We start from the raw sequence: 57054 nt of genomic DNA, 5'->3' as shown, positions 1-57054 counted from the left end.
TGACCACTTCTTCGCTTGTTTAGCTTGGTTGATAGCTTCAAAACGAGTCCAGATTCGTGCGATCAAACCTAAAGATAAGCGAGGTATATCACATTATAAATCTGGTACTTTTTATGATGGCGTTAACAAGGTACGCTTTAAAGGCTCCTGCAATTTTACGGCCTCTGGCCTGATCGAAAACCTTGAAGAATTGGACGTAAAGTTGTCTTGGAAAGTGGGTAATGATGCGTTTACTGAATACGAAGCCTACTTTGACGAGTTGTTCGATGGCCGTAGCGATTACGCTGAGATAGTGCCGATCGAGCAAATTGAAGCTGCTATTGTTCGAGATTACGGCGGCAAGGAATTAGATGAATTGTTGATTGATGAACAGAGATTAGTAATCAAAAAAGCGCAGCAAACCCGCAGTGTGTTATACCAAACAGCAGTAAAAAGAATCTTGCGTAAGATCGATACATACCTTACTACACCCCGATTTCCGTACGAAAGTGGTCCTCGTGATTATCAGAACGAAGCTTATCATAATTGGATCAATAATGGATTTCAGGGAATCTTCGCGATGGCGACAGGCACAGGTAAGACAATCACCTCGTTAAACTGTGTATTGAACGAATACGTAAGCACTGGTAGATACCAGGCTGTGATTCTGGTACCTACAACGGTGCTAGTTGAGCAATGGGAAAAGGAGGCTCGTAAGTTTAACTTTCGCGAGGTGATCAAAGTATCATCCAAGTCACCGGGCTGGCATGGTGAGTTAGACCGGATCACAACGCAACTCAGCTTCGGTATGGCAACGTCATTTATAGTGATCGTTACCTATAAATCATTTACAAAAGACCGATTTCAACGGGCCTTCAAGCGATTGTCAGCAGAAAGCGTTCTGTTGGCTGACGAGGCTCATAATATTGGTTCACCTTCGTTACTACGCTTGCTAGGCGGGGTGCATTTGCAGAAACGTATCGGTTTGTCAGCTACGCCCAAGCGGGTTTATGATCCAGAGGGCTCTGAGAGAATGGAAGCTTTTTTCCACGATCAGGAGCCATATACATACAGCTTTTCGATGGAACGGGCGATTGATGAAGAGATACTTTGCCCATATTTCTATTATCCAAAATTGGTTGAATTGACTTCTGACGAGTTAGTGGAGTATACCAAGATTACTACTAAGCTTGTCAAACTTTATAGTCGGGTTGGACGTGACGATAAAGCTTCACAAGCAGTAGAACAGTTATTAATGCAGCGAAAGCGGATCATTCATAAAGCCCAAGGTAAACTGACCGTTTTTGAGGATATCTTAACCCAAATCCAGAGAAGCCGAGGACAGATTGGCTACACGCTAGTATATGCGCCTGAGGGTTATTACAGCGATGATGAAATGAATGAAGATAAATACCCTGATTTGACCGAAGAAAATCGAATCATCGACTTCTATGCTTCAGTAGTACGTCGCCTGTTACCTGAAACGACTATTACGCAATATACCAGCGAGTCAGCGGATAAGGATTTGGTTCTAAAGCAGTTTGAGCAAGGGCGCATTAATATGTTGCTCTCTATGAAGTGCTTGGATGAAGGGGTTGATATCCCGCGTACTGAACAAGCTATATTTTGCTCTAGTACCGGCAATCCTCGACAGTTCATTCAACGTCGAGGGCGCATACTTCGCAAGCATCCGGAGAAAGATTTCGCTTACATACATGATATGGTGGTTATTGCCCGTGCTGATCCGAACACGACCAACTTTGAACTAGAGAGAAAGTTGGTCCAGAAAGAACTCGAACGGGTCGTCCACTTTGCGTACATGGCCTTGAACAAGTACGAAGCGATTGAGGTATTTCGGGACGTTTGCAACTATTACGAGCTTAATTTAGACACTATTCACACTGATTTGGTAGCGTAACTATGAACAAATTGGACATTGTAAAAGCCTTCTTGTCTGACCCAGAGATTCAGCGGAGGTATGATCTAAGGCCCAACGATGTTGAGCAAATGACGCTGGCCAATCAGCATCCAAGCCCAATGGTTGGATTGGTACGCCGAATGGTTGAGCTCGTTGAAAGCGATACCACACCCACTACGATAGCTTCACAACTTAACCACTACCTGGAAAACGTTCTCCGCCCTTAACCCATGCTTATTAAGTGTATTGAGATTAGTAATTTTTTGTGCTACTACGGTAGTAATAATCGGTTTGACTTTGTCGAAGGACTAAATATTATTCTCGGAGCGAATGGATATGGTAAATCAAAGCTGTATGACGCGTTTCAATGGGGCTTTAATGATGGAATCACCGATAGTTCGCCACGGCAAACGGCTACGAGCGTACGCTCGACCAGCGTCGTAAAGCGTGAACTAATTTCCGAAAAGGCGCTTTTCGAGTGCGCGGTTGGGGAAGGTGTTGAAGCCAAGGTGGTCATTGAGGTTGTCGATAATCAACAGAAAGAATTTCAACTTATTCGTTCTTACCAGATTAAGCGTCGGGATGAAAGCACTTGGATTGAGCCAGCGCGAAGTGACTTCAGAATTTTATATAAAGACGTACTTGAATTTAAACCTGTTTGGGAAAGTGAATATGATGCTACACTCGAACGACTAATTCCAGTAGATGTAAGGCCGTATGTTTGGTTTCAGGGGGAACGAGGAATTAGTAACTTGATTGATACATCTAATACTGAATCATTACGGAATGTTATAAAGCGGTTGTCAGATATTGATCGGTGGGACAAGTACATTGAAACAACGACGACAGCTGCTAGAACAGCCCAAACTAAGTTTGATCAAGAACTCAGTAAATCAAAGCGTAATGAGAGCAAAATTCTCGAACTACAAACTAAACGGCGTAATGCCGCATCAGAAATTCAGCGGCTTGACACATTGTTAACGACTGTCTCAAATAATTTGCATGCTGCACAATTAAATCATGAGGAGTTATCCGCAGACATTGAATATGCGGAGAAAATGAACTCGATTGTTAGGGAGAAAGAACAGATTGAGAAAGATTATAAGATAGCAAAGGAGCGTGAAGAGCAATTAACGGAGGGATTGAGTAATAAGTTATTTACCAACTACTGGGTGCTCTCAGACACCACTTTCCTAATTGATAAATTCGAAAAAAAATTTAAAGACTATAATACAGCTGTTTTTGAAAGGATAGGGTTGGCTAACCTATCTAAGAAGATCGAAGAGCAATTACAAAACCGGCTTCCTAAGGGTGTACCTGAACCCTTGTACGTTAAACAGATGCTGGAACAGCAACATTGTTTAGTTTGTAATCGACCGGCGGAGGAAGGTACTGATGCCTACAACGAGATTGCCAAATTGCTTATAGTAGAGTCGAGTAATAAGATAGAGGAAGAAAAGCCACGAACTGATTTACAATCGTTTTTTGGGCAGGTGTATGGGTATGGCTTGTCCCTAAGGGATAGTATCAATCGAGTGGATGAAAGTATACAAGAGGCATTTTACGAAATTAACGAGGCTCGTGCCCTTGTATCAGCCCTTGATCTAGAGTTAAAACAAAAGGATCGTCAGCTACAGGAACAGTTACAACTTAGCGGCATTACGAACGCCAGAGACATCGTGAACTCGATGAAAAATGCATTAGCTGACGTAAAGAAGTACACTGAGGAACAGAGTAAGCTTAGCAGCAGAAAACAGGAATTCGATAATCAGATCAAGGGTATTGATAAGGATCTGAGTAACTTGTCAGAAGGCGAGGTGCCAGAATATCTCAGGCAAAAAAAAGACATGCTGCAAGACTTGTCGGCCTTGGCAAAGCAGGTCAAAAGAAGGAAGTATCAAGAGTTGGTCAAGCTACTCGAAGATACAGCTAATGACCATTACCGTAACATCAACGCTCCAACGGGTGCTTTCTATGGCACAATTAAATTTGTTGAAACATCGGGTGATGCTTATCGCCCGGCTGTAGTAGATGCTGATAACCGAGAGGTAAATAACCTAAATACTTCGTTAGTAAGTTCGCTGAAGTTGTCAATTATTATGGCTGTTGTATCGGCAAATAAAATGCGTGATTACCCTTCATTATATCCACTTATATCAGATGCCCCCGTCTCAGATTTCGACGTGGTAAAGATTAGAACGTTCTTTATAGAAACGGCCAGCACATTTAAGCAGAGTATTGTAATCATGAAAGAACTACTTGTGAAAGACGATGAAAGAAGTGGTCGGTATAAGCCTGACAGTAAGCAATTACAAGAATTACGTAATGAGATAGAAGCGTTGAATAGACCTTTAAAAGTTTATCAGCTAGATATGCCAGACGGAGTGACTAACAAATTTCGCAGTGAACTTGAAGTTTCCATTAAACTGTTATTTTGATAAATGAAAACTTTATTAGATCGTTTTTACAAGAAAACACCTCACTATCCGAATGCCTACCGTGATCTAGTCGATAAATTATCTCGCAAGCGAGCGTTCGATACCTCTTTAGGAACAGAGGAGGAGCGATTTGCTCAAGGAAAGGTTTTTGGTAATTACTATGAATGTTTCTTGTATGCTACTTTACTAGGAATACGAAAGGATTATCGCATCCCTTTTGAACGAAGCGAAGGAACAAAGTTTATTGAAATAGAGGCTTGGAAACCCCGACAACTCACTCAGTATATTTTTATGAGCTTACTTGCACTATCTGATATAAATTTGATTGATCTTGAAGAATTGGATGAGCAGCGTATTGACGCTAAGGTGTTCGACTTGATGCAACTTATGGAAGAGTATGCTCACGGGGGATTCGACTTACTACAAGCTAAGTTAAGGGATGAACCGCATTTTTTTGAAAGTCAGTACGCAACATTGAGGTTGCTAAAATTTTAATCATATAAAGCGAATACAGAACTGCCTCTAAAATGAGTCTCGTATCCTATAATTTTATCTACATAGGCATTATCTATTTCAAACAAGGAATCATATTCATTCATCAACCTAAATACATCTTTCTTTTGGTCTAAGCCTTCAAACAGCTTACGTACGTTCAATAAATTCATATCATTAAGATTTTTAATCAAATTACTAATGACGTGCTTCTCTTCTTTATCTTTTAACATAAGATCATTATAACGATTACGAAGTCGATCTATCAGATTTACATGGTCTGATAAATATCTTGAACGTAGGTTGCTTAAAAAATTAAGAAGGGTTATTTTTTTAAAAGAAGAATCATTCGAAAATAAAAATATAAGCAAATCTACGGAGTCTTCTATGTAACCTATTTGATGAAAAGAAAAGAAATTTATAAAATCTTTTTTTGCTTTATAATCATCAGTAAAAAAGACCACTTTAGACTTATAGCTACGACTAAGCACAGAACTACAAATTGTACTACAAAACTCGCCATTCATTTTAGTATATGAAGTATACTTTTTGAATTCTTCCTCGTATAAGGAAATAACATCCTCCTCCTCCTTTAACATGTAATCCTTATAAACGAAAGTAAATGTCAATAGCTCTGTCAGCTTTTTATCATACTCCTTAAAAGAGCCCTTTACTACTTTTCGTAAATTGGTCTTAATTTCAGAATAGACTTTAGGTGTAATCTTAATATCTAAAGATTTAAGCCTTTTAAATAGAAATTCATCTTCATCTATGAGTAATATATTTATAATACTACATGCATCAATGACAAACAACATAAAATTAACTATTGAAATCCAACTATTTCCGATTTGTTAGCCTCGTATAAAGGTAAGTCTATGATTAGTACTTCTTCAAGATCACCTATTTCAAGTAACGTGCTAAATATTTCATTATACTTTCTAACAGATGCATTTTTAAAGTCAATAAGAATTTGATTGACCACACCTTCCTCGAATGGAAACAGACTCGACTGGTCTGGAACTTCGTCGATTCTAAACTGCTTTAAAAGTTCAGTTAAGTAATCTATAATCGCTTGTCTGTCCGGAAGATCGAAGTTTATTCTATCTCGTATCCTTGATTTGACAGACTCAGATATGTACTGCCCTAAGTCTTCGGCAGTAAATAATGAAGATTGTGTCAAATTTAAGAAAATCAGTAAATTATTGGGTGTGTTATCAAATAAGTCTCTTAAGCTTGAATTAATCTTTTCTAAGGAAGAATTGTTTAAAGTTACTATGTCTTCAAACTCATCAATCCAGAGTATTACGCATGAATAAATGCACTTCTCATATGTAAGTGTGGAAAATAGCGCTGCAATAAATCTAATATAATCGTCCTCGGACTTGAACTTTCGCAAAATGCCACTGCCTTCAAGGCCTCTAATCTCTTTAGGTGTGACGTTTCCATATAAGAACCGTTTAATTAAGCTTTGCTCAGTATCTTCTGATTCTATAAATACGGCTTTTATGCATGCTCTTATGAAGGAGTCGCTAAAAGTTTGCTCAACGTAATTAATTATGTCTTCTTTAATAGCTGCTGTTGAGGTTCTAATGTGTGTGAGATCAAGTTTATCTATTACAGAAGTAAATAGATCTTCAACAGGAGCTTTGCCTTTGGGTAATGTTAAGTATATATGGAATGGGGTAATACCACTAGCCTCAGCCGCTAGTCTATCTAGTTCAGATTTCTTGCCAAAAAATTTTGCTGCATGGGTCTTTCCACTTCCATACTCCCCCCAGTTAAGTACTATTCCCGAGTTGCGAAGTTTAATTGAGCGCTTTATACGGCCTTCAAATTTAGCTTTCACATCGCTAAAGCCCGCCCACACTAATTCATCGGACTGAATACCAGGTACGGTACGAAAAGGATTAACTTTTAAATTATAGTTTGGAAAACTCATAGTTTTAATGCGCTAGCTTCTGTAAGTAGCCATCGTTGAATTGGGCTTGGAACTTATAAATGAAGAGGTTTGAAAAGTCTTCTTGAATTATCCGGTTGATGTATTTACTTGAAACAGAACATCCATGATTTAAAAGCAAGGTGTATTGAGTATACCATATAGTCTGAGATAAGGTTACACGATTAAAGGTCATAGTTTGAAAAAGTTTAAAGCATTCGTTTATCCTTTCGAGAACTATCGCTTTAATCTCGATTTCATTTAACGATACATTGATACCCAATCTATAAGTTTTGGCAAAAATATGTGGAAAGAAATAGCTCATTAAATCGCTTGGGTCTAACACCCAGCCAAGGCTCAAATCATACCAATCACATAGCCCCTCAAAGAATCTTTCGCCTGTCTCTGTAATTTGTACTAAAACTTCTCTATTCTTTGATGTTGGTAATTTTATGAAATCGATATCCAGTAACCAGTTTAGTCGAGGCATTAAAACATGTTCTAAATAGCGGTCAGGCTTTTCCCAAGCTTCAATACGTGCTCGTACCTTCCTAATCTCGTCAATAACTCTCCGTTCGTGAAGCGCAACATAATCTTGAAGAAAGTATTGCAGCCTTTGAATCAATGCTTGTTGAAATACTCTTTTTAGTTCAGAAAACGAAGTTTCTTGTCTTACATAAATGAGTTCTAATAAAACAGATATATATAAAAAATCATATTTAAGTAAAGTTTCACCGAAAAATATCTTGTCTAGAAAATTTAATTCGAATGGGTTTTTCGATTGATAGTTTTTAGATAATTCAATATAAACTTTAAATCTTTTTGAAGATGTAACTATTCTGTTTAAAGAATTAGTTAATTCTAAATCATTTGCTATCTCTAAGTATGGTTTTGCTGAAGTTCCAGTTATTTTTTTTGTAGTGCTAAGTTTGATTATGCCTTTTGGATTTGATGACTCTAATAATTTGTCTTGAAAAGGAATAACAAAAGATTCATACTTTTTAAAGAACTGACTTGCAGGGGTTTGTGGGTATTTCGTCAGGTACTGTGATAGAAGCTTCAAGTAGCCTAATCTTCGACTCTTAGTGTTTGTGTTAATTATGTTAACTCTTTTGGTGTCAACAATTTTTCTAAGATTTATATAATGTTTATAAATGTAAGGAGATATTTGAGGGGGATTACTGTAGACACTATTAATGATTTCAATAATTTCTCTCAATTGCTTATTGTTGCATTTTAAAGATATTCTAAACAGGAAATTATAATAATCTCCTACGTCGCAATACCCTCCCCAATCTTCAAAACCTTCATTAATGTCAAAAATATAATTATCAACTAAGCCGTCTTGCGGAAAACGGCTTTTTATTTTGCTTAATAGGATAAAGAGAGTTCTTGAATTTGATTGAGGAAGTATTTTATCCAGCTCATTAACTTCTCGATAGCCATATATTTCAGAACCATACACTTGGATGGATTTTGTTTCTTCCAATGATGGTAGGGATAGTAGCTCATCAGAACTTAACTTGTTAAGTTCTCGTTCTTCTTCAAAATTCAGCTCTATATCTTCATCTTCGTCATCCTCGTCAACATCGTCTCTTACTGGGCGTTTAAACTCAATTAATATACCGAAGGAGTCACTGACTTCAAATAAAACGGAGGTTTTATTTGATAGTATATATGGCTGATTATTAGATGTATCTGCTAAAAATTTGTATATGCTTTCAGTCATCATATCAAATGAAGCAAGACGCGCATCCCTCATTTTCGGCATCGCTTAGGATGTCAAGCAAATAAGGTGATTTAGCCTGTTGTTTAATTCGTTTTGCGCGTTTTAGATATTCCTCTTTAATAGCCTGTATACGCTCAGGGCGTATCATTTCCGCTAATGTCTCTTCGTCACTCCAGGAGTACCCCTGCTTCTCATATTCCATTGCCTTGGCGAAGCGATCAGGGTGCTGCTCGTAAAGCCAAATCCATTCTATCTTTTGCTGATAGAAGCAGAAGAAGCAGCCTGATCGGCTTCTTGAGTATTGACCTGCGGACTTATCATTAATATTAAAATCTAGGGGCTTATAGTAAGCAGGGGTGCCTACACCACTGTCTTCCAATAGTTGGAAGATATCGTCACGTACCAGCACATCATCGTTATCAATCAATGCAAATGATTCTTCCAACGACAATGGATAACTGGTTTGTTTCAAGAAAGCGAATGTCAACTGGTTGAATAATTTGGTATTGGTATCAAGCAGTTGGTTTAATTTCTGCACCTGGGTAATACCTGCTTTTTGAGGTTTTGACAAAATTTCAGAAAACCGATCTACGTTCGACGGTTTAATGGTAGTTTCACTAAGGATAATCTGCTGTAGATTCAGGGCGTTTGGGAGATTATTATCTGCCAACAGCTTTTTTATAACGTCTTCACTCCAGATATTCCGACGAAATGGAAAGATAGATTGAATATTGGGCTTCTCTGAAATATACCCTTCACGGTCTTCGTCCCCACGAATACCTACATACGAGATAACAGGGTCATTTCCAACGAACTCCTCAAATGGCTCTAGTTTTAATTTTTTGGTACACCAACGAGCGCGGGAAGATGGTAAATAGCCACCGTATAAATCAAGATAATGATCGAAGGGGTCTCGAGTACTCCCTTCAGCAGCTCGCAGTAACTTTACCTTCTTGCCTAATTCATTTTCTAGATTCTTGATCAGTTGATAGGTTTCATCTAACTCCTTACCTGTGTCACAAGTATAATATTCGATATCTAAATCAGGGTACTTCCTATTCATATAAATAGCCAAAGCCGCACTGTCTTTGCCACCAGAGATACCTAGTACATGCCTAACTTTTGTCATTTTTTCAGTAGGTCTTTTAGAATGTTTGTAAGAGCTGCAATGTTTATATCGTTGTCTTCTTGGAGTTTCTTACGAATATATGCTTCTACTTTCTCAACTTGTTTTTGCTTATGTGCTGGCATTCGCACTAGATCTTTACTAACGCCGTCTGCTAAGGAAGTAATTTCTACACTGAAAACGGCCTCCTGGTCAGGATTTACGTCGTTTGCGGATAAATTTGTTAAATTATCAAGATCGCGAATAGTCCTCTTGAATTTATCATAAAGTCGAAGCTCATCATCATCTCTAAACGTGTCGAGTGATTTACCAACGATTGCTTGAGCAATAGCATTTAACCAAGCTTTGCGATCGTCAAGGGGAGACCTTAATCGTTGCACAAAGGCCTTCTGGTTAGTCAAAAGCATATGCATTTGCACGTTCTGGAAACGCGATTGCAAGCGACTACGGTACTCATTAAACGCTAATTCATCGCCAACATACTCTTCTAATATAAACTTTTCAAATCGACTTATTAGTTCATCGTAACTAGTTCTTAGTTCTCGAATAGCGTCTTGAAGCCGATTGATATAATGCTCGATCTCATCATCAGACGTTTGCAAAGAATCAATGGAATATCCTAAGGCTAGAGGAAAGTCTTCAAAAAAGGTTTTCTCTGGCTCTTTCGATTGAACGATTGAGTCGCGTATAGCAATAGCTTCTTTGCTTAGTCGCTTTGTTTGTTTTGAGTATTCTGGGAGCTCTCGGTAGAAGACTAAAAATGGCTTAATTGTCTCAATAAATGCCTGTGATCCAAACGATAACTCAGTGCTTTGATTAATAAGGTGTCGGTAACTGTTAAATAAGTCAAGACGTACACCGTCAAGGCTAAACGCCTTGACCGCATAGCGATGGGGATGCTTATTGATCAACTCCAGAACATCATCTGTGATTTTTGGTACGTATGTATCTCCCTCAAACAAAGCAAAATCATCTCGTTTGATGAATAAGAACGTTGGCAACCAGAAATCAATAAGGCCTTGTTTAAGTTTGTAAGGTTGCTCGGATAGTATTTCAACTAATTCGACGACAGACCTTTTTCCTATTTTTGATTTGGTTAAAAATTCTTCGCTCTCTTCCCACACCTTTCTGAAGGATGAATCTTTGGCTATTTCTATTTGATGAATTGATTGATTCGCAATAGATCCAACTGTTGGGCGATTTGGATTTAAACCATTTTCTTTCAGTAGTGTTAGATAGATGGTTTTTTCTGGAGGAAATCTATCTTTCTCAAAACCTAAATCTGGTTCGTTCCAATGAGATACTAAACGCTGTATAAAGTCGCGTTTAGGCTTAAACATTGACGATGAAATCCTATGTCGGTTGATGAGCTCGTTTTTAAACGTAGGAGTATTATAATACACTTGTTTACATACCTGTGATAATAACTTATTAAAATCACGGCGACTGCATATGCCTTCTTTTTGATCTCCTTGAAATACCCAAACTGTAGGTGTATCAACAGTTTTATCCTGCAACATACCATCAATGATGTAATGATTAAGCAGGTCCTTATGGTTCTGATGTATTTTTTTTAATTCGCGAACAGCAACGCGGTCATCTGGGTTACGCTCTATTACGTTTTGAATGCGTTGAAGCTCTTCTAACTGTTCGCGAATAGGTTCTGTATTCTGGTAGTGCACATATATAATAGCTTCTTGGTGTGAGGTTGAATGATGTTTTATTTCGTCAATCGTCAAAGACGAATTAAAAATCAGGTTGATGTAACCGTCTGTTTCACCTACTGGCCTTTTAGTAATAGGATACTCAGAAATATGATATTCAAATGAGCGAGGAGTTCCAGTTTTGTAAGTATACATTTTTGCCAGAACAGGCGGTAAGTGGTAGTAGCGTTGTAATAGCGTAGCTACATTATTTATCGCGTCTACATTGGCTTGGCGGAGAGCTAATTGAATATCAAGGTCAGTACCTTCGTTAGGGACGTAACGTCCTTTATACGTTCGATACTGAATAATATTACGTTGTGATAGATCATCGATTAATTGACCGGCATTTTTAAGGCCAAGACAGAACTGACCATACTTTTCCAAGAAGGCCCTATCCATAACGGCGTTCTGTGGAATAATTAATGATAATAGGCCAATAGCTTTTACTAATTTTTCGTAAGGCTCAACTTGTTCCAAAAAGCTACGCTCGACTGTCTCTAATGCTAACCGTATACCTAGCCATGCTATGTAGTCTCCGTTCTCCCTTGAATTTAGAAAGGAGTAATAATTGAAAGTTAGGTAGTCAAAAACATTAGATACATTATAGAATGGATTAATAGGAGTTGTCTCAAAACTGCCTAAGCCGGTATGGTCAGAAGCTTGTAAAAATGAGAATAGCGATCGTTCATTTTGCCCATACCGTTGTAGCGCTATAGTTAGTACTGTAGCTGCCAGAATATCAAGAGGGTATAATTTACTTGCTATTTCTTGAACAAGTGATTTATCTAATCTGAGAGCTTTTGTTTTTTGAGCAATTTCTAAGGCTACTAGCGCTTTGCGAGTATTTTTGTTATTTCCGTTAAGATGATGAGCCATCAAGACAAGTAACTGCTCAACTGGTTCGTTAAAAGTAATTTCACGGAAACGGCCTTTAACTTTTGCCCATTCATTCTGTTGAGCCTCAGTCAACGATTGAGCGTAAGCAGCTATATTTTGATGAACAGCTGTGATAAGACAGAAATTATAGTCAGTATTATTAATAAATTCTGTCAGCTCCTGTATAAAATATAGCTCACGCTCCGGATGGTTACTAGCAGCGTATTCTAAGAACTTACCAAATTCATCAATTACTAGAACTAGGAGGGGAGTCTTCTCTGATTGCCTATCTAATTTATAATATTGACTAAAGATCTCAGATAGTATTGTTTGGGATAAGTTAGGTGTGTTGTAAGGGTTGAGACCAAAGGACTCCGCAAATACGTCAATAATTGACCGATATTCACCTATAAAATTGATGAATTTGACATGTGGTGATGCTACTAAGCTTACATCAAAAAAAGGTCTCTTGTCTTTAAGAGTCTGTTCAAAAGCCCAGAGCAGAGACGATTTACCTGATCCGTATGAACCGATGATATTGAACGATCGATTACCCTTCTTATAATCATTAGAGATCTGATGGACTACACGTTCGGCATTAGACGTTGTGTAATAGGTCAGATTCCGTTCGGCATCTCGAATAATATTTACTGATGGAGTGTAGTTAGTCGTATCAGAATTAACGTTGGCCTTCATAATAACGCTCAAGGATTGACATATAGGAGGGGCGCTCCTTAAATGATAATTCACGTATACCAGCTTGGTCGCTGAATACAATGTTTTTGTCAGAAGCGGCAAGCGACTCTAACTTGGCATGTATGTCATTGGCATTCAACGCAAATACACTACCTATTTGATTTGATGCCGTTAATAACGTGTTGAAACTAACTGAGCTATCAAAGGTGGGGCTACTCTCTGATGAATCCGACAGAATTCCGTACAACAAAATGAGATCTGGAAGGTCGTTTCGTTCTTTGTTATGAATGGAATAGTAGTCTTCCTTTTCGTCCTTCTCGTTATCGTCACCAGAAATAACACGCTTTTCGGCATTGATCAGGTTCAAATCTGTTAAGAGTCCAATAGAGCCTTCCTCCCGATCTTTGTTTTGGGACGCTGTACGAAGGTACATTTTGAGAAATACACCAAAGTCAGTGGCAACAGTCCCTTCGTTGATTGCTTGCTGTCTAGTTTCAGCTATTCTCTTTGCGAACGTCAAAAAGTTGTTCTTGGTGAACTCTATTCGGTCGCGCCGGAACTGATTGAAAATTAGATTATATATGGAAGCGTAATTTACTGTTACTAGTCGATGATGTAGCAACCAGATAGTACCTTGATCTTCAATGTATGGGTCCCAGCCACCATCGCGAAGAAGTTTACGGGCTAAATCATTGGGGGTTTCATCTAGATTTAACAAGCCGAACGCTTTCATCCAGAAGCGGATTGCACTAACCATATTCTTTCCTACTCCTAAGCGAACCACAGCTTCTTCGTCGTTGAAAGACTGTTTAGGAGTTGCCACTAGGTAATCATATCCCTTTTTTAACCATAGGCCTCGACACTGGAAAGTCTCATGACCAGAAAACGTTAGGCGGGGCGTATTGTGATTTGGGAAGAAAACTATCTGGCTTTTATCAATGCTAGCCATTTATATTAATGTTAAATAAAATTGTACTATTTTCATTCAATGGCTCTGCCTTTTCCAAATCTACAATAATTTGTAGTGGTTAAAAGCGAATTCTTACATAGAGTTTCAAGAAAAAATGAGTGTGGTTTTGAAGTGGCTAATTGTTAGTCATATACACTGAAGGGAAGAGTGTGACTGCATGGGGAGTGTAAATAGGTAGTACGATAGGTATACCATGTTTACATGAGTTACTCTTACTATAAATTCCTTTTAAGTTAAACATCCTAGAGATTGAGTCTTAGTCAATAAAGAGGATTTCAGTCTTCTATGGAAAGATAGTTTATTGGATATCAGAATACTAGCTAATGATTGGTTAGATAATAATAGTGTTACTACTGATTAGATACTCAAACAGAAATAAATCGCCTTGTATGCAAATTCGTATGCAAAAAAAAAGCCATTTACGATTTTACGTCGTAAATGGCTGATAATCAAGTGCACTCGTAGGGTTACTACAGTAGAAATTAAAACCTTGGTAATTAAGCCTTTATCGCTGATTTAGCGACTGGTACGCCCCAAGTGCGACAACGCTGGGTAAAAAAAAACTAAATGACTCCAGCCTGAAGCTGTGCATCGAGTTCATTTTCTCCCCAGAGTGGTCGTACCCGGCCCATATAGGGCATACCATTATGCTTTCCCGGCAATAGCGCATCCACAACCCGTTGCAGGCCCGCGATCTGGTTATCTTTTGATTCCAGCTGATTCACTAGCCGCGCAAAATTGCTTTCTAAGCTACCAAGGTGTTCGACCAGGTACTTATCTGGTTTTTCGGGGGATGGCAAGCTACCTGCCTGCTTCATCATATCGCCCTCACCCTTCATCAACCATTCAGCGTTTACAGCTGGGTAGGTTGTTACGATACCTTCAAGCAGCTCGTATCCTGGTTTAGTCTTTCCCTCGACTATATAATTAATCGTCGATGACGATTTATTGATACTCTTAGCGAATGAATTATTAGTCATGTTCAATGACTTTATAAGGGTGCCAATCCTTTGATTTATCGTTGTCATAGTTTCACTTGTCTGGATAATGGTTCATACCGTCTGCCAAGGTTTAACCGGTGGGATTAGCTACGATTAGATCATACACTTACCCCCGTTTACGTGTAGATAGCCTAAAGTCGCTCATTTTTGGTGAAAATTTTTGCATGACAAACTAGTTCATAGTCAAACACTTATGTCACTACTGCAAAAATATTCACCAGTTGTTAGCGAAATATTTGGATTTGGTTTCTATGTATCGCTAATATTGTAACAGAAAGCGTTACCAAAACCGCTGTAAATAAAGAAACGATTTTTGTAACGCGCAACGGTTTCGAGTGTATGGTATAAAAAAAGCTATGGAAAAGATCCGGCATTATTACGACAAATTGAAAGAAACTCACCCTGAGCAGTGGAGCGCTTTTAACGCCGAATTAGCTCGGATGAATGAGATCGATCATTTCAAACGAAATGTCCTTAATGTGGAGCCTAAAGAGCTATGTAAGAAGCGGTTAAATGTTATGCTTCTAGTAGTCTCTTCGATTCCAGGAATTGACATAGAGTCAATATTTCATGCCGGTGGTATACCCGTACCTTCTATTATCAAAGACACGATAAGCCCACAAACAACAGAATCCGTACTCCCTTAATATTTGCAGCTAGCCTTTACCGCCTTTCGAAAATGTTCACACCCTTACTCGTTTTGCTTGCAATTGGCTTTGCTGTGCGTCAAGTGGTTCAGCATGGATTTGATTACAAAGATTCGTTTACAGCAGATCAGTACGAACTAATGTGCCGGGCGGAGAGCCCGGAAGCCTTTCCATTATGATAACGGCGCTGGGGGTACTCGTCTTACTACTAATCAATCCGCCCATTCGTTGTCGGATTGAACGCCAAAAACCATATCTCACCAGAAGAGAATGGTCGCAAATCGACCGGATCAATGGCCTTTACTACCATGAATGATCTGGAGCAAATAAAGCTGGTGTATGCCCTGTTGTACTGGAGCTTTGTTTTGCTGGCCGTAGCGCTTGCTGGGTTAATGCTGCGGCTACACACTAATGACAGTCGGCGGGTGGATCAAATAGAGTCTGTACATGAATTACTACCACACCCAACGAAAAAACGCCACTAGGGTGACCTGGTTGCATCGACTGTTGTATGCCTTCCTACGTCAAACTTAAAAAGCTGCTGTACCACTTGGTTTGGTGTCAGGAGCGAAGCAAATCTCAACTGTCTGTTTCGAACACGATCTGGGTAAGTAATGAACTAGCTCGTTTACGGAAGCAGGTCGCTGATATGATACTATGTAGTGATCTACGTAGCTAATCCACGCAACCAATTAAATCAACCATATCCATGCAAAATCAACCCATTGACGCCAGAATTATTGCCCGACTCCAGCTAGAAGAACGCCGGTCGGAACTGATTCTGAAACTTGCCGCGAATAAGGCAATGCTGATGGTATTCCGCTTCGGTTCGCTTCGGGCTCGATACCTGGCTGAGCGGTGCAGGCTTGATGCCGAGTTCGATGGCCTTAGTTATCAATTATATCGATCAAATCCGACGATCAACCCGTACGTAGCGCTATCACCACCAACGCTACGTCGATTGGTCCACCTAAAGATACTGCGCCGATTGGCCTAATGATCCTTTACAAAGGGAAGGTTGAACATCAAGATTTGATGCCTCCGGGCGTCGTCTTGAATTGGTGTGGATAGAAGCGGTGCAGGGTGGGGGATATTCGCCCACCCTGCCTAAACTCCCCACCAGTGGCCAGCCCAAAGATATTTGCCGCCGTCCAGCTGGTCAGGATGGCAAAGCCGGGATAGTTCCAGTAATGGATTGGCACTCGGATACAGGAGGGGTAATAGACCCTTGGACAACTCTGGAAAGACGGAGGGTATGCGGAATGGGTACGGCAAAGGGCACCACTAGACCGGTGGTGAGTTCTGGCCCGATGGTGGAGGTTCGAATCCTCCCCCCGCAGCAGAGCTTTAGAGGCTTAAAAAGAGGAAGGGCACTAATACCGGGGACGTTTGGCCCCGGTGTTCTTAACCATCCTGACCGTTAACCATCGTACAGAAATGACATCGCCTACCCGTTCGCTACGCAACCTCACCTTTGATGAGTTGTGCCAGCTATTTGCGCTCAATTTTGGGTATCAACCCGATCAGATCGATACCACTATCGTGGTTGGAAGCGACGATAGTTCAATCAGTGATTGCCGACGTTGGTTATCGCTGGACTGGACCACGGGCGAACTGAAGTTGAGTGCGATTTATGACGTACAGCAAGTATTAGCCGAGGGTGAAGATGCTATAGAGCGGCTAGAACAGCCGCTTACCGACGACAAAACCAACAAGATCAAGGATCAGCTGAAGGGCTTCAATGTAGCCTTTCTCTGATCCTTTTTTTGATGCAGCAGCTCAACGGTCGAGCGCCGGTCTAGGCCGGAGGATGCAGGTTCGAATCCTGCTTACGTCACCACCGCCACCAGGGGCGTTTAAGCTCTCTGTGAAGAGAGACAAGCATAACAAAATTTTGGGTTTGTTGGCTTCTCGTTCCTGCCACTGGTGGGGACAGAGAGCCCAAACGTCCCTGGAGCGGTTTTTTGTCGCTTAATTAAAAAGTAACACACATGAAAACATACAGATACATTCCTACGTAGCCTGCCGAGCTATATCGACCTAACGGCGAAACGTTTGTCCGCGCAACATCCGCAACGCCTGGCACAGCCCCCAAAATTTGGCTGATTAGTATTCTATTGTCCGTTGCTAAAGGCGACGGTTTTTACAGCACGGTTTTACTGTACTGTAAAGGCACGTAGTGCATACCCTTCTTCCAAGAGCAAGTAAAGTATGTTCAATGTGCTACAGAATGTACACTGTTCACATTTGTACAATTGTACAGTGCGCGAAAAAAATCGAAACGAGTCCCGGCACGGTTAGCGCAAAAAGTCCCTCACATCGGCGCATTGAGCGCCTAATAAGCCCCACAAACCCCAAAGAAAATTTTGTTATGGAAGCCCCCCAAAATGGTCTAACTACAATCGCCGGTGTACTAAATCAAGTCGTTCAGCCCCAGCCGGTTTTTGATCAAAATTCGCAGCCTGTTGCCAACGGCCCCGCAGATGGCAATACCAGTACATTTATTCAAAACTTCGGCAAGTTCGAACGAGCTGGATCTACCTACTCCTGGAAAATTACTCGCCCTCGCTTATCCAAATTAGGGGGGCACAGCAAGCCACTTGGTCAGCCTGAGAAGCCAAATAAGCAGGAGTTGCTGAAGGATTGCATTGGTCGGTTGGTCAGAAAGGGATACTTAAAAGACGGCTACAGTATCACCATTTTCCGCAACATCAGCGACGACGATAGCGAAAGTAAAAAGCTAATGACGCTCTATGACCGGCGTTTTGTGCCGGAACCGCTCATTGTCACCGAAGGATGGCTAATGAAATATCTTAAAGACCTGTACAATCCGGTAGTATACGATTACGGTACAAGCGAACTCTTTCCTACTGGCAATAATTCACCAATGCCTGACGGAATGGCCGTTATTCCAGATTCATCGAAGCAGGCACCCATGAAGGAGGCTTTTGATCTGGAGCGTAAGTTTAAGAGCGAAGATGCGCTACACGATTATGTAGCCAAACTCACCCGCGATGGTCATCCTAAGAATCGTATCGAGGACTACTACCGGAAAATGATTCAATACTTCCACCCTGGCCGCTACCGCTAATAGGATGCACTACGCCCCGTATATAGTCGTCCGGCTGAGCTTCGATCAGTACGCTAGTGTCTATAAACTGCTCGATGCTCACGCCAGGCTTAACCGGTTCGACTGCTTTGAACTACAATCAATCGTTCTGCTCGACTACCTACACAAAGATGCTGACCGACAATTCAACGCCCTGTTGAACCGCAAACGGGACTATAAAAAGCTCTATGCGGTCAAATTCAGTCAGCCGGTAGCATTGGCTCTGTTCGATTGGATGCGCACTGTACACCTCGATGCCTGGCAGCAGCAGGCCCGAACGCAAATTTTCCAGATCCTTGTCAATTACGGTCTGGTCAAACTAGACGACTCTTATTGATCAATTCTTTCCATTAAGGACATGAAAAAGCAACTGGTTCAATTGCCCAGTATGTTGAATTTATTCACGCCCTGGGACCTTCGCCAACAAAGTAAAAGCGGGCGGCAGTGGTGGGAAAATCATCATTTCAAACCGGTAGCCGGTGTTCTTACCCAGCAGAACATGGTATTGGGGTTTAACCTAGAAACAACGTTTAAACCCAATGATTCTTACGATCCTACTCGATTGTATGTAATCAGTGGAGGGAGTACTCTGTACGTTCAGGCAATCAACGCGCAAACTCAGGAGGCACTGGTATACTCTCCCCATTTACCGGAGTGTCCTCACATAGTCGATAGATGGTACTTGATCGACATATACGAGCTTAACCCCGTAACGATTTGGGGTTTCAATGAAGCGATATTCCGAGAAAAGCACCCAGAGAAGCCATGCCCATACCCGGTGTTGTGGGGGAGTTGCCGGGATGCGTTTAACCGTAGAATTAACGAAAACGAATTACGCAAGAGAACCGAAAATCAATAGCTGTAATCAAATGCTGAAACTCACACCAGAACAAAGAAAGCAGCTATCCTACTGGGTTGACTTTCGGGCCAAGCGGGACTACACAAGGCAGCAACGGGATCATTCATACCAGCAATGGTATAAGGGCGGGGGTGGAGCAGCTGCGGGGAAGGAGGTACGGGTATAATGGTTATGCTCTGTTGGTATCACCACCAGTATAAGCCGGGTTCCAACGAATGGCGACCTAAAATCATCCCAACTGCCGTCCTAAACGAGATACAAAAGGCCGAAATCACAACCGCCACAGCATGAAATTCAATTGTACATCCCCCTGCAAAAACTGTCCGTATCGTACCGATTCACCGCTACAACACTGGGATCGGGCGGAGTTTAGGAAATTACTGGAGTACGACCAGGACTACATGGGAAAGGTATACGGCTGTCATAAAAATGACGGTTCGGTGTGTCGTGGTTTCCTGATCAATCAACGTGAGCGAGATATTCCCAGCATTAGCACACGGTTAGCCATCATTACCAATGATATAAAGCCTGGCTATATGGAATCACTGACCTGTTCAGTACCGATGTATGCCAGCATCGAGGATATGATCAATGCTAATTATCCGGCGCTGTTACTCCAGATCGAATTAGAAAAAGCCAACCAAGTTTCTCCTATGTCTCAGATCAAATGCACCCGTTGCCGTCACGTTCATACTGTTAGCGATAGGCTATTTAAAAAACGTAGTCAAACGTCCGTACTATGGGATACTATGTGCCCTAAATGTGGGGGTAAACAATATCAACAAATAGTAACGCCGCCCGAAGAAAATTCGGAATTGCCAGCTGGGTAATACCCTGACAGATCTAAGTAGGTCAGAATATTCTAGCAGTTTTTATAAGTAAACATTATCAGCAATGGAAAAGCCAATGTTCTCCCATCCGTTAAGTCTGGAATTTTGGCTACTCCGTAGGCGGATTATTGATTTACGGAATCGTAAAGCTGATGATAGTGAAATCGAAGTACTACTAGAACGCCAACATAAAGTTTGGTTACTCAATGCGCAACGAAGTGCCAAACTAATTAGGGAGTACAATAAATGGTTTTGTAAAAAATACCCAGATAAATGTTGTTAGAGCTATGTGATGGATCACTGTAATAATAACTGGAATTGTTGCCTACAATTTAGGCTTTATTCGAGGGATATTTTGGGGGAGTAACGGTATAGAACGGTTTCAGAATTATTGTGACAACGTATTAGGACGAATAGGAATCAAAAAAGAAGAATAGTAGTTTTACAAAGAGCTTTAAAAATATCACGCCCTCAATTCTGTTCGAGCAGGATTGGGGGCTTTTTCGTGTTTAAACTAATCGCCGTTCAACAGCCGGAACGGTCATGCCCATGTTAGCGGCTACATCTTCTGGAAATACGTAAGGCTCTTTAATCGCCCGATCTGGAAAGTCTCTATCCAGCTGACGACGTTTTGCTTCGCGTAGTGTCCGAAAAAGACGTTGCGCCTTGGCTTTTTGAAATCCGGTGATCTTTTGAATGTCCTTGGCAGAAAGACATCCCTTTGCAACTACTACGCTGTTTTCGTTCATGTAACGGATTGGTCAAGTACAAATTAGGTATAAGCCTGGCTGTTAAATTAGGCTACTAAAATAGCGTATAAATACATACAAATGCGTACAGAATAGCACTAATTAATACGTTCATTTTTGGTGGGCTTAACTTCGGAGAAAGACGTTTTCCGCATGACCACCGAGGTATTACCGCCCCCGCCCCCGCCTTCAGCTCAGCCGTTGGCACTTCCCGTCCCAACGCCCTATACGCCCTACCTTCAGTCAGGTAAACCAGGTAATACCGAAACGGCGGTAAACCAGGTATTACCGCCCCCGGTAAACCACGGTTTACAGCCGGTTTACCACGGTTTACCGACCCAAGATGAGGTATTACCAGAAGCCGGTAAACCAGGTATTACCGACGATGGTATACCACAAAACCAGGTTTACCAGGCTGTGCAGGCCCCTGCGGTAAACCAGGTATTACCCGAAGAAAATCCCGGTAAACCAGGTATTACCGCCCCCGATCAATCGGCCGCTGACGGGGCTCAAACCGTCAAAGAGGAAGTAGTTGGTAAGACCTTCAAACTACCGGTTTCGGTCATGCAATCATTGGAGCGGGCTGTACTGAATATAAATGCAGCGTTGCCACCCCATGAGCACATTACTACCCACGCCTACGGTATTGAGGTTTTAACTCATCACGAAGCCTACTTAAATGCGGCCAGTCAGCAAAACAGCTATCAAGCACTGTACCAAAATGAAGTAGCCAAAAATCAGCAGCTACAACAGGAATTGTACCAGGAACAGCAGAAAAACGCGGCACTATTAGCGAGAATAAATCAACCTGTAATCGCAAGTAATCAGCCTATAACTCCCCAGTTTATTCCTGCCCAGGATAAACCGACCATGCCCGCCGTGGCAGCGCCAACGCCAGTACCAGACGCGGCTGATATAGAAAAATATAACCGCCTGGTGGAGCAATACAATCAGCTCATGCAGCACTATTCACAATCAAATAAAGTGCTTACTTCCTACCAAGTATTTTTCCCCGAACTCAATAAAATAATTAAAGAACTGTGCGACGAAGCCCAGCGGCTCAGCTGGACGAATAGCGCTTATTTCTTGTGGTTTTTTCAGGTTCGTGTTCAAGACGTTTTACCCAATTAATTTTTCTCTTATGGCTAAGCTATTGCTTTTAGCAGAAGTAAACGACGACGTTATAAATAACGAAACGATAGACCCGAGTGCGGTATCTAGTATTGAAGCGATTCGAACGATACACCCCGCTTACTATCCGGATATAGCTACATTTTTAGCGCATTGGAACGCTGGAATAGATGCGCGTCAGAACTGGGAACACTTCAGTGATAATTTCTTTAAACTCTTCACTGAATCGGGGTTTGTGGACGAAGCTGGAGTACACATTGAAGAGTACGATTTAGGCAGTTTGTGCCGGTTTGTAATCGACAATAAAGAAACGATTATGCCTAAGTCGTTTCGAGATTCCATGTTCGCCGGAATGTTAACCGGTGCCCTAAAAATGGGTGCAACGACTATGAGTAAGGGCAAAGACATCCAGGTTAATTGGCCCGAAATGGCCGAGTATGCCCGGCCGATGGCAGAAATCGTACTGAACCAGGTCGCGCAATCCCCGGAACGTCGTCGCCTAATGCTGCCAATTCTGAAACGGTTTTTTGAAGCCGAAGGTACCCCGTCCACCTCTCAACAATAATCAATGAATAGCGCAGCATTAGAAAGCCTGGTCAACAACCGTTCCGGATCGGCCATGACGGAGCTACTAACCGAAGCCCCTAAGTTGGTCGAGCCGGTAATGCCACTGGTGGAAGCCGCCCCGCCGTTAAGCCTGAGAAGTATTTTTGGCGGCAATTCTGCGCAGGCGGATGCGCCCGACGAGCCCGTTGAAATCGAGGAAGAATACATACCCTTGTCGGCGGCTGAGATTGAAACAAAGGCCGAAGCAAAGGCCGAAATGTGGTGCGCTATTTTGTCCATGCTATTCGATTTTTTGAATCGATACATCGCTACGCAATCACTAAAAGAAGGCGATAAGGAGCTGATTAAAAAATTCGAAGCTGAGACTCGGGCTCTTGATCATGCGCCGGACTATATCAATGATCCGAACCACCCGTACCACGCTGCTAGTCGGCGTTGGGAAGCGTTCACCAAGGCCATATCTGAGGAACAGAGCGACGCTAAACTGAGTGAGGGTCATCGGCTACTGCTTAAACGAGCGATCAAGGCCGAGATCGAAAAGAAGAACAAGCGTAAGATGCTCAAAGATAGCTCTATCCATGAGGTACTTTTTGAGATTGCCATCGCCAAGGCAGGCCCCCAGATGACGCAGCTATTGATTTCCAAATTTACTCACCTGTCCGCGTCAACGCTGTAGTCATGCCGCAAAAAATCGTCATTCCCGACCAGGGAACGAAGCGCCGAACGTCGTCAATTTTCCTGCATATCGGGGCAAAAAAAACGGGTAAAACGCAGGGAACGCTGAACATGATTGTCGAAATGTATCAGAAGCAGGCTAAACCCGTGCTGGTACTAGATAAAGGCCGTCAGTCAGAGTATGACGATTTTATAGACATTGAGTTGGATGATCTGCCCAAGTTCAATGCCCTGGCTAACCGGCAAAAAATTCCCCTGTTCAAATGCCGGATTTCGGGAGAAGAAGATGTAATAAAGTTCTTTGAACTGGTCGATCAATACATTCGGAATAGTTTCGTGGTATTTGAAGATGCGACGACCTACGCCGTTGGGAATTTGCCCCTTTCGATGCGGAATTTAATCGTTAATAGCCGCAATGCTTGTAATGATTATCTGTTCAATCTGCACTCGTTATCCGAACCTGCACCCTTTCTATTCCGCCACTCCGAATACATTATTTTGCGCCGTACATCGGATCAAAAGCTACAAACTAAAGTGCCTGTACCAAACAAGATTCTACGGGCCATGTACGAATTAGAAAAAGAAAATAAGCGCGAGTATCCAAGGGTTGATCAGCCTAAACTGGCGTTTCGTCTGATTGATATTACGTCAGCTGATTGATAGAACTATGAGTGGTGTAGCCTACAAATATAAATCCTGCTATATGACCGACCTGGCTACAAAGGCCGGGGTAGACGTGTCTACGTTCCAAGACTGGATTACAGGGGATGATTGGAAAGCGCTTATAGATCTAGGTTGGCGACCGAATAAGCGAATTTTATCGCCTTCGGTAGTAAAATATATTATGGATAAAATCGTGCCCGATTATGAAAAAGCCAACGCTTAATTTATACGATCAGTTAAAGGAAATTCTATTGCGTTATCCAACAATTCGTTGGGTTTCCAAAAGGAATAATATTGTATTAGCTCGTGAAAAGGTCGAAGCGGTTAACCTGTCTTTTGTTAAAGTGCTATTTAGATTTCCCCTATCTGTGTTTTTTGGTGCTACAACGATTGATTCTCTTAGGGCTCGTATTGAATTGCGTGAGGCAATGAATAATTCTAGCAACGTATTGAGCTGGCAGAAATTATTCTTTCTATTTAATGAACAGGCACCGCTACTATTAATTGACGAAAAAGCGCAAGAGTCCGGATATTTTACGCGCTACATTTTGGTCAAAGTTGGCTTTCGCTTCATGGGTATTAGAACAAATGTAATTCGCTATGAAGCCAAAAATTGACATTAGTAATCCGCTGTTGTGGATCGGGATCGGTGGCGCTGTTTTCGTCGGTGCGGCCCTAATTTATTCTAACCAACAAACTGTTATGAACGCTGCATTGCCTTTTGAGCCTATACTTAATCCGATGATTGTCAGAAAGGATAAGGGCGGATCGGGGTATTTTGGTACGGGTCGGATTAACCGTATCCACCAGGGGACGGACTTCGTTTGCGAACCTGGTCAGCCAATTTATGCCCCCTTTTCTGGTACGATCATTCGGGAATCGTTACCCTACGCTGATGATACGCGTTGGAAAGGGCTACTACTCCGGTCCGATGATGGCAGTTACGAATGTAAACTGTTTTACTGCACCCTAGCCGAAGCAGTAGGAGCGAGGGTAGAGCGTAATCAGCTGATTGCGTTTGCCCAGGGTATTAGCGCAAAATACAGCACTGGCGTGACTGATCACATTCACGTCGAAGTACGACGAAACGGCGTTATCAAGAATCCTGAAAGTTTGTGGAAGTGGCAAGTAGCTTAACCAATCAGTTTTATGATTTGGCCAAGCCTTCAATTAATCTTTACTCTTTATTTGATAGTTCGTATTGTTTACGGGGCAAATAAAGCTGTGAGCGCTATAGTTTTTCTTGTGAGCTTTTTTTTGTTTTTGATGTGTGTATTTGCTCTAATAATTCTCTTTTTTGATTGACTATGTTTTCTACTCAAATTACTAGCGCACAATTAACGCCAGGTTACGAATTTACGTCGAAGTGGTTTAAGGGGATCGTTAGCGTGATACGGACCGACGAAACGAAAGATTTGCTGTGCGTTAAAATAACTAGGGAGTCCGGCGGTTACCACGAAGAAGATTGGGTTTTAAATCATACCCTTTTAGGGTTTAAGCGGGGAGATTATACGCCATATCAGTCGGTAGAGCAGAACGTATAGTTTACAGATAGTTGTTACTCATTTTGCGATTGCGAAAAGAGCCGGATCATTGAACCGGCTCTTTTTTTATTTCTTCTTTGTATAGTTTCCATCTAGCTCCAGTGGTGGGCGTTCCTTATTAGCGGCTAATTCTTTTTCTTCCGGGCTAATGGCTACGCCCATATAGCGCAGGTATTTGTAAATAGTTTTGTTGCTGCTTATACCGGTCAGTTTTTTGATCTTATTAATCGAGTTGCCGGTCTTGTAAAGATTGGCGACTAATTCAGCTTTGTCCTGGTTTTCCTTTGTCAATCCGCTAGGCCGTCCACCGACGCGGCCACGGGCGCGGGCAGCGGTCAAGCCCGCTTTGGTGCGTTCGACAATTCCCTGACGTTCTGCTTCAGCCAGGGCGGAGAAAATTGTAAAAAACAGCATCCCCCCGGTTGTTGTGGTATCAATGTTTTCAGTCAAGAAAATTATCCCGCATTGCTTCTCTTTTAATTCGAGTACTAGATCAATATTGTCTCGCGTAGATCGACCAAGCCGATCCAGCCGCCAAACAACAACGACATCCCCAGGGCGCAGCTGGTCGAACATCTTGCGCAGCTCTGGTCGGTCCTTCTTACTGCCGGACATCTTTTCTAGGAACATCCGCTCACATCCGGCAGCGGTCAAGGCGTCTTTTTGCAGATCTAGGTTTTGATCCTGCATACTCACTCGGGCGTAACCAATTTTCATAGTCAGAAATTACACGTAACTCATGGTTATACAAGATAAGTGTAATTTGAATACGTATACGAGTTTCGTGTAACAGAATCGAACGTTTTATTGGCGTCGATGGTAAAAATCTGAATTGTGTATTTAAACGACCGTTTTTGGAAAACGCGTATTGAAATATTCTATCTCTTGTGTGTACTATAATAAATCTCTTTTATAAGCACAAAAATTGCTAACGTTTACACGCTTTCAACTGTATCTACTCATTAAGAATGATGATTGGTGGCTAAACTCTGATTATTTACTTATTTACGTTTTTCTGGCTTATCTTGCATAGAGGTCTATTTGCAAGTAGTTGTATTTTAGATACTTAACTAGAGTTTCATGCTTGACCATCTTTTATAAGGTGTCTAATTTATTTTCTGATTTATCTGATAATCAAGACGATTCGCCAAATATTGCGATGGGCGGTCATCTTGGCCAAACTTCTTCTTATGAAGCGAATTTCATTCCTCCAAGTAAGCGAAATGTCACATCCAAAAAGCGACATGGAGTATTCTATACCCCAGATCTAGCTTCTCGTTTGCTAGCAAAATGGGCTATAAGAAGTCAAGATGACCTTGTTTTAGAGCCTAGTTTCGGGGGGTGTGGGTTTTTGCAAGCAGCTAAAGATAGGCTTACAGCCCTTGCGGCTGAAGCGCCAGAACGGCAACTTTATGGGTGTGATATCGATCCTAACGCTTTCAAAGCTTTAGTTGCTTTATTAGATGGGCCTTATGATCCAAGGCATTTTCGGGCGAAGGATTATCTAACTATGTCGAAAGATAATTTGCCTGCTGAAGGGGTCGGAGCAATAATCGGAAACCCACCTTATGTATCTTGGCATAATATGCTTCCTGCGCAGCGTAGAGCTGCTAAAGTAATCGATCCTAAAGGCACGCTCAAAGGAAACGCTAGTCTGTGGGCATACTTTGTATTACACAGTCTTAATTTTTTGCATACGAATGGGAGAATGGCATGGATTCTACCCGGTAGCTTCTTGTATGCTGATTATTCTCCAACACTAAGACACATAATCAGCCAGCGGTTTACTCGCAGTATTGCCATCCTTCTAGAGCAAAGACTGTTCATAAGTGAAGGTACAGAAGAAAGTAGCGTTATCCTTCTATGCGAAGGGTTTCGGGATGCAACCGAAGGAAATATGCATCTTACTTCTGTTCAGAGTCTCGATGATTTGGCTATGACAATTGACAACTGGTCGGTAGGACAAGAGGTAGGGGTACAATGGGATCAACAAGCTTCACGTATACTAGCACCCCAAATTGCAATTGAGCTATATACTGCGCTAGAACATCACCCACAAATAAAGCGTCTGGGTGAAGTCGCTAAAATAAAAATTGGCTCTGTGACAGGAGATAATAACTTTTTCGTACTTAGTGCAGATGGTGCAAAGGAGTTGGATATTCCTTCCGAAGCTTTACAACCAATAGTAGCCCGTTTTTTACATTGCAAAGGCTTGCGAGTCACCTTAACTGATTTAGCCGATGTAGCAGCAGACGGACAACGATGTTTACTATTAACAACATCTACAAAGAACGCACATCACAAAGCTATTCAGTCGTATATAGAAACTTATCCTAAAGATCACATACCATTGAACAGGACATTTAAAAAAAGAAGATACTGGTATCAAATCGAAGACAAACTGGTTCCCGATGCTTTTTTTTCCTGTGTTCGGTCAAAAGGACCTGTCCTCATTTTGAATGAAGCACAAACAACCTGTACTAATACTATCTATAGGGTTTGGTTTCAGCAAAGTTTACCTGTTTCTGTTCATAAACAAGTTGCAGTAAGCCTACAGAGTACATTTAGCCTGTTTTCTGCTGAATTAGAAGGGCGAACATTTGGTACAGGGTCTTTAAAGTTAGAGCCTTCGGAAGCCTCTAGGCTAGCTGTTTTGTTACCCGATGAAAATGTAGATGCATCAGTGGCATTTAACAAAATGGATGCTTGTCTAAGAAAGGGAGAAGCGGATGCGGCTCGCCAAATAGCAGACCAGTTTCTTTTAGACAACGCCTTACTTACACCAGCTGATATACAGTTGTTGTCTACCGGTTTAGCTAGATTGAGAATAATGCGAACAGGTATACGTCATGCTTAAAAATTCTATTCCCTTAAGAGAGCGCTCGCTTGATGATTTGAAAACGGCTTTAGCTGAGGCTATTGCACAAACACAGCTTGACTCAGATTCTATACAAGCAATAACTGCCGAGATACTACGTCGAGATTCGAAGAATATAAGATTCTCTGCTGATGCAGGTATTATCGCTCGCTTAGGACAGGAGTTAGTTGGTAAACAAGAAACGGCCGTCGCCGAACTTATAAAGAACTCTTATGATGCAGATGCCACAGAAGTAGTCTTAACTTTTTCGCATACCAATCGTCGCGGTGGGACATTATTGATATCAGATAATGGAGTAGGTATGACGCAAGAGCAGCTAGTCAATGGCTTTATGCGACTTTCATCCAATGAAAAGGTTAATGAAAATTTCTCTACCAGATATGAGCGTCGTAGAGCGGGCCGAAAAGGAATCGGACGCTTTGCTGTGCAAAGATTGGGAACTCGTCTTACTCTAACAACTCAGATAGCTGACATTGATTATGCAATTCGTCTGTCTATTAATTGGGATGATTTTCAGTCAGGAGTTGATCTGGCAAGTGTAAGTAGTCAGATCGAGCGTGTTCCTAAATCAAAAAAAGAGGGTACAGATCTGTTTATTGAGGCATTGCGAGAATCATGGACAGAAACCGCTCAATTGAGAGTGTACCGCTATAGTTCTGAATTGTTGCAGCCTTTCAAATTAAATAAGTTTAAAAAGCCCCATGAAATTGCAAATGCTAAACCGTTTAGGGTCGCTGGCGATCCCGGCTTTAATGTAATAGTACAGAATAAAGACTCGGAGCAACTTAAAACGATTGCTAGTCAAGACGAAACAATTTTTGAAAACGCAGTCGCTGTTATTGAAGCATATGTCAATAAGGAAGGGGAGGGAGTTTGGTCAATTGAGTCAAAAATTTTGGGCATAAATGAAGAGATCGAACCGATAGGGACAGATAGAAATAATCAGAAACCTTTTGCGAACTTAGCTAATGTAAGCCTGAAGGCATATTATTATATTTGGAGACCAGCTAATTTCGTTCCCAGAGCACTATACAAAACACTTTATGATCTAGGTAGAGAGCAGGGGGGGGTTCGTGTGTTCCGTAACGGTTTTAGAGTATCCCCCTATGGAGATAGAGCCAACGACTGGCTTGGCCTTGACTTCTCATATGCAGCTCGGCGCTTTCTGCCTGCACACTCAAATGTGAATTTTTTTGGCTTCGTCGAATTGGATGACCCGAATGGGGATCTTTTTCAGGAGCGCTCCAGTCGAGAAGGCTTGATTGAAACAGACGCCTTCGAAGAATTACGTGATTTTGCTTATCGTGTATTGACGGCAGCGGTACTCCGTGTAGCCGAAGCAAGGAGCAAAAAGCAAAAAGCTAGTCAGACTAATTGGCAACGAGAAGAAGAAGAAACACATTCAGCCAAAACGGAAGAGGAAGATTTAGTAGATGCTGTTGCCGATTTAGAAAATGCGCTGAAGGTTGATATAACGACTGAAGAATTCTCTGCCCAAACATCGAATAATAATACATCTAGTCCGCAGGATCACACTGAAGCGCCAATTAGTGACGATTCGAATTCTACTGCCCAAAATCTGAATGTTGAGGATATAAAAGCGAAGGCTGAGCGGGTGAGGGTTGCTGTTGCCAAAGCACTAGACTCAGCTAAAGAAAGAGAAGAATTTTTATTAGAAGAAAATGGAATGTTCCGAGTGCTTGCGAGTCTCGGCTTAGTCATTGGAGAGTTTACACATGAGGTTCGACAAACTCTGGGGGCAGCCCAAGGAAATGCTGACGATATTTTGTCATACTTTTCGAAGGGAGTACCTGAGTACACAATTGCTGAACAATTGTCAGCTAACGTAAAACGGTTCCGTGATTATGCTAACTACTTCGACCGTACTGTATCAGGTAATTCGAATAGAACACTCAGTTCTCTAGATTTACGAAAAGTCGCACGTCGGTTCGTTGAAGCCATGCGACCCGCAGCAAATCGCGTCGGTGTGGATATTTATTATGAACCAACTGATTACGATTTATTTACGCCGCCAATGCATGGGTCAGAAATAAATTCTTTGCTCTTTAATTTTTACTCCAACTCTCTAAAAGCTATTTCACGTACTCAAGGTAAAGGTCGTGGAAAATTGTTAATCAGGGTCGGGAGTGAAAATAGTCGAGTTTATCTGGAAGTTGCAGACAACGGTGATGGTATTTCTGAGAATATTCAAGATCGGATCTTCAACGCATTTTTTACTACCGCTTCCCCAGCAAGTCGGAGCCAGCCTCTGGAGGATGAGGCTGTTGGAAGCGGACTAGGACTAAAAATTGTCCAAGATATTGTTCACGCTTATAACGGAGAAGTGTACCTGACAACAGCTCCAGATGGATATACAACTTGTTTTCGCGTAGAGTTTGCTTTACACCAATCAGAAGAAAATGAAAATTAAATATCTATATCTAGATGATGAGCCAGCATCAGAAGTGGAAGCATACATCAGAAAAGTGAAGGCGCATAATTCTGATTTAGAAATAGAACTCTGTTCACCTAAACAGTTCACAGAACAAATGGACCAGATTCAAAATCGTCAAGTGAAGTCGACGATAGAAGATGGGTTTTTTCATGGTCTTATTCTAGATTTCCGTTTAAGTGAAAAGGCGGACTTGAGTGCAGGAGATACTGGGCTTAAGGCTGGATATAACGCGCCTACTTTGGCTCAAGAAATCAGAAATCGGTCCACAGACGGCATACTTCCATCTTTTCCTATCGTTCTTTGGTCCACACATGATAAGCTTAATAAAGCCTTTTGGAAAGACGATACGAGCCACGACCTGTTCGATGCGCGAGTAATCAAACAACAGCTCATTGACGAGTCTGCATATGCCAAAGTAACTGCACAGAAGCTCGTTGCCTTAGTTGATGGCTACAAAAGGATCGTCGAGAATAGCGTAACATCAATAGAAAGGCCTGCTCAATTACTAGTAGTTGAGCAACAACCAGGGATGCTTGACCCTAGGATGGAAACCTATCTTGCTAAAGCTCCAATAGATAATCCGGCTCACGAGCAAGCACGCTTCTTAATCTCGCAACTACTCGAGATACCCAATAGTGCATTAATTAACGAACAAATTATAGCTGCTCGTCTGGGAATTGATATTAATGAGGGAAACTCTCCCGGTTTTTCCCGGTTACTTGAGATTAGCTTTGCTGATGCTTTATATAGAGGGCCCTTTAGCTCGGGATGGTCATGTTGGTGGCAACCCTTAGTTGACGAAATATGGACTTCGTTTCCCCATAAACTTGGACCACTTAGAGAAGTAACAGCAGAAGAAAGAGTTAGCTTCTTGAAAAATCACTTTGAAGTAGACGATATTCAAGCCGCCCGTCCGATTGATAATGCAGAGTACACTTGCTTTTGGACTATCTGTCAAGCAACTAAGCAACCTTTAGATACGCGAGATGGATTCATTGTAAGTCGTCCTCTCTCTTATGCTTGGCAGGATCCACTTTATGTTTCATTTTTTGCTATTATTGAAGGAATAGCAGAGGAACGAAATATTAATTTAGACCCCTTGGAAGAATCTAGATATAAGAGAGTAAAAAAGCAATTCACTCGTCGCTAATGGCTACAGCAGATACGTTTAGAAATGAACGAGCAAATGAACTACTCAGAATTAAAGATCTACTGGGCCGTTCCATGCCTGAAATCCGAACTAGTGTTGATACTTTATCTACCGCGGCTAGTCATTGTAAAAGAAGCAAAGAGGATACTTGGCAATACGAAGTGACAAACTTAATGTTTCCTAAGATTTTAGTTAAAAATAGCGGAGTTCGCCATTCTCGTCCGTCCATTGAATCTTATGAAGTAACATTGAGTATAAATGCTTTTGGTATATGTACTGAAGAGGACTCACTTGTAGACCCAATCTCCGATCTGAACGTCGATATTGTCGTTACTGGATACACGAAAAGGCATAAAAGAAAAATAAATGCACTACATCTGGACAGCCATCCACCTCGCGAAATTGCAGTTCGACGAAAAAGCCCTATTCCCGATTTGGTAGATGCTTACAAGACTAGTGGTCTACGCGTCAACGCTGTACATCCACGCTACCATTTTCAAATGGGTGGGCAGAAAGTATGGAGTAGTCCAAGTTATGAGTTTGGTTCTCAATTAATATTAGAAACTCCCCGTATTGCGCATCCACCACTTGACGCTGTTTTAGCTATAGATTTTGTCTTAGCGAATTACTATTCTAATACTTGGGCAAGTTTGCATAAATCAGATGGTCAATACTCCGATTTGATTGAAACCGCTCAAGAGGTTTTTTGGCGGCCTTACTTGTTTGCAGCGGCCAGTACTTGGAGTCCATTTTCCGTTGCCAACCCAAGATGGCTACCCCAACAAACATTCTTCAGCAAAGCAAAATAAATAAGGTTCAAGTCAATGTGTATTATTGTTTTCTAAAAAGTCAAAGATATTTCTTCAGAAAAAAGAACGAATATATTTTTTATTCAACTTTGTTTAGCGTTCTCCTTATTAATTCAATTATTTACAGGTATAGGTAGTAGTATTCACTTGGAAGAAATATGACGAAAGCATATTGTAAGGCCTTTTAGTCAAGAAGCTACTGGCTACGGTTGAGGAGAGAGATAAAATTTAGGAGACAGCTGTTATAAAAGCAACCCTTTTTGTACACACATGAAAGCCCGTATCTACCAGGTACGGGCTTTCATGTGGTAGCATCTTGAAAGTGTTTCTCCGAAGGAGCGATTTGTGAGAATGAGCCATTTTTATCGTACATGTGCAGATGGGTGACGTTCCTCAATGATTGCAGCTAGTTAGCTTTCCACAATAGTTCATATCTTCGCGCCGTGAAAGGGTGGTTAATCATATGGGCTATTTACGTGCTGGCGCTTTCGGGCGTGCCTTGCGAAGCCTTATGCCGGGACGAACCTACAGCAGTAGAACGAACCTCGAAGCCGACTTCTGACGATCATTGTCACGATGCGGCCTGTTCGCCGTTTTGTCTCTGTGCAACCTGTCCCGGTTGTACATTGCCCCAGGCTCCGCAGCTGATCAGCCCCGCAATGCCCACCACATTGATAAGGGAATCTGCCTTATCTCCTTACCAGGCTCCTTTTGCCTTTGATGTACCAGGCCGCATCTGGCAACCCCCACGGTTGAGTTAGCACACCCTCTTTTCTCTCTAGTCATAAACTGACTGGCAGGATCTCTATGGCTAACTAAATGACTTTCCTTCATGAGATTTTTTATTGTGTCACTCTGGCTGACACTCTCCACTATATCTATAACCTGGGCGCAAACGACCATACCGGTTTTTATTCAAGATGCCCAAACAGGTAAACCGCTGATCGGTGCAACCGCCCGGCTCATGCCCGGTAACATTGGGGCCGCTTCGGACACGGCCGGACGGTTGGCGCTGATCGTACCCACGGCAGGCCGTTATGCCCTCACTTGTTCGTTTGTCGGCTACGAAAGCAAAACCGACAGTCTCACACTGCCTGCTTCGGTGGATTCATTAATAGTACGGCTGGAACCCTCGGAAGGAGAGGAACTCGAAGAAGTAGTCGTAACCTCTACGCGGAGTAACCGCAACATCGATGACATACCGACTCGCATTGAAGCGATCACCGGTGAAGAACTGGAGGAAAAAGCCAATATGCGACCAGGTGACATTCGGATGCAGCTCAACGAAAGCACCGGCATACAAGTGCAGCAAACCTCGCCGGTATCAGCCAATGCCAACATTCGCATTCAGGGATTAGACGGACGATACACCCAGATCCTACAGGATGGTCTACCCCTCTATTCGGGTTTTGCCGCGGGTCTGAGTATTCTGCAAATCCCTCCCTTAAATCTGCGACAGGTGGAAGTGATCAAAGGATCGGCTTCAACGCTGTACGGTGGGGGCGCTATTGCGGGCCTGGTCAACCTAATTACCAAGCGACCCACCGTAGAGCGAGAGCTTAGTTTTATGGCCAACGGCACCACGGCGAACGGCCTCGATCTGAGCAGCTTTTATGGCAAAAAGTGGGAAAAAGTCGGCGTGACCTTGTTCGCTGCCCGCAACACCCAACGCGAGTACGATCCGGGGAAGACCGGCTTTTCAGCCCTGCCCAATTACGAGCGATATACCGTCAATCCCCGGCTGTATGTCTATCTCAATCCCACGGCAACGCTGACGGTAGGGGCAATGGGCAATTGGGAGAATCGAATTGGGGGCGATATGCAGGTTCTCGATGGAAACGCCGATGGCACCCATCGCTACTTCGAGCGCAACCGCTCGGATCGGGTGGCCTCGCAACTGCAATTCGACAAGCGGTTTGAACGCTCAGTGCTGACCATCAAAAACAGCGTGAGTTATTTCAATCGAACGCTCACCCAGCCCGATTACCGCTTTGCCGGGCGTCAGGTGGCCAGCTTCACCGAAGCCAGTTACAGCCACACCGGGGAACGCTCGGAATGGATCGGCGGGGGCAATCTCTGGAGGGAGCAATTCACCGAAAACGGGGCCAGCAATGGTCGCGACTACCGTTATGTGACAGTGGGGGGATTCGTGCAAAACAGCACTCGGCTGGCGTCCTGGCTGACGCTGGAAACAGGGCTGCGGGGGGATTATCATAACCGCTTCGGCTTCTTTGCCTTGCCGCGTATATCGGCCTTGTTCCGGCTCTCGGGAAAACTGACCTCTCGCCTGGGTGGGGGGCTGGGTTACAAGGCTCCGACCATCTTCACGGAAGATGCGGAAAGCATCGGATTTCGCAATGTGCGCCCGATTGATCCAGCTACCGCACAAGCCGAAACCTCTATGGGCGGCAACTTCGATATAAATTACCGCACGACACTATTTGATGTGCTGGATTTCTCGATCAATCAGCTCTTCTTCTACACCCAGCTCAATCACGCGCTGGTGCTGGATATTCCGGCCATCATCCCAACCGGGCCCAATTCGGCGGTGTATCAGTTTTCCAACGCCAACGGCCCGATTGACAGCCGAGGGTTAGAAACCAATGTGCGAATCGGTTATGACGCCTTCAAACTATATGCCGGTTATAGTCTGGTCGATACACGCCGGAGATACACGGGTGAAGCGTACAACAGCCCGGTTCCGCTCACGGCAAAGCATCGGGTCAACCTGGTGGCCGTTTACGAGCTAGAAGGCAAATTCCGCTTGGGCCTGGAAGCCTATTACAACAGCCGCAAGCCGCTGTCAACCGGAGAATTTTCCCGGCCTTATTGGCTAATGGGCGTCATGGGGGAACGGCGCTGGAAGCATTTCAGCATCTTTATCAATTTTGAAAACATCCTCAACATCCGTCAGGATCGCTATCAAGCCTGGGTGCTGCCTCCGGTGGCTCAGCCTTCGTTCCGGGAAGTGTGGGCACCGCTTGAAGGCTTTGTGGCCAATGGCGGCCTAAAATTATTTCTCTAATCGTAGTGTTATAAGACTATGGAAACGACACTCAACGCACCCGTTCATAAAGGGTGGAAAATAGCCACGGGGCTTGCCCTGTTTACCGTCGTCTATAATCTGGGCGAGGGCTTGGTTTCGCTCTACTTTGGCGCTCAGGATGAAGCCTTGACGCTGGCCGGTTTCGGCGTGGATAGTTTCATCGAAGTTGTTTCCGGCATCGGCATCCTGGCCATGATTACCCGGCTTCGCCGGTATGGAAATCAAGACCGGGGCCGCTTTGAAAAGCTGGCTCTGCAAATCACGGGTACTTGCTTTTATGTGCTGGTGGCGGGCCTGGTGATCGGCGCGAGTGTCAGCATTTGGGAAGCTCAAAAGCCCGAAACAACCGTGGCCGGAATCGTGGTGTCTCTGCTTTCCATAACCATTATGCGAGTGCTGGCTATGTGGAAGATTCGCACGGGCCAACAGCTCAATTCGGCCTCCATTATTGCCGATGGAAAATGCACAATGGTGTGCGTCTATATGTCGGTTGTGCTGCTGGCATCGAGCGTGCTGTATGAGTTGGTGCATCTGCCTTACATTGATGCGGCTGGTATGCTCGGCCTAGCCTGGTTCTCGTTCAAGGAAGGCCAGGAGAGTTTTGAGAAATCAAAGGATGCCGCCACTTGTTGCGGGCACTGCTAATTCTACCTTAAAAAAACGGAGGGCAGTCGTATACCCTCCGTTTTTGTCTGATGATTGAGCCTTATTAAATTATAGAAAGGCTTTCGTATAGTGAGGGGCAAATTTCTTCTCTTGTTTCAGCGCGAAATTGACCAGCAGAATCAGCACCGGCACTTCGATCAGCGGGCCGATCACTGCCGCGAAGGCTGCGCCGGAATTGATGCCGAACACGGCGATGGCGACCGCAATTCCTAGTTCAAAGTTGTTGCCTGCTGCGGTGAAGGCCAAAGAAGTTGATTTGCCGTAATCCGCCCCGGCCCTTTTGGAAAGGTAAAAGGCCGAAAAGAACATGATGGCAAAATAGATGGTCAGGGGCAGGGCAATGCGTACCACATCGAGCGGAATGGAAACGATCAACTGCCCTTTGAGGCTGAACATCACCACAATGGTGAACAGCAGCGCCACGAGCGTGATGGGGCTAATGGCGGGCAGGAACCGTTCTTCATACCACTGGCGGCTGAACAGCCGCGTGAGGATGATCCGCGAGAACAGACCCAGCAAAAACGGTACCCCCAGATAGATGAAAACGCTCTTCGCTACTTCGCCAATCGTGATGTTAACCGCGTAGCCTTTTAACCCGAACAGGGGCGGCAGCACGGTAATAAACACGTAGGCATAGACCGAATAGAACAGCACTTGAAAGATACTGTTGAAGGCTACCAGGCCAGCCGCATACAGCCGGTCGCCCTTGGCCAGATCGTTCCATACGATCACCATAGCGATGCAGCGAGCAATGCCGATCATAATCAGGCCGGTCATGTATTCGGGTTTGTCGGGTAAAAAGACGACCGCCAAACCGAACATCAGCAGGGGGCCAATGATCCAGTTTTGCACGAGCGAAAGACCCAGGATTTTTACGTTGGAGAATACTTTGGGCAATTCGCTGTAACGCACTTTGGCCAGCGGTGGGTACATCATCAACACCAGGCCGATAGCCAACGGAACGTTCGTGGTGCCGGAATTGAAGCTGTTGATGAAGCCCTGCGACTGCGGGAAAAAATAGCCAATGCCCACTCCGATCAGCATGGCCAAGAAAATCCACAGCGTCAGAAAGCGGTCGAGAAACGAAAGTTTAGGCATGGGAGGCTTGGCTCGTTATGTTATCCTCGATGAATTGGCGGCTCCAGGCTTTGATTTCGTCGCGCACGATGCGGAACTGCCCCAGCTTGTCATCACCGGGGGCATGAGACGGATCGCTAAAGCTGTGATGCACCTTCTTGGCCGTGGATGGGAAGAAGGGGCATTGCTCGCGGGCATTGTCGCAAACCGTGATGACGTAATCGAGCGGCAGGCTGGTGTATTCGTCGGCGTGGTTAGAGGTGTGGTGCGAAATATCGATGCCATCTTCAGCCATGACCCGAATGGCCAGGGGATTGACCCCGTGGGGAGCAACGCCCGCGCTATAAACCTGGGCGCTCTTGCCCCGGCCCGCCGTATCGGCAAAATATTGCAGATAGCCGTGGGCCATCTGGGAACGGGCGGAATTGCCCGTGCAAAGTACCAGGATGTTTTTCATGATGTTTTTTTAATGAACAATAGATTTGATTAGCAGCAGCCCGAACCTGGTGCGCAGGCCGGGGCCTCAGCTCCGACGAGTTCCAAAACGGGTTTAGCTGTTTCAGTCTTGGGGGCAGGGGCGCAGCAGGATTCGCCGGCAGTGGTGGTGCCGCAGCTCTGCGAGCGGGCAAGGGCTTTGCATTGGGTGTAATCTGGCGTCAGGCTGACCGTGAAGCTATCGCCTTCGGCAATCAGCTCACCGGGATACATCTGGCGGGTGTCGAATTTGGAATTGCCGAACTCGATTTTCACCGTGGCCACCGGGTTCAGGAGCAGGGACTTTTCTACCAGGTTGATGATCGACAGGGCCTTACTGACTTTCATCGAGCGGGCGGCTTCCTGAACGGGCGGCTCCCAAAGTTGCAAAACCACTTCCGTCCAGGTATTCATCTGGCCACCGCAATCGACCGATACAATGGGGGCTTGCTTGATCTCGGTGATGTGAAATGACGAATGGACAAACTCGCCTTCGGCGTACTGGAACTGCAAGAATTTGTCGGGGTTTTTGGTCAGCGTGTTTTTAAACGCCTGCCAGGTCATCGGCTGAGATTGGGTCATTAGCTTTTCCATTGGTTTAATGTATTATTACGATTGAAAAAGGCAAAAAAATACCCGCTCCTACATCAGCAGCAGGGCGCGGACTCGAACGATGCCAGCAGGTTTCCAAACGCTCGTTGGGCTTCCTCCCACACTGGCGGATTGATGCAGTAGCACACGCGGGGCGGGTTGATTTCGCCCTGAATGATGCCGATACGTTTCAGCTCCTTCAAATGCTGGGAAACCGTCGCCTGGGCAAGGTTCAGTTCGCCCACCAGATCACCGCAAACGCATGCTTTCTTTGCGATGAGCATTTGCAGGATGGCCACGCGTGCCGGGTGCGCGAACGCCTTGGCCAAATCCGCGATGCGGTTTTGCTGTTGGGTGAAGATTTCGGTTTTGGTCACTCCCATGATGCAAAGGTAGTAGAAAGATTAATTATTGCAATATTACGATTGGTTATTATAGTCATCTTATAAAACGCCCATTTTAGTCGATGATTGCCGACCTTGCACTATATACGTCAGTTCTTATTACTATCAATCTCAAATTGTTATCTCATAAATCAAAGTCTAAAATTGAAACATGCGCTTGAGTATGTGAGACAGTGCGGCTGCGGCATAGCATCTTTGAGTGATTTAAATGGCCGTTTTCAGGAAAAGGGAGATTAGGCAATTTATCTATATTGTGCCCGCAATCTTAACGCACTTGTCCAATGCAAAAAGTATTAGTTCTTGTCCTGCTGCTGTTCACTCTAGGATGTAAAGAAAAAGACATTAGGCCCAAGGCTGATTTTAGTTTCACTCAATACGAAAACGGGCTAGTTATTTTTAAAAATGCGTCAACTAACGCGGTTGATTATTTATGGAGCTTCAGCGACGGCATTGGAGCGGTTGAAGCCGATCCGCAGCACCGCTACAAAAGCAACGGTGAGTTCGACGTAAAACTGACGATTAAGAACAATCAGGGCGATACTGACCAAATCAGTAAACGAGTAAGCGTAAGGTCTGTACCATAGCCGTACCAGGTCCGCAGCAGGACCAGTATATACCGTGCTCAGCAAAGCCGCCGATATAGATCGGTGGCTTTTTTTATGCCCTACACCTGCCGTTTTTAAAAATTAAGGGCTGTTAAGCGGGGACTTTCAGCCATCAAGGGCTGACAAGGGCTGTTAAGGGCCGTCCTTGTTAAACGACGCTTGACAGATTAATAGGTTTGATCCACTTCTGTTGGAGCAGGGGAAGGTTAGCTCGGGTAGGTGTGCATAGTAGCCTACCCGACCACTAACCAAACTGCTCCGGAACATCAAATCAAAACCGTTATGTCGATCCTGTTTTAATCCCCAAACCGCTCCAACAATAATGGATTACCCACAACCAACCCAGCTTGCACGACCCACCAGTACGGGACGAATTAACTGGACCCAGACCACGACAATGACCGTGGCCGCTTTTATCGGCTGCTTGCTCGCCCTGACGGCGGGCTTAATGCTGTACCGTCACCTGGTAGCGAAAGCCGTGCGGGCTGAGACTGCCCGCCTGGATCAACTGCGATTGACCTGCCAACAGCAGGAATCAGCCCTAAATGATGTCGTTCAGCAGCGCAAGCAGCTACAGACAAAATCAGTGAAAACGGCTACGGAAGAGAAACCAACCGATGACAACAAAGCGGAACCGAAAGAACCCGGCTCGTCGGAGGAAGAAGCAGACTAGGATCTCATTTTTCAACTCTACAATAAACACGATGCAATCAACAATCGCATTCGATCTCGAAAATTCATCTGCCGATACAGATGTGACTGCTATTCTGTTTCCGGCCATGCTTCGGCGGAATGGAGCCCTGGCGGGGAAATTCCTGAAGGGTACAAAATTCAAAGATGATTCGGGGACTATTGACATTAACGTGTCGGACGTAGTACCAGCGAAGGCCATCAACGAGTTGAACGAATTTGGTGCCCAATTAACGGGTATCAAGATCATCAGTATTGTGGTCGCCACTGCAACACTCGCGCAGGCTACCCAGCCATTCATGGCCCTAACTCACGTTCCCTACAGCGATTCCGTTGTAGCCAACATTCCTACTAAAACAACGCTGGTCCCCGGTAAATCTGAGGTGCTGCACACATTCGACCAGGCGTGGCAGTCGGGAGCCATGCAAACCTTGCAAATGAAACTACTGAAGGGTGAGAAAGTCGCCATTTCGATGGTGGTAGATATGCCGGATTTCAGCGATACCGCTGCCATTCAGCAGGCAATTCTCCCTAATCAGTAAACCGAATTGGCCTAATCCGTCAATCCTAAAAAGCGATACCCCATGACATCGACCGCCGAGTTCCTTACTCAAAATGGCCTATCAGAATCCGCCCTGTCGCCCAGCGTGAAAGAAGGGATCAATCAAATACTGAAGGCAGCGACGATGGAAGGGGTATCGCAATTTGGGAAAATCCTCAAAGAAGAAGCCGCCAAGCGTGGCGTCGTCATCGGGGGGACCACAACGGATACAGCCGGGGCCGATGCTGCGGTATTAGCCGCCAAAGAAAAGTACGACGCCGAGCAGGCAGCTGCCAAACGTAAGAAAATCATCTTGATTTCGGTCGGGGCAGTGGCGCTACTGGTGGCGATTGTAGTGGGTGTTTTTTACCTGAAGAAAAAGCCATGAACGACTTTATAAGCAAGTTTTTTGGGTCGGGTGGCACCGGTACGTCATTGGTCACAACGGGCGGGCAGATCGGACTAGGTTTAGTGGGTAACAAGACCAAGGAGATCGAAGGGAATTACGCCGTCAAACTCGCTGAACTCACCGCGAACGCGAATCTGAATACCCAGCAGTTCAACATCGAACTAGCCAAGCTCAATGCCGAAAAAGAGGCAGCCATGAGTGAAGCCGGGGAAAGCAAGTTCAATAACGTGCTAAGTCTGGTAGGCGTATTGGCCATGATTGGCGCAATTACGGCGATCCTGCTACTCAAAAAACGCAAGTAAGATGCTGGCTCTGATACCCTTTGCGCTGTCCTTTTTTACTACGGGTTACGGCATTTTTCAGGGCGTTCAGGCTAGTGACCAAGCCGCCCGCGATGGGCAGGACCAGGTAAACCGGCAGCTGGAGCAAAGTCAGATCACGGCGCTGGCCGAAGATGCCGCCTACCGCCGTGCGTTGGCAGCCGCTAACCAGGCCGCTACCGAGGCCCAGCAAAAACAGCAACAAAACGCCCGGTTAAATACGACCGTGCTCTACGTAATAGCGGGCAGTTTAATGCTGCTCACCGTCTGGATGATTGTTCACCGCCGACACCGGCACCACCGAGTAAAACCCGTTTAATCATGTACAAATACCTACGTCTGTTTACCATCGGCTTCAGCTGCTTGGTGCTATTGATTGGTTCGTCCGGTGTGGCGACCAGTCGTTCACTCGATAACGATGCGCCTAAAGTGGCGCAACTGGATCACCTGGCAGTATCGTCCCTTGTTGTGGCTCCGGCGCATGACACTGCCCACCAGGTACCAGCGCCAACTGTGGCAATCGCTGCACCCATCACAAGTTCCCTTTTTACGCTTACTCAGTTGCGGCAAATTATTCGGTTTCAGCAGCAGAAAGCAGCGTATTTATCGATCAATACCGGCCCTAGTGTCTGGGATCTTTCCCGAGGTAAAGCCCAGTCGCACCGGCCCCGATTTATCTCCAGTAAACCTACTAGTACATACCAGCCCCCCCGGTTAGAGTAAGTCCTTACTCGCCCGTTCCTGCTCCAATGACCTTAGTTTTTCAGATTGCGTAAGTCCTATTTTTTTCAACAAAATCCATCAACACAATGCCATTTCCAACAGGTCATAACCAGCCAGCCAGTTTCGTAGCGGGTCAGTTAAAGGACGGCAGCTCGTTTGGTACTATCGATGCGCCTTCTTTCAACGGGCAGCCGGTTAAGTTCAAAATTGATCTACGCTGGTACAAATCTACGCTGATCGCCGTCGTGACGGTCCTGAAAGCGGACGGTACCACGGTGATCGAACAGCCATCGATCAAGCAATCGGGCTATCTCAACAACATTGTTCAGCTGGCACTGCCTAACAACGTTTCGACGTTGAAAGACCTGGCCAACCTAGTCGCTACTGAATCCAAATTGCAGTCGATTGGCCTGGCGTCGAACCAACTGGTTCCCGTCAACGCAACCGGCGAATCGATTCCCTTCGAGCAAACGGCTGACGGTAAGGTGCAGGCGTATGTATCGGCCGCAGACACAGCCAAAGCCGCTCAGGAAGCAGCCAAACAGCAAACGGCGGCTCTGCAACAGCTGACCAACAACCTGACGGGCGGAACGTCCACGTCAACCACGGGCGGCACGTCGGGCGGTATGCTCAGTACCATGACCACGACCACGAAAGTGATCATCGGTGTGGTTGTCGCCGTCGTCGTAGGTGGTATCATCTACCTGGCTACCAAAAAGAAAAAAGGGGGTAAGCGCTAAGCAATAGGCGTTAACTACTTCACTTCATCAACATACAGGCTGGGTCTATTCCAAAGGGCGTGGCCCATCGGAATAGACCCAGCCTGTTTTTCTTTCTGGCAACCGCATGAACTACTCACCGCCCCAGGTAAACGAAATGATTTACGCCGTCAAGGAGGGCGTAGGTGTATATGATAATCCTAGCAAGAGCGCGAACCGCTTACTAACCAACAGCGAAAACGACGATCATAAGTTACGCGACTGGAAAGCCGGGGAAGCCATTGGGCCAATTCTAAGCCAGGACCTCATTCCGAATAAGGAACAAACCGAATCGTTCCTGAAGGTGCAATACTGGACCTGGGAAAATCAAGGCGTGGGCATTATTCCGCTGTTTCGGAAAAACGTCAAGATCCTGCACGAGGGCTACATAGCCGTAGCCGATGATGGCGATTGGTGGGTACGGCAAACCCACAAAGACGTGGTTGATAAAACCACCGAAGCGGACGCCAAACGCCAGGCTATTTTGACCGACATCAAAAGCACCGCCAATGTGCCCGCTCCGCTCAGTGTCGAGAAGCAAGGGGATGACTGGTTGATCTCCTTTCCTAACGGTTACGAGGTGTTGTACGCTGATTGGCAAAAGCTATCCGCCACGGACAAACGTTCGAACACGGGCCTGAAAGTGACCACGGCGGGCCTATCGGGTGGCTCGGGTAAAGGAGCCGCTGACGGCGGGGGTGGGTCGTCTTTCTTCACCACTCAGAATATGCTGATCATGGCCGGTATTGTCGTACTGGCGGGCGTCGCCCTGACGCTGTATTTCACTAAAAAGAAGCCCAAAAAATGAGCACCACCACCTATAAAGCAGCTGACCGGGGCAAAATGGTAACGATTGGATCGGGCGAATCAGCACGGGTCTATTCTAAAGCACTGGCAACGGCCAAAACGGACGAGTTTATCAGCGGGCCGAACACGGTAGGTACCACTACTGGCAACCGAATCAGTGACGGTACGTTCACCTGGTTAGAGATCATTCGCTCATCGATGCTGCCCATCGGCGGTTTTGGTGTCGTATTTATCTACCTGCTGGATGACGACGTAACGCTGGTTGATAATCCCAACTACAACCCGCTGGATGATCTGGATCGGCCTAGCGAGGTTGTGATTGACGAGCCGAATAAAAATCCAACATCAACGACTAAGACGGACCCTTACGGGACCGGCGAAGTAGGGCCAATCGTCATTACAAAAACACCGACGACCGGTAAAACATCCGACGAAGTAATTGACGAGACAGTACCCGGCGACAGTAACAAAAAGTGGCTCACGTATGGGCTCTATGCCGTGCTCGGTGTGGCCGTCGTCACGCTGACGATCATCATCGTGAAGTCCATTCAGAAACCAAAACTTTCCACCAAATGAAATCCGGAGCGACCCTAAAAACAAAGATCGGCCCGGACAAAAACCGGGACGAGTTTTTCTTTCTCTACGACAAACCAGGGGGGAAGAAGATCGGCGCAGCTAAAGAGGGTACCATCTTAGGCACCTATGACCGGAGCGAAAGCCGATTACTGACTTCCTACGCTTACGTCAAGCTGGCCACGCCCCTGACGGGTGGCTACCGCTACGCTTACATCCGTGAAAATGCGGTATACGAGTATTCAGCCAAGAAAACAGCCTACTACGTCAATAAATCGACGCAGCTGCTCAACATCCGGTCAACGCCTACTACAGCGTCAAGTAAGAACGTAGTGGGTACGCTTAAAACGGGTGATCTGGTTGGCACGACGGATGGCACCACCGAAAACGGATTCCTGCAATTCGCCCTAGCTAAAGGCGGCACGGGCTGGGTCAGTAAGAACTACATCACCACGACCAAGCCCGCTGATGCAACGGCTCCCGCCGACGATACCACCGATACTACGGAGAGTACGCCCGTTTCTGATCCGGCCCAGGCGGGTACGGTAGAGCAAAGCACCACGGCCGCCGAAAACCGCTTTGGTACCGGTGCGCTCAATATCCTGCTGTGGGTGGGGATCGGGCTGATCGCCGTAGCCGTGGGTATCACCCTGGCCAAAGTGTACGGAAAACGTAACCCGAAAAAACGCACAGGCCAATGAGCATCAATCCCAAACTAAAAGAGCAGGTACAGTCGGCACTGGCTTACAAACCGCTCCAGTATGGGCTGTTAGTCGCCATTGTACTGCTAACGGTCTATTTCATTGGTCGCAGCTCGGGTAAGGGGGCAAGCGTTAGTTACCCCAAAAGTAAGACGGTGGACCCCGTTACCGACGAGTTCACCACCCGGCAGGCCCCCAACCTGCTAAACGCCCTATTTGAAGCCTTCGACGGTATCAGCATGGACGTGGACGTAAAGACGCTGGCTGTTCAGAGCATTATCGGGCTGACTGATAATCAACTGGTCTACATCTATAACCAGTATAACCAGCGCTACCTGGCCGGTAAGGACGAAACGCTTTACTCGATCATCGACGGTGAATACTTCGGCCCTATTGGTATCGCAGCCCAGCGCAAGCGGGAAATCCTGAAACGGATGCGGGAATTAGGCATGGACAAATAATAACGTGTAACCAACAAACTAGCCTCCTTATGGCACTGGTAGAAGATCTGCAAAAAGTAGTCACAGGCATTGATAACATGGCCACGAACGGGGTGCCCATCAATGTCAAACATGAACTAGACACGCCCACCGTTAGCTATTTCGCCCTTATGGCCTTCCTGGTCGGGGTGGCGCTGGTGGTGCTAATCGGTGTCAAGGACGTGATGGTCCATAATATGACTAAGCGATGACGAAGCGCGAACAAACCATCAAGCGCTTAGCCGCTTACGCCCTGAGCCGCGTCAGACGTGGCCAGCAGGCGAGCCTACCCCAAACCAAACCCAACGACTAAATCCGCTACGCCATGAAGGTGCTAACAAACAATGATCTGCACTGGGCAGCTGCTAAACTTGGCTGGGACCTGGCAGCCATTCGGGCGGTCGATGAAGTCGAGTCGAACGGAAAGGGGTTTCGCTCGGATGGGAACATTGTGATCCGTTTTGAAACCCACATTTTCAAACGGTACACAGGACGGACCATTGTAGGTTCTGGCGATATGGCCTTTAACACGGCCTATCTCATCAATCCGCGAGCGGCCCTGCTGTCCACCAGCTGGGGACGCTATCAGATCATGGGCTTTAACTACGAGGTCTGCGGCTACGATAGCGTCGAAGAGTTTGTAGCGGCCATGAAGACCGGCGAGCGGAAGCAGCTGGAAGCCTTCGTCGCGTTCGTGATTGGCAACAAACTGAGCATTCACCTCAGACCGCCTAATCTCAATTTCTTGGGCTTTAAAAACGGATACAACGGTACGGGGGAAAATGGCTATGAGTTCAAGTTGGAAAAAGCCTACAATAAGTACAAAGGCATGAAGCTGCCCGCCAATAATGATCCGGCTCCGCTGGTAAAAAAGTAGACGCCTGGCAGGTGGCGCTGGTCCTGCTCCTGCTGAGTCTAGCGGGGGCAGGGCTCTATCTAAGCTACACCGGTCAGGCCGCTAAACTCTGGCAACAAACTAAACGTCGGTACTCCCTATGAAACTCAAACAGAAACTCAGTGACGTAATGCCCTACCTGCAAGCCATTTCGGTGGTGGCAAGTATCGTGGTCATGTTTTACACGCTGCGTCAGTTTCACCTGCAAAACCAGGAACGTAAGGAAAAGGAACTCTTAGAACGAGCGAAAGCCGCCGTCAGCTAAACCCATGAAAACGCGACTCATTCAACTACTGGTAGTCATGGTCGTGGTCGGCGTGTGCGTCTACGCTTATGATTATGTCGTCTTAAAGCCCACCCGCGACGAACAGGCTAGACGATTCGCCGTCACCAAAGTGCCCGCGCCTGCTGATAAACCCCTGTCTTATGTTGCTTTCACTTAGCGTCCCCTTAATCGAATCGACCTACGCGGATTATACGCCCGACTCGTTAGGGCGTCGGCTGGAGCGGAAAGATAACCTGGTCAGCAAGTACGGCCCTCAGATTGCCCAGTCGATCAAGCTCAATAATATACCGGAAGCTCTGCTATTAGGAACGCTGCTGATCGAAAATGAGGATGCCGTACCAGGCATTTTAAGCCCAGCTGGAGCGGTTGGGCTAGGTCAGATCAAGCCGCTCACCGGCATGGATATGATCAACCTGGCTGCCCGTAAAAAGCTGCTGTCCGAGCCGAAGAAAGTAGTACTCCGGAAGCGCCTGGGTAGTCAGCTGGATAAACTGGTAGCGGCTGAAGATGTCAAGACGGTGATGGCCCCCAGTGCCATGACTGCGCACCTGAAAGATCCTGAATTTAACGTCATGGTGGCGGGGCTGATTTTGTCCATGCTGATGGCGGAACATTCCGAGGATGGCACCTACCGACCCGATTATATCAGCGCCCGCTACAACCAGGGATACTACCTGCTGAAAGCCCGCAAAATCATCAAAACGCTCTCGACCGCGCAGCTCATTGCCAAAGTGCCTGCTGAAGCTAAGAGCTACATCGTAAAAATGTGCGGCCGTAACGGCTGGATGGAAATTTTAAGCTAATCATGACTGATTATAAACGAAATCGGCAAACCGGTACCGTTATGAGCGGGGGGCGTACCTACGTTCGGCAGGACCGGCTAACTAAGCTGTTGGGGGGTAACCGTACATCGGTGGCGTTCGCGCTGGAGTATGACGTACCTGGCTACTTTACCATCATCGACGCTGACCAGTTGCAGCCCTCCCACCAGGGCGCAGCTCAGAACCCGCTACACTTCATTCCCGAAGCGCAGCCCCGCAACCGATCTACGTCGGCGTCGGGGGCGTTGACGCCCGAACGAATTGCCCGCAATCTGCGCCCGGATGAACTTTTGTACGGCACCACGGCCTACAGTGGTCCGCCCGTTGTCAATGCGCGGGGGGAAGTTATTCAGGGCAATGGCCGGGCGATGTCGATCAAGACGTACTACGACTTGTTTCCCGATGACCCGCGCGGCTACTGGCAGGCGATCCTAGACGGTAACTACCGGTTTGGGGTGCTGCTGCTGGACCAAAAAGCACTGCGCGAGGTAGGTATACGTAAACCCGTGCTGGTTCGTCTGGTGGATGTATCGGATAAAGAAGCTATTCAGCTGGGCCAGTACACCCAGGCCGATACGGAAGCCGTCGCCACCGCGACGACCAAGATCAAATCGAAAGCTCGGTTATTGACCCGGCCCGTACTAAAGCGGGTACTCAACGACCTGTCCCGCACGGATAACGACGAAAAAACGCTGGGTGAATTAATCCGCGAAAGTCGGGTGCTACAAGTGCTGATCAAAGAAGAGATCATTCGCCCGGACGACCTGGAGAACTACACCCGGAACGGCAGCATCAACGAGGCCGGTGTTGATTTTGTCTCGTCGCTCTTGCTTAATGCCACCTTCAGCGGGTCCGACGTGAACACCGCCGACGTGTTCACGGGGCTACCGGTGTACACCCAAACAGCGGTCAAAAAATCGACCCTGTTCCTACTCCGTTGTACGGGCCCTAAATCGCTGAATGGGGACGTTAGTAACGCCGTACTGGCCTACCGTGAATTTATGACCTCCCTGGCTCCTAGTATCGCCAGCTGGAAACGTCAGTTTGACCTGTCCAGTGTTACGCCCCAGGATCGCTATTCACCCCTGGCCCTGGCCATTGCGGAACTGTTTCAGCAATCGACCACCCAAAAGCAAATTGTGCAGCGATTCCGCCAGTACGCTACGCTGGTCAATGGGAGTGAAGGGGATATGTTCACCCCAGCTAGTAAGGGGGCTACCAAGCGCGAAGCTGTAAAGGTTGTGTTTGGTGTCAACTTCTCACCGGACCAGGCCATCACTAAAAACAAACGAAACGCCCGGATTACTATTCGCACGGCCAAAAAACGGACGGGTACACCACGACGGGCGGCTGTTACGTCGGCCGCATCGATGCCGAAGCCGAAACCTGATCTGACTAAGCTCCAGACGGGCCGGAAGGCTAAAACGCTCAAACAATTACAGGATCGCAAGCCCGTAAAAACCCGAATCACAACGACAAAACCAGTGCTCGCTGCTGTGAGTGCTGCTACTGTCTCCTCTCCTTCATCTTCTAATTCTACCAACATGACTACTGCCGAAAAGCAAGCATTTGCAAAACGTATGGCCAAGGGTAAAGCTGACAAAGCGAAAAAGGCTAAGAAATCGACGACGCCCAAAAAACGGGCCACGAGCACCAAATCAACGCCCAAAGCTAAGAAGCCTGCAGCAGCCCAAAAGAAGGCAGCTAGTGCCCCTAAAAAGGCCGCTACAGCCACACGTAAAGCCGCAGTTAACAGCAAGGCCAAGGGTCGTAAAAGTGTCAAGTCAGCTACTAAACGGAAGTCGGCTACCAAACGGGCTACCGTCGCTAAAACCACCGTTCAGGTGCCAAGCAAAAGCCAACTGAAGGGTAAAGTATACCTGGCAGAACGCGACCGTATTGCTGCGAACATTCACAAAAAGTCCGCAACGGGCAAATTCGTGCAGGTGCCCGAGTACGGCATTAGTATTTCCCGGTCGCGTGAAATGGCCGAAGAAGCGCTATCCCGCTCGAAGAAAACAGGCAACGTTACGAACATCCGACTGAAGATTCGCTAAGACTAGCCCCGCGCGGCATTGGTCGCCGGGGTTACTGCTTATCCATCATTATTTACTCAATCTATGCAACTTACATCCCTTAAAAACCGCCAGATCGTCCAACGTAGTATCTACAATTCTGCCCTGGTAACGGTGCAGGGTACCTACGAGGGAACGCCCGCAAAAGTACAAGCCCGGTTCGTGCCGGTGCGCGACGGGCAAGGTACGGCTACTGGCTGGAAGGATCTGGCATTTTCGAACGGCACCTACGATGGTGACGTACTGGTCAGGGGTGGCTGGTATAAAATCGAAGTGCAGGCTCTAACGGCCTACAATGTCCCTGGAGCTACGGCCGGTCTGGATCGGTTTGGGGTGGGAGAGGTCTTTGTTATCGCGGGCCACTCCGTTGCCCAGGGCAATAAAGACTACATCGACGGCACGGCCGATGACCGGGTAAATACAATTCCGCTCGATACGCCGGTGGAAGATACCCAGCACGTCAAAACGGGTCTGCTGGCCGATATGCCAACCATCAAATTTGCCCAATTCGGGACGGGCGTTCGGCCTGCGCCGTTTGGCCCCAACAACTATTTCTGGAGCAAGTTCGGTGAGCTGGTTGCCCAAAAGGAAAACGTACCGGTACTGATCTACCAGGCTGCGTTCGGGGGGACCAGTCTGGAGCATTGGGCGCGTTCCGCTAACGGCGAAGCCTTTCCCCTGTTTACGGTGAATCCGGCCATTGGGATGCCCTACGTCAATTTGAAACATACGCTACAGCGTTACGTACCCGTCACGGGGCTGCGGGCTATGCTGTTCGATATGGGTCAGAACGATACGGGCGAACCAAATGGCGAGTTGTTGTATCAGCGTTACATGACGGTGCTCAGCAAAGCCCGCACCGATGCCAACGCGCCTAACCTGACGGCGGTTATCACCCGCCAAACGCCCTACCTGACGGTCGATAGTAGCTACCAGGGTGGACTACCCCCGCAAACCTACATTCGTACCATGCAGGAGCGGGTGTCCAGTAGCGCTAAATGCGTACCTGGTCCGGACTACGATACGGGCTTAACGGTAACGGATCGCTTTGATAATATCCACCTCAGTATAGCGGGTCAAACAAAAGCGGCTGGCTTGTGGGCGGGGATCATTACCCCCCGGTTTCTGCGCTACGCTGAGCCCATAATCCTAAAGGCGGTACCGGTGGAAACGCTGCCCGAACTGCCAGCTGAAACGACGACTCCCATATCAACGACACCGACGACGGGCCTTATCAATCTCGATACGGGGGCGGGCCTGGGGTTAACAGCGGACGATGATGAGCTGGAGTCCCCGCTACAAAGTCGTACAAGAGCATCCATTCCCCTCAATTCTCGCAATCTGGCCAACCTGGCGCTGATCGGCTTTATCTTTCTGTGTATTGCGGGGCTGTTTTTTTATCTCTATCAATCAAACTTTTTCAACAATGTTGTACTCAAAAGCCTACAAGGGGACGGTCCTGCTAAACGGCATAACCCCTAACACGACCAGCGACGACTTCAACCAGGTAGATCCGGTAGCGTTCAGCGTCGATCAAAAGGATGTCATTACGCTGGAAAATGCGGAAACATTTGCCTTGTCGTGTTTGGGTAAGGGACCTGGAAGTTACACCTTTAAAGCGCTCGTCAACGGAACGCCCATTGTAGCAGCCAACCGCATTACGTCGGACAACGCGGGCAGTACCATTGGGGACGCGGGCAAGGTGACTTACGACGGGGCGCAGGATACTACGTTAGTACTGGGCAATACGGATGGTAAGCTACTAGCTGATCCAGTAACGTTCTCCATAACTGAGTTTTTGAACGTTTTAGGAAAACCTAACTCGTTTGTTTTGAGCGTCAGCCGGTCGCGGGGTTTGTACCTGTTCTCTCTGAACGTCGATAAATCAATTACGCTCTACCATTACGTCAGTAACGCCTGGGCAAGTCTGGGTAATTTTCCCAATCCGGGCGGGCGGGAGTTTACGGCGACGGATGTGGTTTCGTTCAAGGTAACGCTCCAAAAAGTTCAGCTCCTACTGAATGAATCCGTAATCTGGGAAATCAACCGGACCTGGAACGTAATTCTGTCGAACGCCGACCTGGGCGTTCTCTCAAAAGCGGGTCCGTATGCCTTCGGTGAAAAAGTAGATTTGACTATCGGCACCAAGCCAGGTATGTATACAATCGGCTTTGTTAACCAGGAGGGGGAACAGTTCATCTTGTCGCAGGGCGTTAGCGTGTCTGACCAGACGGCGGCACCGGCAATCACCGCGCCAACGGGCATGGAAACGATTATACCAGTGGCGGCTGCAATCGTAGCTACTACGGGAAACAAAACAAACACCGCTACAAATACGGGCAATCCATCGGCCGCCGAAACGTCGGACTGGGGTAAAATCGCCACTTGGTCAGCGGTCGGCCTGGGCGTAGTAACCGTTGTCGTGCTTATTGTGCTGGCGTTGCGTCGGAAGTAGGTCGGTCTTAATTTTCCCATCTAACGCGAATAATATTCTGATTTCATCGACGAATCGAGCTGATTAAACAGAATATTATTCGCGTTTATCCCTCACTCATCAATGGCTAATTACTACGTCCGGAATCAGGAAACGGACCGACTGGAGCTGCACTTCGACAAAGCCACTTATCAGGCGCTTGATCAATCCGTAAAAAAGGAGATCAAGCGTTTCTTTTTGTTTTCTCGGACTGCGGGAGCCTGGGTAAGTAAATCATCCCTTCAGGGAGCGGCTACCTGGTCGGCGGCTAATATTGCCGAAAAACTTAAACTAGAGGACCAGGGCAAGAAAGGCGAAAAGGTAAACGAGGTCGATCTAATCGAGCGTCGCCGGGCCAAAAGCGCCCGCTTGTCGAATGCCACCGATACATTTATCGATTGGGAGCAGTACACCCCCTCGGAGCGGCTGAACCGCGATCACGATAGCGTTAGTTTCTTCGATCACGACTACCCTAAAGCATTTCGGGGAGAGATCAAAGAAACGATTGCCGACATTCAGCAGCGGCTAGGTGTGACCAGGGAGGAAGATCTACCCGATTACGTCAAATCGGCCATCGAGCGCTACGCCAAAGCCTTATCGTCGTACTATACCCGCTACGTCAACAACCGCACCTACGCGCCTAGTCCAATGGTGGTTGGTCCGGCCCGGTATCCCTGGCACAAGTTGGAGAAGGCCCACCAGCGGGACGGGAAAAACTTTTCGGACCTGGACGACGCGAAGGATCGGCTAAAAAATGCCGTAAACCGGGTGCAGCGGGGAGCCGCCGACGCCAAACCGACGCCCGAGTATTTGCAGAACCGGATCAACGAAGCCCAGGCCGAAGTCAACCGGATGCAGCGAGGCGTCGATAAGGGTCAATACCTGGATCACTACCAGCCGCGTTTAAAGCAGTCGCAGGAATTACTAGCCTACTGGGAAAAGCAGCTGGCTGATGCGGGTGGCTTGCGGTGGAGTAAAGAAAAACTCAAGAACGTGGGGGCAACCCACATCCAATACAATGGCTACAAGTATCTACCAATTATCAAGGTCAACGAAAAGACGGTCACCGTTGGTCGCTGGTTAACCAACGAATCAACTACGCCTTATAACGTGCCTTTCAGCAAAGTAACGGGCTACCTGGTCCGCTGGGAAGATGCGCTAATGAAACGGCCAGGGGAGAAAGCCGCCAAGGGCCCCAAAGAAGAGAAAGCGTTTAAAAAGGGCGATAAAGGGCTGTATTTGACCGGCTACTCGCACCGGCCCGTGCAGCTGGTCACCATTACAACGGTCGGCCAGAAGTTCTACCACGTTAGGGGTAATCTGTACGGGGATAAACTACCGTTTGCAAAGGTCGTACCGGTGGCCACGGGTCACCAGGAAAGACTGGCTAAACTGCTAGCCGCAGCGGAGCCCAAAAAGAGCCAAATCATCCACGCCCTGACGCATCCGGATGATCCGCAGCGTTACGATTTACAGCACTTTCTGAGTCACGTCAGCCATCCCTACCGGGAGGATTTGCTTGCGCTCTTAAAAATTGACCTGATCACGGCAGGCTATCCCGAGAAAGGTGGCTTAGTAGCATTCTTTACTGACAAATACGGCATTAATAAAGCCAAAAAACAGGCCAAACCAGTCAAGAACGCAGCTCGCCGTAAAGCCGCTACTACGAAGAAAACCGCTAAGTCAGGCCGCAATACCGCTACCCGTAAGAAAGTGGCTCAGCGGTCCTTAAAAACCGTTGTGGCTGCTACCACGGTGGCCCCCTTGTCGGTAGTGTCGTCGCCGGTGGTGGCGTCAACGTCGAAACAAGCCAAGCAGGCTAAGACTGGAGAGAAAGTAAAACTCACCGCTGCCCAGAAAAAGCAGATCCGCAAAGAAGGTATCGAAACGGTTGATGCCGCCCTGGCCAAGAAGAAAACAGAGCTGACAGCAGCCCAGGTTATCAAGCTAGGGCAGCGGATCAATTTTCTCCGTACCCACATTATCATTGATGGCCAGGTCTACCAGGTGCGCGAAGATTTCGACACGCCTACGACCAACAAACGTAGACTCGCGCCCACCGAGGATAATCTAAAGAAATGGGCCGCGAATCCAGGTCGCTACGATCTGATTGGCGTGGATGCAGCGGGTAAGGTCGATGTGACGGTATTTAAAAAGCGCGACCGCAATAAAGTGCCTACCAAGTTGAAGGTCCGCAAGATAGGCAAGGGGCTCACCAAGCTACGAACGCGCATAGGGGCCAAAGCGATTAAATCGAAAACCAAAAAATCGTAGCTCCATGAAATGGACAACTAAACTTTTGTTGGGGCTGGCGGCATTGCTGGCCATCGTCGCACTATATCAGTACTACGTTCGGCGCACGGTAGTGGCAAAACAGGCCGCTGCTCCAGATACCAGCTCACTGGCCAATATGACGGCTATGCAGGCTACCCAGATTTCGGCGCTTACCAGTCAGGTGCAAAGCCTGGCCACGCAACAGCCCGTCATTGTGTCTGCCGGTGGTAGTCCGCAGACAACCAGTGGTCAAGCGCCCGACACCTTTATTCAATCCATCAAAACGCAACTTACCAACTAACATGGTGGACTTAACATTAGGGGCCGTCAACCAAAAGGTCGAAGATTTGGGCGGTCTTATGACTGAAGAACTTAACGCCCTGCGGAATCTAATTCTACCTGACGTAGTGGCCCTGGCTGCTTACGAAGGTGCCCGCACCCGGATTCTACTTCAGGATAACCGCTCGTTTAAATTAGATCGGGCCGCTACTGGCACGGCTAACATGATCACCGACGTAGCGGCCCAGGGTGGGGGCTGGTGGCGACTAACAGATATTCCTGTTGTGACGGCCGATTTATTAGGGGATAACCCAACGGCGACGCTGCAATCCGTGATCAACAACACGCTGGCCACGTCGGTCGAACTCTCCGGCTTCATCGGTAGTCTGGGTGTCATCAAGCCCAAGGGCAAGACCATCTACCTGCGACCAAATGCAACGATTAAGGCCCGCGCCCTGACAAACGCTGAAAAAGTTGGAGCGACTGAATACGGCCTGTTTAACATGACTTTGGGCGGGCGCATCATCGGTACCGGTACCATCGACGGCAACAAAGCCGTTCGCGCTGGGGAGCACATGCACGGCATTTACTGGGAAAACTCGACGGCGACCGTTGCCGTGCAGGGTCCCACCGTTACAGGCTTTGCCGGGGATGCGATTCGATTCCAGAATACCACGGCTCCCGGTATCAAAGACGTGACCATCACGGGCAACGATAAGCGGGGTATCCACATCATCGATACCAACGACGCCGACATTGACAGCTGCCGCGTTGACGGGGGCACCCACGGTATTCAGTGGTGGGCGGGTATAACCCGTTACAGTGAAAACCTGAAGATTACGAACTGTCAGGTCAAGAATGTATCGGATGGGGGAATCTGGGGTTACCGGGGCCTGGGCGTCACCGTAACGGGTGGCTCGGCGGTTAATTGCGGAGATTACTGCTACGGCTTCGAGGGCTGTAAATCATCAACCATCACGGGGGTGTACGCCCGTAATGGTAAAAATGCGGGGCTGGCGTTTTACAACGGCTGCGAGAATGTGACCTACAGTGATTGCCAGGTCGTGCAGGGCGTCGGAATGGGACCGGGCGTTAAGTCGTTCGCTCCGAACCGACCCGTCGAAGAAAACGTCGGCAAGAACCGAAATATCGTCGTGCGGGGTGGCTCGATCACCTGCAACGATCTGATTACGCCGGTGAATACGGACCAGGGATGCACCGAAGATTTTCGCCTGGAGGGCGTCAGCCTGACGGGGGCCTATGTGCAGTTTCTGGACGTGAATTTCGTCAAAATGACGGGTTGCACGGTTTACACCAACTCCACGTATGGCATTTATCAACTGGGTGGGAGTAACGGGGTGTTTAAGCACAACCGGTTGTTTTATACGGGCAATGCCGACAATGCAGCCAACGAGTTTTGCGCGGCCTACCGCTCACCCGAGTATTCGGCCAGTAATAACGTCTGGGAAAACAACGAAGCCTATGGGTTCGGCGGGGGCTGTTTCGATGACTTCCAGAACTCACCCCTGGCCACGTCGGGTAACAAGTTCATCAACAACATTACCAGTGCCCCGGTGAAGCAGAATAAGCCGGGCTACTCGCTGATCTGTAAGGGCAACTACAAAGTCGATGGCAAGTCGGTCGATCCCTGGGAGCCCACGCCGGAGCGGGAAGTACCGCTCAAATCGATGAATGATGCCCGTGCGCTGAGTCTGTCCGATTCGTTCTTTGCTAAGAATCCGGGCAGACAGGGCGTATTTATGCTCGATGCGGCCGACCAGGTCACGCCCGATGATGGAGCCATGACCATCGTGAGCGGGGGCAAGCGGTTCAAGCGACAGTACCAACACTACGTCGAAGTAGATTGGTTTGGGGCCAAAGGCGGGGCCAACGATGATACGCTGGCTTTTCAGACGTGCATGGACTGGATCTGGAAAAAGGGCGGGGGCACGATGTATATGCCGTTCCGGGCCGATGGCTATTCGCTGAGTAAATTAGCTCTACGCAGCCGGGTTAACATCAAAGGCGGGGGCGACGAGCTGAAGATAAAGGCGTTGCCGTCCGCTGAGAAAGGATTCTTTGTGCTGGGTGATACGCCAGTGGCCTGGGTGACCTACGAAAACTTCGAGCTGGTGGGCAATCTGGCTAATT

General features: G+C 46.4%; 61 protein-coding genes (2 of these 61 running past the window's edge). 47 read left to right on the top strand and 14 right to left on the bottom strand.

Features of this window, described 5'->3' with window-relative positions; all coding sequences use genetic code 11:
* From ACYVAD_RS19850 to ACYVAD_RS19840, 3 genes are all read left to right on the top strand, one after another.
* Nucleotides 1-1897: the 3' portion of a DEAD/DEAH box helicase family protein gene (locus ACYVAD_RS19850; RefSeq protein ID WP_461141274.1), read on the top strand. 326 nt of this gene lie to the left of the window's left edge; only the last 1897 of its 2223 coding nucleotides appear in the window; its start codon lies beyond the left edge, outside the window; its stop codon occupies nt 1895-1897.
* A 230-nt stretch (nt 1898-2127) separates the two neighbouring features.
* Nucleotides 2128-4335 (top strand): hypothetical protein, encoded by a 2208-nt coding sequence (locus tag ACYVAD_RS19845; RefSeq protein WP_461141273.1) that lies wholly within the window; start codon nt 2128-2130, stop codon nt 4333-4335.
* Between the two features lie 3 nt (nt 4336-4338).
* Entirely contained in the window at nt 4339-4830 is a 492-nt protein-coding gene (locus ACYVAD_RS19840) for a hypothetical protein (RefSeq protein WP_461141272.1), read from the top strand.
* Here ACYVAD_RS19840 and ACYVAD_RS19835 read toward each other — a convergent pair.
* The 7 genes from ACYVAD_RS19835 to ACYVAD_RS19805 form a co-directional block, all read right to left on the bottom strand.
* Complete coding sequence (locus ACYVAD_RS19835) at nt 4827-5645, bottom strand: hypothetical protein (RefSeq protein WP_461141271.1); 819 nt, start codon at nt 5643-5645, stop codon at nt 4827-4829. The genes ACYVAD_RS19840 and ACYVAD_RS19835 overlap by 4 nt on opposite strands.
* Before the next feature lie 8 nt (nt 5646-5653).
* Complete coding sequence (locus ACYVAD_RS19830; protein ID WP_461141270.1) at nt 5654-6769, bottom strand: hypothetical protein; 1116 nt, start codon at nt 6767-6769, stop codon at nt 5654-5656.
* A 4-nt stretch (nt 6770-6773) separates the two neighbouring features.
* The gene (locus ACYVAD_RS19825; protein WP_461141269.1) at nt 6774-8528 is read right to left on the bottom strand and encodes a hypothetical protein; all 1755 of its coding nucleotides are present in this window, start codon (nt 8526-8528) and stop codon (nt 6774-6776) included.
* Entirely contained in the window at nt 8500-9624 is a 1125-nt protein-coding gene (locus tag ACYVAD_RS19820) for a phosphoadenosine phosphosulfate reductase family protein (protein WP_461141268.1), read from the bottom strand. The genes ACYVAD_RS19825 and ACYVAD_RS19820 overlap by 29 nt, the downstream gene beginning before the upstream one ends.
* Nucleotides 9621-12899 carry a hypothetical protein gene (locus tag ACYVAD_RS19815; protein WP_461141267.1) on the bottom strand — a complete coding sequence of 1093 codons (3279 nt, stop codon included), beginning with the start codon at nt 12897-12899 and terminating at the stop codon, nt 9621-9623. The genes ACYVAD_RS19820 and ACYVAD_RS19815 overlap by 4 nt, the downstream gene beginning before the upstream one ends.
* On the bottom strand, nt 12883-13848 hold the full coding sequence (locus ACYVAD_RS19810; protein ID WP_461141266.1) for a DUF4007 family protein: 966 nt from the start codon (nt 13846-13848) through the stop codon (nt 12883-12885). Before ACYVAD_RS19810 ends, ACYVAD_RS19815 begins: the two co-directional genes overlap by 17 nt.
* A gap of 584 nt (nt 13849-14432) precedes the next feature.
* Nucleotides 14433-14849 (bottom strand): hypothetical protein, encoded by a 417-nt coding sequence (locus tag ACYVAD_RS19805; protein ID WP_461141265.1) that lies wholly within the window; start codon nt 14847-14849, stop codon nt 14433-14435.
* A gap of 961 nt (nt 14850-15810) precedes the next feature.
* Here ACYVAD_RS19805 and ACYVAD_RS19800 point away from each other — a divergent pair.
* Nucleotides 15811-16002 carry a hypothetical protein gene (locus ACYVAD_RS19800; RefSeq protein WP_461141264.1) on the top strand — a complete coding sequence of 64 codons (192 nt, stop codon included), beginning with the start codon at nt 15811-15813 and terminating at the stop codon, nt 16000-16002.
* Nucleotides 16003-16226: 224 nt separating this feature from the next.
* Entirely contained in the window at nt 16227-16514 is a 288-nt protein-coding gene (locus ACYVAD_RS19795; protein ID WP_461141263.1) for a hypothetical protein, read from the top strand.
* 28 nt (nt 16515-16542) lie between these two features.
* Here ACYVAD_RS19795 and ACYVAD_RS19790 read toward each other — a convergent pair whose 3' ends face one another.
* Nucleotides 16543-16719, bottom strand: coding sequence for a hypothetical protein (locus ACYVAD_RS19790; protein WP_461141262.1), 177 nt, complete (start codon nt 16717-16719; stop codon nt 16543-16545).
* A 235-nt stretch (nt 16720-16954) separates the two neighbouring features.
* Here ACYVAD_RS19790 and ACYVAD_RS19785 point away from each other — a divergent pair, with 235 nt between their 5' ends.
* From ACYVAD_RS19785 to ACYVAD_RS19760, 6 genes are all read left to right on the top strand, one after another.
* Nucleotides 16955-17275, top strand: coding sequence for a hypothetical protein (locus ACYVAD_RS19785; RefSeq protein ID WP_461141261.1), 321 nt, complete (start codon nt 16955-16957; stop codon nt 17273-17275).
* Nucleotides 17276-17888: 613 nt separating this feature from the next.
* Nucleotides 17889-18608 (top strand): hypothetical protein, encoded by a 720-nt coding sequence (locus tag ACYVAD_RS19780; protein WP_461141260.1) that lies wholly within the window; start codon nt 17889-17891, stop codon nt 18606-18608.
* 4 nt (nt 18609-18612) lie between these two features.
* Nucleotides 18613-18963, top strand: a complete 351-nt coding sequence (locus ACYVAD_RS19775) for a hypothetical protein (RefSeq protein WP_461141259.1) — start codon at nt 18613-18615, stop codon at nt 18961-18963.
* Nucleotides 18964-18984: 21 nt separating this feature from the next.
* Nucleotides 18985-19485, top strand: a complete 501-nt coding sequence (locus ACYVAD_RS19770; RefSeq protein WP_461141258.1) for a hypothetical protein — start codon at nt 18985-18987, stop codon at nt 19483-19485.
* Nucleotides 19486-19495: 10 nt separating this feature from the next.
* Nucleotides 19496-19651, top strand: a complete 156-nt coding sequence (locus ACYVAD_RS19765; protein ID WP_461141257.1) for a hypothetical protein — start codon at nt 19496-19498, stop codon at nt 19649-19651.
* A 121-nt stretch (nt 19652-19772) separates the two neighbouring features.
* Nucleotides 19773-20315, top strand: a complete 543-nt coding sequence (locus ACYVAD_RS19760; protein ID WP_461141256.1) for a DUF6283 family protein — start codon at nt 19773-19775, stop codon at nt 20313-20315.
* Between the two features lie 509 nt (nt 20316-20824).
* Here the strand turns inward: ACYVAD_RS19760 and ACYVAD_RS19755 are convergent.
* On the bottom strand, nt 20825-21064 hold the full coding sequence (locus ACYVAD_RS19755) for a hypothetical protein (RefSeq protein ID WP_461141255.1): 240 nt from the start codon (nt 21062-21064) through the stop codon (nt 20825-20827).
* A 117-nt stretch (nt 21065-21181) separates the two neighbouring features.
* Between ACYVAD_RS19755 and ACYVAD_RS19750 the strand changes: the two genes are divergently transcribed.
* The 6 genes from ACYVAD_RS19750 (at nt 21182) to ACYVAD_RS19725 (ending at nt 25237) form a co-directional block, all read left to right on the top strand.
* The gene (locus tag ACYVAD_RS19750) at nt 21182-22195 is read left to right on the top strand and encodes a hypothetical protein (protein ID WP_461141254.1); all 1014 of its coding nucleotides are present in this window, start codon (nt 21182-21184) and stop codon (nt 22193-22195) included.
* A gap of 10 nt (nt 22196-22205) precedes the next feature.
* Entirely contained in the window at nt 22206-22760 is a 555-nt protein-coding gene (locus ACYVAD_RS19745) for a hypothetical protein (RefSeq protein WP_461141253.1), read from the top strand.
* 3 nt (nt 22761-22763) lie between these two features.
* On the top strand, nt 22764-23438 hold the full coding sequence (locus ACYVAD_RS19740; protein ID WP_461141252.1) for a hypothetical protein: 675 nt from the start codon (nt 22764-22766) through the stop codon (nt 23436-23438).
* 2 nt (nt 23439-23440) lie between these two features.
* On the top strand, nt 23441-24097 hold the full coding sequence (locus ACYVAD_RS19735; protein WP_461141251.1) for a hypothetical protein: 657 nt from the start codon (nt 23441-23443) through the stop codon (nt 24095-24097).
* 206 nt (nt 24098-24303) lie between these two features.
* A complete protein-coding gene (locus ACYVAD_RS19730; protein ID WP_461141250.1) occupies nt 24304-24717 on the top strand; it encodes a hypothetical protein in 414 nt (137 codons plus the stop codon).
* Nucleotides 24718-24802: 85 nt separating this feature from the next.
* A complete protein-coding gene (locus tag ACYVAD_RS19725; protein WP_461141249.1) occupies nt 24803-25237 on the top strand; it encodes a M23 family metallopeptidase in 435 nt (144 codons plus the stop codon).
* A 473-nt stretch (nt 25238-25710) separates the two neighbouring features.
* Here the strand turns inward: ACYVAD_RS19725 and ACYVAD_RS19720 are convergent, their stop codons facing one another.
* Nucleotides 25711-26361: a recombinase family protein gene (locus tag ACYVAD_RS19720; protein WP_461141248.1), complete on the bottom strand. Its 651-nt coding sequence runs from the start codon at nt 26359-26361 to the stop codon at nt 25711-25713.
* 367 nt (nt 26362-26728) lie between these two features.
* On the opposite strand from ACYVAD_RS19720, the gene ACYVAD_RS19715 reads away from it, so the two are divergent.
* The 7 genes from ACYVAD_RS19715 (at nt 26729) to ACYVAD_RS19685 (ending at nt 36627) form a co-directional block, all read left to right on the top strand.
* On the top strand, nt 26729-28501 hold the full coding sequence (locus ACYVAD_RS19715) for an N-6 DNA methylase (RefSeq protein ID WP_461141247.1): 1773 nt from the start codon (nt 26729-26731) through the stop codon (nt 28499-28501).
* Nucleotides 28494-30953, top strand: coding sequence for a sensor histidine kinase (locus tag ACYVAD_RS19710; protein WP_461141246.1), 2460 nt, complete (start codon nt 28494-28496; stop codon nt 30951-30953). Before ACYVAD_RS19715 ends, ACYVAD_RS19710 begins: the two co-directional genes overlap by 8 nt.
* Nucleotides 30943-32127 (top strand): hypothetical protein, encoded by a 1185-nt coding sequence (locus tag ACYVAD_RS19705; protein ID WP_461141245.1) that lies wholly within the window; start codon nt 30943-30945, stop codon nt 32125-32127. Before ACYVAD_RS19710 ends, ACYVAD_RS19705 begins: the two co-directional genes overlap by 11 nt.
* Nucleotides 32127-32936 (top strand): hypothetical protein, encoded by an 810-nt coding sequence (locus ACYVAD_RS19700; protein WP_461141244.1) that lies wholly within the window; start codon nt 32127-32129, stop codon nt 32934-32936. The genes ACYVAD_RS19705 and ACYVAD_RS19700 overlap by 1 nt, the downstream gene beginning before the upstream one ends.
* A gap of 443 nt (nt 32937-33379) precedes the next feature.
* Nucleotides 33380-33697: a DUF6660 family protein gene (locus ACYVAD_RS19695; protein WP_461141243.1), complete on the top strand. Its 318-nt coding sequence runs from the start codon at nt 33380-33382 to the stop codon at nt 33695-33697.
* 71 nt (nt 33698-33768) lie between these two features.
* Nucleotides 33769-35961 carry a TonB-dependent receptor gene (locus ACYVAD_RS19690; RefSeq protein WP_461141242.1) on the top strand — a complete coding sequence of 731 codons (2193 nt, stop codon included), beginning with the start codon at nt 33769-33771 and terminating at the stop codon, nt 35959-35961.
* Between the two features lie 18 nt (nt 35962-35979).
* Nucleotides 35980-36627: a cation transporter gene (locus ACYVAD_RS19685; RefSeq protein WP_461141241.1), complete on the top strand. Its 648-nt coding sequence runs from the start codon at nt 35980-35982 to the stop codon at nt 36625-36627.
* A gap of 69 nt (nt 36628-36696) precedes the next feature.
* Here ACYVAD_RS19685 and arsB read toward each other — a convergent pair whose 3' ends face one another.
* Genes arsB through ACYVAD_RS19665 form a run of 4 tightly spaced genes read right to left on the bottom strand, consistent with a single transcriptional unit; the run spans nt 36697 to nt 39173 of the window.
* Entirely contained in the window at nt 36697-37746 is a 1050-nt protein-coding gene (gene arsB / locus ACYVAD_RS19680) for an ACR3 family arsenite efflux transporter (RefSeq protein WP_461141240.1), read from the bottom strand.
* On the bottom strand, nt 37739-38182 hold the full coding sequence (locus ACYVAD_RS19675; RefSeq protein WP_461141239.1) for an arsenate reductase ArsC: 444 nt from the start codon (nt 38180-38182) through the stop codon (nt 37739-37741). Before ACYVAD_RS19675 ends, arsB begins: the two co-directional genes overlap by 8 nt.
* A 29-nt stretch (nt 38183-38211) precedes the next feature.
* The gene (locus ACYVAD_RS19670) at nt 38212-38793 is read right to left on the bottom strand and encodes a DUF6428 family protein (RefSeq protein ID WP_461141238.1); all 582 of its coding nucleotides are present in this window, start codon (nt 38791-38793) and stop codon (nt 38212-38214) included.
* Between the two features lie 53 nt (nt 38794-38846).
* Nucleotides 38847-39173 (bottom strand): ArsR/SmtB family transcription factor, encoded by a 327-nt coding sequence (locus tag ACYVAD_RS19665; protein WP_461141237.1) that lies wholly within the window; start codon nt 39171-39173, stop codon nt 38847-38849.
* Between the two features lie 302 nt (nt 39174-39475).
* Between ACYVAD_RS19665 and ACYVAD_RS19660 the strand changes: the two genes are divergently transcribed.
* From ACYVAD_RS19660 to ACYVAD_RS19550, 23 genes are all read left to right on the top strand, one after another.
* Nucleotides 39476-39778 carry a PKD domain-containing protein gene (locus ACYVAD_RS19660; RefSeq protein ID WP_461141236.1) on the top strand — a complete coding sequence of 101 codons (303 nt, stop codon included), beginning with the start codon at nt 39476-39478 and terminating at the stop codon, nt 39776-39778.
* Between the two features lie 343 nt (nt 39779-40121).
* On the top strand, nt 40122-40472 hold the full coding sequence (locus ACYVAD_RS19655; RefSeq protein ID WP_461141235.1) for a hypothetical protein: 351 nt from the start codon (nt 40122-40124) through the stop codon (nt 40470-40472).
* Nucleotides 40473-40503: 31 nt separating this feature from the next.
* Entirely contained in the window at nt 40504-41031 is a 528-nt protein-coding gene (locus ACYVAD_RS19650) for a hypothetical protein (RefSeq protein ID WP_461141234.1), read from the top strand.
* Between the two features lie 42 nt (nt 41032-41073).
* A complete protein-coding gene (locus ACYVAD_RS19645; protein WP_461141233.1) occupies nt 41074-41418 on the top strand; it encodes a hypothetical protein in 345 nt (114 codons plus the stop codon).
* The gene (locus ACYVAD_RS19640) at nt 41415-41741 is read left to right on the top strand and encodes an LPXTG cell wall anchor domain-containing protein (RefSeq protein ID WP_461141232.1); all 327 of its coding nucleotides are present in this window, start codon (nt 41415-41417) and stop codon (nt 41739-41741) included. The genes ACYVAD_RS19645 and ACYVAD_RS19640 overlap by 4 nt, the downstream gene beginning before the upstream one ends.
* 1 nt (nt 41742) lies before the next feature.
* Nucleotides 41743-42078, top strand: a complete 336-nt coding sequence (locus ACYVAD_RS19635; RefSeq protein WP_461141231.1) for a hypothetical protein — start codon at nt 41743-41745, stop codon at nt 42076-42078.
* A gap of 2 nt (nt 42079-42080) precedes the next feature.
* Complete coding sequence (locus ACYVAD_RS19630; protein ID WP_461141230.1) at nt 42081-42482, top strand: hypothetical protein; 402 nt, start codon at nt 42081-42083, stop codon at nt 42480-42482.
* A gap of 86 nt (nt 42483-42568) precedes the next feature.
* Nucleotides 42569-43222, top strand: a complete 654-nt coding sequence (locus ACYVAD_RS19625; protein ID WP_461141229.1) for a hypothetical protein — start codon at nt 42569-42571, stop codon at nt 43220-43222.
* A 106-nt stretch (nt 43223-43328) separates the two neighbouring features.
* Nucleotides 43329-44048 (top strand): hypothetical protein, encoded by a 720-nt coding sequence (locus ACYVAD_RS19620; RefSeq protein ID WP_461141228.1) that lies wholly within the window; start codon nt 43329-43331, stop codon nt 44046-44048.
* Nucleotides 44045-44623, top strand: coding sequence for a hypothetical protein (locus ACYVAD_RS19615; protein WP_461141227.1), 579 nt, complete (start codon nt 44045-44047; stop codon nt 44621-44623). Before ACYVAD_RS19620 ends, ACYVAD_RS19615 begins: the two co-directional genes overlap by 4 nt.
* Nucleotides 44620-45321 carry an SH3 domain-containing protein gene (locus ACYVAD_RS19610; RefSeq protein WP_461141226.1) on the top strand — a complete coding sequence of 234 codons (702 nt, stop codon included), beginning with the start codon at nt 44620-44622 and terminating at the stop codon, nt 45319-45321. The genes ACYVAD_RS19615 and ACYVAD_RS19610 overlap by 4 nt, the downstream gene beginning before the upstream one ends.
* Nucleotides 45318-45782 (top strand): hypothetical protein, encoded by a 465-nt coding sequence (locus ACYVAD_RS19605; RefSeq protein WP_461141225.1) that lies wholly within the window; start codon nt 45318-45320, stop codon nt 45780-45782. The genes ACYVAD_RS19610 and ACYVAD_RS19605 overlap by 4 nt, the downstream gene beginning before the upstream one ends.
* Before the next feature lie 29 nt (nt 45783-45811).
* Nucleotides 45812-46012: a hypothetical protein gene (locus ACYVAD_RS19600; protein ID WP_461141224.1), complete on the top strand. Its 201-nt coding sequence runs from the start codon at nt 45812-45814 to the stop codon at nt 46010-46012.
* Between the two features lie 113 nt (nt 46013-46125).
* Complete coding sequence (locus ACYVAD_RS19595; RefSeq protein ID WP_461141223.1) at nt 46126-46677, top strand: N-acetylmuramidase family protein; 552 nt, start codon at nt 46126-46128, stop codon at nt 46675-46677.
* A gap of 118 nt (nt 46678-46795) precedes the next feature.
* The gene (locus ACYVAD_RS19590; protein ID WP_461141222.1) at nt 46796-46960 is read left to right on the top strand and encodes a hypothetical protein; all 165 of its coding nucleotides are present in this window, start codon (nt 46796-46798) and stop codon (nt 46958-46960) included.
* A 4-nt stretch (nt 46961-46964) separates the two neighbouring features.
* A complete protein-coding gene (locus ACYVAD_RS19585) occupies nt 46965-47138 on the top strand; it encodes a hypothetical protein (RefSeq protein ID WP_461141221.1) in 174 nt (57 codons plus the stop codon).
* Complete coding sequence (locus ACYVAD_RS19580) at nt 47122-47784, top strand: hypothetical protein (protein WP_461141220.1); 663 nt, start codon at nt 47122-47124, stop codon at nt 47782-47784. The genes ACYVAD_RS19585 and ACYVAD_RS19580 overlap by 17 nt, the downstream gene beginning before the upstream one ends.
* A gap of 2 nt (nt 47785-47786) precedes the next feature.
* Nucleotides 47787-49859, top strand: a complete 2073-nt coding sequence (locus tag ACYVAD_RS19575; protein WP_461141219.1) for a hypothetical protein — start codon at nt 47787-47789, stop codon at nt 49857-49859.
* A gap of 63 nt (nt 49860-49922) precedes the next feature.
* On the top strand, nt 49923-51359 hold the full coding sequence (locus ACYVAD_RS19570) for a sialate O-acetylesterase (protein ID WP_461141218.1): 1437 nt from the start codon (nt 49923-49925) through the stop codon (nt 51357-51359).
* Entirely contained in the window at nt 51304-52332 is a 1029-nt protein-coding gene (locus ACYVAD_RS19565; protein WP_461141217.1) for a hypothetical protein, read from the top strand. The genes ACYVAD_RS19570 and ACYVAD_RS19565 overlap by 56 nt, the downstream gene beginning before the upstream one ends.
* A 102-nt stretch (nt 52333-52434) precedes the next feature.
* Nucleotides 52435-54624 (top strand): hypothetical protein, encoded by a 2190-nt coding sequence (locus ACYVAD_RS19560; RefSeq protein ID WP_461141216.1) that lies wholly within the window; start codon nt 52435-52437, stop codon nt 54622-54624.
* A gap of 4 nt (nt 54625-54628) precedes the next feature.
* Nucleotides 54629-54925, top strand: coding sequence for a hypothetical protein (locus tag ACYVAD_RS19555; protein ID WP_461141215.1), 297 nt, complete (start codon nt 54629-54631; stop codon nt 54923-54925).
* Between the two features lies 1 nt (nt 54926).
* Nucleotides 54927-57054 carry the 5' portion of a right-handed parallel beta-helix repeat-containing protein gene (locus ACYVAD_RS19550; protein ID WP_461141214.1) on the top strand. The gene runs 1160 nt beyond the window's last position, so 2128 of the gene's 3288 nt are visible here — the first part of the coding sequence; the start codon lies at nt 54927-54929; its stop codon lies beyond the right edge, outside the window.

It is taken from the genome of Spirosoma pomorum (genome assembly GCF_054776615.1).
This window is presented reverse-complemented; position numbering and strand designations above follow the sequence as displayed.

Excerpts from the sequence above, each read along its gene's own strand:
- ACYVAD_RS19670 (WP_461141238.1), bottom strand. The coding sequence starts at position 38,793 with ATGGAAAAGCTAATGACCCAATCTCAGCCGATGACCTGGCAGGCGTTT.
- ACYVAD_RS19745 (WP_461141253.1), top strand. The coding sequence starts at position 22,206 with ATGGCTAAGCTATTGCTTTTAGCAGAAGTAAACGACGACGTTATAAAT.
- ACYVAD_RS19765 (WP_461141257.1), top strand. The coding sequence starts at position 19,496 with ATGCTGAAACTCACACCAGAACAAAGAAAGCAGCTATCCTACTGGGTT.
- ACYVAD_RS19595 (WP_461141223.1), top strand. The coding sequence starts at position 46,126 with ATGAAGGTGCTAACAAACAATGATCTGCACTGGGCAGCTGCTAAACTT.
- ACYVAD_RS19630 (WP_461141230.1), top strand. The coding sequence starts at position 42,081 with ATGTACAAATACCTACGTCTGTTTACCATCGGCTTCAGCTGCTTGGTG.
- ACYVAD_RS19580 (WP_461141220.1), top strand. The coding sequence starts at position 47,122 with ATGTTGCTTTCACTTAGCGTCCCCTTAATCGAATCGACCTACGCGGAT.
- arsB (WP_461141240.1), bottom strand. The coding sequence starts at position 37,746 with ATGCCTAAACTTTCGTTTCTCGACCGCTTTCTGACGCTGTGGATTTTC.
- ACYVAD_RS19785 (WP_461141261.1), top strand. The coding sequence starts at position 16,955 with ATGACATCGCCTACCCGTTCGCTACGCAACCTCACCTTTGATGAGTTG.
- ACYVAD_RS19755 (WP_461141255.1), bottom strand. The coding sequence starts at position 21,064 with ATGAACGAAAACAGCGTAGTAGTTGCAAAGGGATGTCTTTCTGCCAAG.
- ACYVAD_RS19820 (WP_461141268.1), bottom strand. The coding sequence starts at position 9,624 with ATGACAAAAGTTAGGCATGTACTAGGTATCTCTGGTGGCAAAGACAGT.
- ACYVAD_RS19640 (WP_461141232.1), top strand. The coding sequence starts at position 41,415 with ATGAACGACTTTATAAGCAAGTTTTTTGGGTCGGGTGGCACCGGTACG.
- ACYVAD_RS19805 (WP_461141265.1), bottom strand. The coding sequence starts at position 14,849 with ATGACTAATAATTCATTCGCTAAGAGTATCAATAAATCGTCATCGACG.
- ACYVAD_RS19620 (WP_461141228.1), top strand. The coding sequence starts at position 43,329 with ATGAACTACTCACCGCCCCAGGTAAACGAAATGATTTACGCCGTCAAG.
- ACYVAD_RS19705 (WP_461141245.1), top strand. The coding sequence starts at position 30,943 with ATGAAAATTAAATATCTATATCTAGATGATGAGCCAGCATCAGAAGTG.
- ACYVAD_RS19645 (WP_461141233.1), top strand. The coding sequence starts at position 41,074 with ATGACATCGACCGCCGAGTTCCTTACTCAAAATGGCCTATCAGAATCC.
- ACYVAD_RS19685 (WP_461141241.1), top strand. The coding sequence starts at position 35,980 with ATGGAAACGACACTCAACGCACCCGTTCATAAAGGGTGGAAAATAGCC.
- ACYVAD_RS19775 (WP_461141259.1), top strand. The coding sequence starts at position 18,613 with ATGCACTACGCCCCGTATATAGTCGTCCGGCTGAGCTTCGATCAGTAC.
- ACYVAD_RS19555 (WP_461141215.1), top strand. The coding sequence starts at position 54,629 with ATGAAATGGACAACTAAACTTTTGTTGGGGCTGGCGGCATTGCTGGCC.
- ACYVAD_RS19565 (WP_461141217.1), top strand. The coding sequence starts at position 51,304 with ATGTTGTACTCAAAAGCCTACAAGGGGACGGTCCTGCTAAACGGCATA.
- ACYVAD_RS19560 (WP_461141216.1), top strand. The coding sequence starts at position 52,435 with ATGGCTAATTACTACGTCCGGAATCAGGAAACGGACCGACTGGAGCTG.
- ACYVAD_RS19615 (WP_461141227.1), top strand. The coding sequence starts at position 44,045 with ATGAGCACCACCACCTATAAAGCAGCTGACCGGGGCAAAATGGTAACG.
- ACYVAD_RS19650 (WP_461141234.1), top strand. The coding sequence starts at position 40,504 with ATGCAATCAACAATCGCATTCGATCTCGAAAATTCATCTGCCGATACA.
- ACYVAD_RS19795 (WP_461141263.1), top strand. The coding sequence starts at position 16,227 with ATGCAAAATCAACCCATTGACGCCAGAATTATTGCCCGACTCCAGCTA.
- ACYVAD_RS19675 (WP_461141239.1), bottom strand. The coding sequence starts at position 38,182 with ATGAAAAACATCCTGGTACTTTGCACGGGCAATTCCGCCCGTTCCCAG.
- ACYVAD_RS19810 (WP_461141266.1), bottom strand. The coding sequence starts at position 13,848 with ATGGCTAGCATTGATAAAAGCCAGATAGTTTTCTTCCCAAATCACAAT.
- ACYVAD_RS19700 (WP_461141244.1), top strand. The coding sequence starts at position 32,127 with ATGGCTACAGCAGATACGTTTAGAAATGAACGAGCAAATGAACTACTC.
- ACYVAD_RS19610 (WP_461141226.1), top strand. The coding sequence starts at position 44,620 with ATGAAATCCGGAGCGACCCTAAAAACAAAGATCGGCCCGGACAAAAAC.
- ACYVAD_RS19825 (WP_461141269.1), bottom strand. The coding sequence starts at position 8,528 with ATGAGGGATGCGCGTCTTGCTTCATTTGATATGATGACTGAAAGCATA.
- ACYVAD_RS19735 (WP_461141251.1), top strand. The coding sequence starts at position 23,441 with ATGCCGCAAAAAATCGTCATTCCCGACCAGGGAACGAAGCGCCGAACG.
- ACYVAD_RS19575 (WP_461141219.1), top strand. The coding sequence starts at position 47,787 with ATGACTGATTATAAACGAAATCGGCAAACCGGTACCGTTATGAGCGGG.
- ACYVAD_RS19835 (WP_461141271.1), bottom strand. The coding sequence starts at position 5,645 with ATGTTGTTTGTCATTGATGCATGTAGTATTATAAATATATTACTCATA.
- ACYVAD_RS19570 (WP_461141218.1), top strand. The coding sequence starts at position 49,923 with ATGCAACTTACATCCCTTAAAAACCGCCAGATCGTCCAACGTAGTATC.
- ACYVAD_RS19730 (WP_461141250.1), top strand. The coding sequence starts at position 24,304 with ATGAAAAAGCCAACGCTTAATTTATACGATCAGTTAAAGGAAATTCTA.
- ACYVAD_RS19585 (WP_461141221.1), top strand. The coding sequence starts at position 46,965 with ATGAAAACGCGACTCATTCAACTACTGGTAGTCATGGTCGTGGTCGGC.
- ACYVAD_RS19605 (WP_461141225.1), top strand. The coding sequence starts at position 45,318 with ATGAGCATCAATCCCAAACTAAAAGAGCAGGTACAGTCGGCACTGGCT.
- ACYVAD_RS19725 (WP_461141249.1), top strand. The coding sequence starts at position 24,803 with ATGAACGCTGCATTGCCTTTTGAGCCTATACTTAATCCGATGATTGTC.
- ACYVAD_RS19840 (WP_461141272.1), top strand. The coding sequence starts at position 4,339 with ATGAAAACTTTATTAGATCGTTTTTACAAGAAAACACCTCACTATCCG.
- ACYVAD_RS19760 (WP_461141256.1), top strand. The coding sequence starts at position 19,773 with ATGAAATTCAATTGTACATCCCCCTGCAAAAACTGTCCGTATCGTACC.
- ACYVAD_RS19625 (WP_461141229.1), top strand. The coding sequence starts at position 42,569 with ATGCCATTTCCAACAGGTCATAACCAGCCAGCCAGTTTCGTAGCGGGT.
- ACYVAD_RS19655 (WP_461141235.1), top strand. The coding sequence starts at position 40,122 with ATGGATTACCCACAACCAACCCAGCTTGCACGACCCACCAGTACGGGA.
- ACYVAD_RS19830 (WP_461141270.1), bottom strand. The coding sequence starts at position 6,769 with ATGAGTTTTCCAAACTATAATTTAAAAGTTAATCCTTTTCGTACCGTA.
- ACYVAD_RS19690 (WP_461141242.1), top strand. The coding sequence starts at position 33,769 with ATGAGATTTTTTATTGTGTCACTCTGGCTGACACTCTCCACTATATCT.
- ACYVAD_RS19720 (WP_461141248.1), bottom strand. The coding sequence starts at position 26,361 with ATGAAAATTGGTTACGCCCGAGTGAGTATGCAGGATCAAAACCTAGAT.
- ACYVAD_RS19815 (WP_461141267.1), bottom strand. The coding sequence starts at position 12,899 with ATGAAGGCCAACGTTAATTCTGATACGACTAACTACACTCCATCAGTA.
- ACYVAD_RS19770 (WP_461141258.1), top strand. The coding sequence starts at position 18,985 with ATGAAAAAGCAACTGGTTCAATTGCCCAGTATGTTGAATTTATTCACG.
- ACYVAD_RS19780 (WP_461141260.1), top strand. The coding sequence starts at position 17,889 with ATGGAAGCCCCCCAAAATGGTCTAACTACAATCGCCGGTGTACTAAAT.
- ACYVAD_RS19710 (WP_461141246.1), top strand. The coding sequence starts at position 28,494 with ATGCTTAAAAATTCTATTCCCTTAAGAGAGCGCTCGCTTGATGATTTG.
- ACYVAD_RS19845 (WP_461141273.1), top strand. The coding sequence starts at position 2,128 with ATGCTTATTAAGTGTATTGAGATTAGTAATTTTTTGTGCTACTACGGT.
- ACYVAD_RS19665 (WP_461141237.1), bottom strand. The coding sequence starts at position 39,173 with ATGGGAGTGACCAAAACCGAAATCTTCACCCAACAGCAAAACCGCATC.
- ACYVAD_RS19590 (WP_461141222.1), top strand. The coding sequence starts at position 46,796 with ATGAAACTCAAACAGAAACTCAGTGACGTAATGCCCTACCTGCAAGCC.
- ACYVAD_RS19800 (WP_461141264.1), top strand. The coding sequence starts at position 15,811 with ATGGCCTTTACTACCATGAATGATCTGGAGCAAATAAAGCTGGTGTAT.
- ACYVAD_RS19740 (WP_461141252.1), top strand. The coding sequence starts at position 22,764 with ATGAATAGCGCAGCATTAGAAAGCCTGGTCAACAACCGTTCCGGATCG.
- ACYVAD_RS19635 (WP_461141231.1), top strand. The coding sequence starts at position 41,743 with ATGCTGGCTCTGATACCCTTTGCGCTGTCCTTTTTTACTACGGGTTAC.
- ACYVAD_RS19600 (WP_461141224.1), top strand. The coding sequence starts at position 45,812 with ATGGCACTGGTAGAAGATCTGCAAAAAGTAGTCACAGGCATTGATAAC.
- ACYVAD_RS19660 (WP_461141236.1), top strand. The coding sequence starts at position 39,476 with ATGCAAAAAGTATTAGTTCTTGTCCTGCTGCTGTTCACTCTAGGATGT.